Source organism: Thermus sp. KWY1 (genome assembly GCF_057547025.1).
Genome location: NZ_BAAJPG010000010.1, coordinates 1 through 55404 on the forward strand (window position 1 = coordinate 1; position 55404 = coordinate 55404).

At 65.4% G+C, this 55404-nt stretch carries 57 protein-coding genes, 1 other RNA gene, 1 pseudogene and 1 riboswitch (1 of these 60 only partly in view); of the genes and pseudogenes, 28 read left to right on the forward strand and 31 right to left on the reverse strand.

Annotated features, from left to right (window positions below):
* The coding region (locus AC27GT_RS02445; protein WP_487223481.1) for a lyase family protein at nt 1-1337 on the reverse strand (1337 nt) is incomplete at its 3' end.
* Between the two features lie 256 nt (nt 1338-1593).
* Here AC27GT_RS02445 and AC27GT_RS02450 point away from each other — a divergent pair.
* The 7 genes and pseudogenes from AC27GT_RS02450 (at nt 1594) to AC27GT_RS02480 (ending at nt 8381) form a co-directional block, all read left to right on the forward strand.
* Entirely contained in the window at nt 1594-2778 is a 1185-nt protein-coding gene (locus AC27GT_RS02450) for an ABC transporter substrate-binding protein (protein ID WP_487223482.1), read from the forward strand.
* Nucleotides 2779-2823: 45 nt separating this feature from the next.
* Entirely contained in the window at nt 2824-3699 is an 876-nt protein-coding gene (locus tag AC27GT_RS02455; RefSeq protein WP_267260833.1) for a branched-chain amino acid ABC transporter permease, read from the forward strand.
* A 93-nt stretch (nt 3700-3792) separates the two neighbouring features.
* On the forward strand, nt 3793-4572 hold the full coding sequence (locus AC27GT_RS02460; protein WP_487223483.1) for an ABC transporter ATP-binding protein: 780 nt from the start codon (nt 3793-3795) through the stop codon (nt 4570-4572).
* A 130-nt stretch (nt 4573-4702) separates the two neighbouring features.
* A pseudogene (locus tag AC27GT_RS02465) lies at nt 4703-5218 on the forward strand (ATP-binding cassette domain-containing protein); the annotation flags it as partial.
* 6 nt (nt 5219-5224) lie between these two features.
* Entirely contained in the window at nt 5225-5452 is a 228-nt protein-coding gene (locus tag AC27GT_RS02470; RefSeq protein ID WP_416376376.1) for an ABC transporter ATP-binding protein C-terminal domain-containing protein, read from the forward strand.
* Between the two features lie 6 nt (nt 5453-5458).
* Nucleotides 5459-7312: an AMP-binding protein gene (locus AC27GT_RS02475; RefSeq protein ID WP_487223484.1), complete on the forward strand. Its 1854-nt coding sequence runs from the start codon at nt 5459-5461 to the stop codon at nt 7310-7312.
* 1 nt (nt 7313) lies between these two features.
* A complete protein-coding gene (locus tag AC27GT_RS02480; protein WP_487223485.1) occupies nt 7314-8381 on the forward strand; it encodes a branched-chain amino acid ABC transporter permease in 1068 nt (355 codons plus the stop codon).
* Here AC27GT_RS02480 and AC27GT_RS02485 read toward each other — a convergent pair whose 3' ends face one another.
* The 4 genes from AC27GT_RS02485 to coaE are packed head-to-tail and all read right to left on the reverse strand — an operon-like array spanning nt 8382 to nt 10651.
* A complete protein-coding gene (locus AC27GT_RS02485) occupies nt 8382-8924 on the reverse strand; it encodes a glycerol-3-phosphate acyltransferase (protein WP_487223486.1) in 543 nt (180 codons plus the stop codon).
* Nucleotides 8925-8927: 3 nt separating this feature from the next.
* The gene (locus tag AC27GT_RS02490) at nt 8928-9338 is read right to left on the reverse strand and encodes a SufE family protein (RefSeq protein WP_038042730.1); all 411 of its coding nucleotides are present in this window, start codon (nt 9336-9338) and stop codon (nt 8928-8930) included.
* Between the two features lie 9 nt (nt 9339-9347).
* The gene (locus AC27GT_RS02495; RefSeq protein ID WP_219758756.1) at nt 9348-10040 is read right to left on the reverse strand and encodes an SDR family oxidoreductase; all 693 of its coding nucleotides are present in this window, start codon (nt 10038-10040) and stop codon (nt 9348-9350) included.
* Nucleotides 10041-10045: 5 nt separating this feature from the next.
* Nucleotides 10046-10651: a dephospho-CoA kinase gene (coaE, locus tag AC27GT_RS02500; protein WP_219758755.1), complete on the reverse strand. Its 606-nt coding sequence runs from the start codon at nt 10649-10651 to the stop codon at nt 10046-10048.
* On the opposite strand from coaE, the gene AC27GT_RS02505 reads away from it, so the two are divergent.
* Both AC27GT_RS02505 and amrB read left to right on the forward strand, forming a co-directional pair.
* A complete protein-coding gene (locus AC27GT_RS02505) occupies nt 10631-11926 on the forward strand; it encodes an HD domain-containing protein (protein ID WP_487223487.1) in 1296 nt (431 codons plus the stop codon). The genes coaE and AC27GT_RS02505 overlap by 21 nt on opposite strands.
* Nucleotides 11904-13034, forward strand: coding sequence for an AmmeMemoRadiSam system protein B (gene amrB / locus AC27GT_RS02510; protein WP_487223488.1), 1131 nt, complete (start codon nt 11904-11906; stop codon nt 13032-13034). The genes AC27GT_RS02505 and amrB overlap by 23 nt, the downstream gene beginning before the upstream one ends.
* Before the next feature lie 113 nt (nt 13035-13147).
* On the opposite strand, the gene rnr is transcribed toward amrB, so the two are convergent.
* The 11 genes from rnr to aroE all read right to left on the reverse strand — a co-directional run bounded on the left by rnr (nt 13148) and on the right by aroE (nt 25106).
* Nucleotides 13148-15406: a ribonuclease R gene (gene rnr / locus AC27GT_RS02515; protein ID WP_487223489.1), complete on the reverse strand. Its 2259-nt coding sequence runs from the start codon at nt 15404-15406 to the stop codon at nt 13148-13150.
* A 1-nt stretch (nt 15407) separates the two neighbouring features.
* The gene (locus AC27GT_RS02520; RefSeq protein ID WP_487223490.1) at nt 15408-16652 is read right to left on the reverse strand and encodes an aspartate aminotransferase family protein; all 1245 of its coding nucleotides are present in this window, start codon (nt 16650-16652) and stop codon (nt 15408-15410) included.
* Nucleotides 16653-16662: 10 nt separating this feature from the next.
* Entirely contained in the window at nt 16663-17061 is a 399-nt protein-coding gene (locus AC27GT_RS02525; protein ID WP_487223491.1) for an acyl-CoA thioesterase, read from the reverse strand.
* Complete coding sequence (locus AC27GT_RS02530) at nt 17040-17327, reverse strand: ribosome-binding factor A (RefSeq protein WP_460171252.1); 288 nt, start codon at nt 17325-17327, stop codon at nt 17040-17042. Before AC27GT_RS02530 ends, AC27GT_RS02525 begins: the two co-directional genes overlap by 22 nt.
* Nucleotides 17328-17336: 9 nt before the next feature.
* Nucleotides 17337-18650 (reverse strand): phosphoglucosamine mutase, encoded by a 1314-nt coding sequence (glmM, locus tag AC27GT_RS02535; RefSeq protein ID WP_487223492.1) that lies wholly within the window; start codon nt 18648-18650, stop codon nt 17337-17339.
* A 180-nt stretch (nt 18651-18830) separates the two neighbouring features.
* On the reverse strand, nt 18831-20444 hold the full coding sequence (locus tag AC27GT_RS02540) for an RCC1 domain-containing protein (RefSeq protein WP_487223493.1): 1614 nt from the start codon (nt 20442-20444) through the stop codon (nt 18831-18833).
* Nucleotides 20445-20523: 79 nt separating this feature from the next.
* Nucleotides 20524-23025 (reverse strand): DNA polymerase I, encoded by a 2502-nt coding sequence (polA, locus tag AC27GT_RS02545; protein WP_487223494.1) that lies wholly within the window; start codon nt 23023-23025, stop codon nt 20524-20526.
* 14 nt (nt 23026-23039) lie between these two features.
* The gene (locus tag AC27GT_RS02550; RefSeq protein WP_487223495.1) at nt 23040-23618 is read right to left on the reverse strand and encodes an IMPACT family protein; all 579 of its coding nucleotides are present in this window, start codon (nt 23616-23618) and stop codon (nt 23040-23042) included.
* Nucleotides 23615-24049 carry a type II toxin-antitoxin system VapC family toxin gene (locus AC27GT_RS02555; protein ID WP_487223496.1) on the reverse strand — a complete coding sequence of 145 codons (435 nt, stop codon included), beginning with the start codon at nt 24047-24049 and terminating at the stop codon, nt 23615-23617. The genes AC27GT_RS02550 and AC27GT_RS02555 overlap by 4 nt, the downstream gene beginning before the upstream one ends.
* Nucleotides 24027-24305, reverse strand: a complete 279-nt coding sequence (locus AC27GT_RS02560; protein ID WP_487223497.1) for a hypothetical protein — start codon at nt 24303-24305, stop codon at nt 24027-24029. Before AC27GT_RS02560 ends, AC27GT_RS02555 begins: the two co-directional genes overlap by 23 nt.
* Before the next feature lie 9 nt (nt 24306-24314).
* Entirely contained in the window at nt 24315-25106 is a 792-nt protein-coding gene (gene aroE / locus AC27GT_RS02565; RefSeq protein WP_487223498.1) for a shikimate dehydrogenase, read from the reverse strand.
* 53 nt (nt 25107-25159) lie between these two features.
* Between aroE and AC27GT_RS02570 the strand changes: the two genes are divergently transcribed.
* From AC27GT_RS02570 to AC27GT_RS02630, 13 genes are all read left to right on the forward strand, one after another.
* Entirely contained in the window at nt 25160-26428 is a 1269-nt protein-coding gene (locus AC27GT_RS02570; protein ID WP_487223499.1) for an NfeD family protein, read from the forward strand.
* Between the two features lie 2 nt (nt 26429-26430).
* Nucleotides 26431-27408 (forward strand): flotillin-like protein FloA, encoded by a 978-nt coding sequence (gene floA, locus AC27GT_RS02575; RefSeq protein WP_487223500.1) that lies wholly within the window; start codon nt 26431-26433, stop codon nt 27406-27408.
* A complete protein-coding gene (locus tag AC27GT_RS02580; RefSeq protein WP_038030091.1) occupies nt 27405-27809 on the forward strand; it encodes a hypothetical protein in 405 nt (134 codons plus the stop codon). Before floA ends, AC27GT_RS02580 begins: the two co-directional genes overlap by 4 nt.
* Entirely contained in the window at nt 27773-28768 is a 996-nt protein-coding gene (locus tag AC27GT_RS02585; RefSeq protein WP_015716835.1) for a PhoH family protein, read from the forward strand. The genes AC27GT_RS02580 and AC27GT_RS02585 overlap by 37 nt, the downstream gene beginning before the upstream one ends.
* Nucleotides 28746-29165 (forward strand): rRNA maturation RNase YbeY, encoded by a 420-nt coding sequence (ybeY, locus tag AC27GT_RS02590; protein ID WP_487223501.1) that lies wholly within the window; start codon nt 28746-28748, stop codon nt 29163-29165. The genes AC27GT_RS02585 and ybeY overlap by 23 nt, the downstream gene beginning before the upstream one ends.
* A complete protein-coding gene (locus tag AC27GT_RS02595; protein ID WP_015716833.1) occupies nt 29120-29518 on the forward strand; it encodes a diacylglycerol kinase family protein in 399 nt (132 codons plus the stop codon). The genes ybeY and AC27GT_RS02595 overlap by 46 nt, the downstream gene beginning before the upstream one ends.
* 4 nt (nt 29519-29522) lie before the next feature.
* Nucleotides 29523-29885 carry a hypothetical protein gene (locus tag AC27GT_RS02600; protein ID WP_015716832.1) on the forward strand — a complete coding sequence of 121 codons (363 nt, stop codon included), beginning with the start codon at nt 29523-29525 and terminating at the stop codon, nt 29883-29885.
* 63 nt (nt 29886-29948) lie between these two features.
* Nucleotides 29949-30419, forward strand: coding sequence for a GreA/GreB family elongation factor (locus AC27GT_RS02605; protein ID WP_015716831.1), 471 nt, complete (start codon nt 29949-29951; stop codon nt 30417-30419).
* A gap of 2 nt (nt 30420-30421) precedes the next feature.
* Nucleotides 30422-31897, forward strand: a complete 1476-nt coding sequence (gene lysS, locus AC27GT_RS02610) for a lysine--tRNA ligase (RefSeq protein ID WP_126187129.1) — start codon at nt 30422-30424, stop codon at nt 31895-31897.
* Nucleotides 31898-32764 (forward strand): cation diffusion facilitator family transporter, encoded by an 867-nt coding sequence (locus AC27GT_RS02615; RefSeq protein ID WP_487223502.1) that lies wholly within the window; start codon nt 31898-31900, stop codon nt 32762-32764.
* 147 nt (nt 32765-32911) lie between these two features.
* Nucleotides 32912-34567 (forward strand): acyl-CoA mutase large subunit family protein, encoded by a 1656-nt coding sequence (locus tag AC27GT_RS02620; RefSeq protein WP_054392370.1) that lies wholly within the window; start codon nt 32912-32914, stop codon nt 34565-34567.
* Nucleotides 34568-34576: 9 nt separating this feature from the next.
* On the forward strand, nt 34577-34996 hold the full coding sequence (locus tag AC27GT_RS02625; protein WP_038068855.1) for a cobalamin B12-binding domain-containing protein: 420 nt from the start codon (nt 34577-34579) through the stop codon (nt 34994-34996).
* The gene (locus AC27GT_RS02630; protein WP_054392371.1) at nt 34993-35481 is read left to right on the forward strand and encodes a PaaI family thioesterase; all 489 of its coding nucleotides are present in this window, start codon (nt 34993-34995) and stop codon (nt 35479-35481) included. The genes AC27GT_RS02625 and AC27GT_RS02630 overlap by 4 nt, the downstream gene beginning before the upstream one ends.
* Here AC27GT_RS02630 and AC27GT_RS02635 read toward each other — a convergent pair.
* The 8 genes from AC27GT_RS02635 to ssrA all read right to left on the reverse strand — a co-directional run bounded on the left by AC27GT_RS02635 (nt 35435) and on the right by ssrA (nt 41885).
* Nucleotides 35435-35773 carry a hypothetical protein gene (locus AC27GT_RS02635; RefSeq protein ID WP_054392372.1) on the reverse strand — a complete coding sequence of 113 codons (339 nt, stop codon included), beginning with the start codon at nt 35771-35773 and terminating at the stop codon, nt 35435-35437. The two genes, AC27GT_RS02630 and AC27GT_RS02635, sit on opposite strands and share 47 nt — an antisense overlap.
* Before the next feature lie 80 nt (nt 35774-35853).
* On the reverse strand, nt 35854-37971 hold the full coding sequence (locus tag AC27GT_RS02640; RefSeq protein ID WP_487223503.1) for a VWA domain-containing protein: 2118 nt from the start codon (nt 37969-37971) through the stop codon (nt 35854-35856).
* 50 nt (nt 37972-38021) lie between these two features.
* The gene (locus tag AC27GT_RS02645) at nt 38022-39221 is read right to left on the reverse strand and encodes a bifunctional 3,4-dihydroxy-2-butanone-4-phosphate synthase/GTP cyclohydrolase II (protein ID WP_026328902.1); all 1200 of its coding nucleotides are present in this window, start codon (nt 39219-39221) and stop codon (nt 38022-38024) included.
* Nucleotides 39221-39805 carry a riboflavin synthase gene (locus AC27GT_RS02650; RefSeq protein WP_487223504.1) on the reverse strand — a complete coding sequence of 195 codons (585 nt, stop codon included), beginning with the start codon at nt 39803-39805 and terminating at the stop codon, nt 39221-39223. Before AC27GT_RS02650 ends, AC27GT_RS02645 begins: the two co-directional genes overlap by 1 nt.
* On the reverse strand, nt 39805-40938 hold the full coding sequence (gene ribD, locus AC27GT_RS02655) for a bifunctional diaminohydroxyphosphoribosylaminopyrimidine deaminase/5-amino-6-(5-phosphoribosylamino)uracil reductase RibD (protein ID WP_487223505.1): 1134 nt from the start codon (nt 40936-40938) through the stop codon (nt 39805-39807). Before ribD ends, AC27GT_RS02650 begins: the two co-directional genes overlap by 1 nt.
* Nucleotides 40939-40940: 2 nt before the next feature.
* Nucleotides 40941-41061, reverse strand: a riboswitch (FMN riboswitch).
* 38 nt (nt 41062-41099) lie between these two features.
* Nucleotides 41100-41258: a hypothetical protein gene (locus AC27GT_RS02660; protein WP_487223506.1), complete on the reverse strand. Its 159-nt coding sequence runs from the start codon at nt 41256-41258 to the stop codon at nt 41100-41102.
* A 12-nt stretch (nt 41259-41270) separates the two neighbouring features.
* A complete protein-coding gene (locus AC27GT_RS02665; protein ID WP_487223507.1) occupies nt 41271-41474 on the reverse strand; it encodes a ribbon-helix-helix domain-containing protein in 204 nt (67 codons plus the stop codon).
* Between the two features lie 64 nt (nt 41475-41538).
* Nucleotides 41539-41885: a transfer-messenger RNA gene (gene ssrA / locus AC27GT_RS02670) on the reverse strand.
* A 158-nt stretch (nt 41886-42043) separates the two neighbouring features.
* On the opposite strand from ssrA, the gene rimP reads away from it, so the two are divergent.
* From rimP to secD, 6 genes are all read left to right on the forward strand, one after another.
* Nucleotides 42044-42469 (forward strand): ribosome maturation factor RimP, encoded by a 426-nt coding sequence (gene rimP / locus AC27GT_RS02675; RefSeq protein ID WP_487223508.1) that lies wholly within the window; start codon nt 42044-42046, stop codon nt 42467-42469.
* 23 nt (nt 42470-42492) lie between these two features.
* On the forward strand, nt 42493-43656 hold the full coding sequence (gene nusA / locus AC27GT_RS02680; RefSeq protein WP_015716819.1) for a transcription termination factor NusA: 1164 nt from the start codon (nt 42493-42495) through the stop codon (nt 43654-43656).
* Complete coding sequence (locus AC27GT_RS02685) at nt 43656-43934, forward strand: YlxR family protein (protein ID WP_015716818.1); 279 nt, start codon at nt 43656-43658, stop codon at nt 43932-43934. Before nusA ends, AC27GT_RS02685 begins: the two co-directional genes overlap by 1 nt.
* On the forward strand, nt 43903-45618 hold the full coding sequence (gene infB / locus AC27GT_RS02690) for a translation initiation factor IF-2 (RefSeq protein WP_267260803.1): 1716 nt from the start codon (nt 43903-43905) through the stop codon (nt 45616-45618). The genes AC27GT_RS02685 and infB overlap by 32 nt, the downstream gene beginning before the upstream one ends.
* An 8-nt stretch (nt 45619-45626) precedes the next feature.
* Nucleotides 45627-45992, forward strand: coding sequence for a hypothetical protein (locus tag AC27GT_RS02695; RefSeq protein WP_252829309.1), 366 nt, complete (start codon nt 45627-45629; stop codon nt 45990-45992).
* Nucleotides 45993-46129: 137 nt separating this feature from the next.
* A complete protein-coding gene (gene secD, locus AC27GT_RS02700; protein WP_038030585.1) occupies nt 46130-48337 on the forward strand; it encodes a protein translocase subunit SecD in 2208 nt (735 codons plus the stop codon).
* A 53-nt stretch (nt 48338-48390) separates the two neighbouring features.
* On the opposite strand, the gene AC27GT_RS02705 is transcribed toward secD, so the two are convergent.
* The 7 genes from AC27GT_RS02705 to AC27GT_RS02735 all read right to left on the reverse strand — a co-directional run.
* Entirely contained in the window at nt 48391-50973 is a 2583-nt protein-coding gene (locus tag AC27GT_RS02705) for a hypothetical protein (RefSeq protein ID WP_487223509.1), read from the reverse strand.
* A 297-nt stretch (nt 50974-51270) separates the two neighbouring features.
* Nucleotides 51271-52107: a class I SAM-dependent methyltransferase gene (locus AC27GT_RS02710; protein ID WP_216640908.1), complete on the reverse strand. Its 837-nt coding sequence runs from the start codon at nt 52105-52107 to the stop codon at nt 51271-51273.
* Between the two features lie 102 nt (nt 52108-52209).
* A complete protein-coding gene (locus AC27GT_RS02715; protein WP_172962553.1) occupies nt 52210-52683 on the reverse strand; it encodes a cupin domain-containing protein in 474 nt (157 codons plus the stop codon).
* Between the two features lie 48 nt (nt 52684-52731).
* Nucleotides 52732-53184 carry a cupin domain-containing protein gene (locus tag AC27GT_RS02720; RefSeq protein ID WP_126218837.1) on the reverse strand — a complete coding sequence of 151 codons (453 nt, stop codon included), beginning with the start codon at nt 53182-53184 and terminating at the stop codon, nt 52732-52734.
* A gap of 68 nt (nt 53185-53252) precedes the next feature.
* A complete protein-coding gene (locus AC27GT_RS02725) occupies nt 53253-53669 on the reverse strand; it encodes a DUF5602 domain-containing protein (RefSeq protein ID WP_253665539.1) in 417 nt (138 codons plus the stop codon).
* Between the two features lie 351 nt (nt 53670-54020).
* Nucleotides 54021-55085, reverse strand: coding sequence for a class I SAM-dependent methyltransferase (locus AC27GT_RS02730; protein ID WP_487223510.1), 1065 nt, complete (start codon nt 55083-55085; stop codon nt 54021-54023).
* A 144-nt stretch (nt 55086-55229) separates the two neighbouring features.
* Nucleotides 55230-55404, reverse strand: partial view of an ATP-binding protein gene (locus tag AC27GT_RS02735; protein WP_253269358.1) — the 3' end only. The gene runs 2777 nt beyond the window's last position; only the last 175 of its 2952 coding nucleotides appear in the window; its start codon lies off the right edge, out of view; its stop codon occupies nt 55230-55232.

Genomic DNA, 55404 nt, shown 5'->3' on the forward strand with positions numbered 1-55404 from the left:
CTGGCCAGGCGCACCCGAGCCCTCAGGGCCACTAAGGCCTTCCGGTCTTCCTTAAGCCGCTTCCTGGCCCGGGCCATCGCCTCTGCCCGGGCCTTGGGCCCCACACCCCCCAGGACCTCCCGGCGGGCGAAAAAGCCCTCGAGGCTCATCCAGGCGATGAGTTCCTCCCGTTCCACCCCCAAGAGCTCGGGCCGAACCCCCGGCAAAGCCCCCTGTACCCGCCGGTACGCCTCGGCAAGGGGCACCCCCTTGCGCACCAAAAGGTCCACCGCCTCCGAGGCCAGGACCTCTGGGGAGAGCTCCTCCAGGAGGAGGGCTGGCTCAAACTGGCTTTCCTCGAGGGCCACCCGGGTAAGCTCCAACGCCGCCTCGGCGCTTCCCAAAAGGGCCGTCAAAGGCTCCAGTACCCCCGTGGAGTGGTCGTTCAAGTCGGTGAAGGGGGTATTGTGGTTCAAGGAAGCCAGCGTACCCATTCCGCCCACCAGCTGGCCCGCATAGATGCGGGCGTGCTCCAGCACCACGGGATTTCGCTTCTGCGGCATGAAGCTGGAACCCTGGGCCAACCCCTCCCCTACCACGAAGGCCCCCCGCTCCGCCAGGGCCAGAAGGTCGGTGAGGAAACGGGAGAGGCTGGTACCCAGTCCCGCCAGGGCCGAGGCCAGCTCCAGGGCATAATCCCCAGAGGCCACGGCATCCAAGGTGTTCTCCACCGGTCCGGCAAAACCCAAAAGGGCGGCGAGCCGCCGCCGGTCCACAGGATAGGGGTTCCCCGCCAGGGCACTGGCCCCCAAAGGGCAGCGATCCAGGGTATCCAAAGCCTGTTGCAAACGGCGGAAGTCCCTCTCCAAAAGGGCCTCCACCCCGAGTAGGTAATGGTCCAAGGTGGAGGGCTGGGCGGGCCGGTGGTGGGTGCGAAGGACCAGGGGTACCCCGGCGTGGGCCCCGGCAACCCGGAGTACCGCCCCCCGTAGGCGAAGAAAATCCCCCAGCAAGGCCAACACCCGGTCCCTCAGGTAAGCGCGAAAGGCCGTGAGGTCCAGGTCGTTCCGGGATAGCCCCCGGCGTATGGCCCCCGCCACCTCTTCCCCCCAGTGCTCGGCAAGCTGGGAGTAGATGGAGAAGAAGACATCCTCCACCTCCCCCGTAAAGCTGGGCAAGGGAAGGGTACGGAGTTCCTGCAAAGCCGTCACCGCCGTATCGGCTCGAGGAAGGCCCAGGCGGGCAAGCTCCATGGCATAGGCGGTGAGGGCATCAAAGAAATGGGGCACCAGGGCCTCGCGGGCAAACCGGTAGTGGCGGCCCAAGACAAAGCGGCGGTAAACAGCATGCCAGCGCATGATCCCATCCTAGGCCCTCGAGGCCTCTCACCCCCTCAGGAGGCCACCGCCCCCTTAAGGCACCCCCACCTTGACGGGAAGCCTCAGGGCTGTAAAATGCTACTAACCGACCGGTTGGCAGGGAACGGCACCGGCATCCCTCAGGTGGAGCAAGCTGCTTTTCCAGCTGCTTAGCTATGGGCAAGGTTCCGGGACTTGCCGAAGGAAGGTGGTCGTGGTATCTTTGCACCGAGCACAACCGGAAAGGAGGCGCAACATGAAGCGCAGGGAGTTTTTAAGGAAGCTGGGTGTGGGTACGTTGGCGGCCCTAGGCATGCCCTACATCGCCATGGCCCAGGCCAAGCCGGTGAAGCTGGCCGCCCTTCTGCCCTTGACGGGGCCCTTCGCCTTTGCCGGCAATGCGGGTCGGGAGGGGTTCGTGGACGGGGTGGACTACGTCAACGAGGTCCAAGGAGGTATTGGGGGCCGCAAACTGGAGCTCATCATAGAGGACACGGGGTACGACGTGGCCAAGGGGACCGCCGCCTTCAACCGGGTGGTATCCCGGGAGCGTCCTGACGAGCTCCTCTTTGTGTACGGGGACTCCACCGGACTTTCCAAGGCCCTGGCGCCGGAAGTCGCCCGCATGGGCCTTCCCTACTCCGCCACCAGCTTCTCCAGCGAACTGGCCGACCCCAAGACCTACCCCACCATCTTCGTCTTCGGCCCCACTTACAGCGACATGATGGAGGCCCTTCTCAGGCAAATCCGCCTGCAAAAGGGCCGGGCTAAGATCGCCTTGGTCTACTCCAACACCGAGTTCGGGCGCGACCCCATCCCCTACGCCAAGGAAAGGGCCAAGGCCCTCGGCATGGAGGTGGTCCACGAGGAGGTGACGCCCCCGGCTTTTACCGACGCCACCCCTGTGGTCCTGAACCTCCGCCGAGCCAACCCCGACTTCGTGATCCTTCAGGGCTATGCCCTTTCCGCCGAACCCCTGATCCTCCGCACCGCCCGGGAGCAGGGCCTAAGGGCCCAGTTCATGGGCACCTATTACTCGGCGGAGCTGGCCCTCATCCAGCGGGCAGGCCCTGCTGCCGAAGGCTTCACCGTCACCTACCACAACGCTTACTGGTACGACACCCTGGTGCCTGCGGTGGACGAGATGCGGAAGTTCCGCCAGAAGAAGGGCCGGGATACCTCCTACCGCCCCACCTATTACATGGGTAGCCTGGGAGTGGTCCTGGCCGTGGCTGAGGCCATGCGCCGAGCAGCGGGAGCAGGCAAGCTCACTCGGGCCGGGCTGGTGGAGTACCTGGAAAAGCTAGGGGACTATAACGGCCTGGGTCTGCAGCGGAGCTACCAGTTTGTGAACCACCGCCTTCCCTACACCAAGCTCTATCGGGCTAGCGTGAAGGACGGTCGTTTCAACGCCATCACCGACTGGATCAAGCTGGCTTAGCCCTAACCCAGCCACCCATGATCCCGGGGGCTTTCCAACACGCCCATGTCTGACCTTCTACCCTATCTGATTGGCGGCCTAGGCAACGGAGCCCTCTACGGCCTTCTTGCCCTGGGCTTCGTCCTGGTCTACCGGGCCACCAGCGTAGTAAACTTCGCCATCGGCGAGTTCCTGCTGGTGGGGGCTTACCTCACCTACACCTTCGCCCTTTTCCTGCCCCTTCCCCTGGCCATGCTGGCCGCCCTACCCGTGGCCTTTCTCTTCGGCCTCCTGGTGGAGCGGGGTTTCGTGCGGCCCCTTTTGGGGCGGAACGTGGTGGCGGTGATCATGGCCACCATCGGGTTGGCCGCAGCCCTAGACGGCGGGGTCCAGCTGGTCTGGGGGCCGGATCTCAAGTACCTAAGCGGGGAACTCCCCCAGCTCGGCTTCCAGTTGGGGGAGGTGTTCGTACCCTCCAGGGCCCTATGGAACCTACTCCTGGCCTTGCCTCTGGGCCTCTTCCTCCTCTGGCTCCTTAGGAGGAGCCGGTACGGGATCCTGGTACGGGCCATTTCCGAAAGGGAGGTGGCCGCCTTGGCCTTGGGGATCCCCACGGCCCGGATCCTGGCCGGAGTCTGGGGAGTCTCGGCCCTCCTGGCCACCCTGGCAGGGGCTCTTCTGGCGGTAGCCAGCGGGGTAGGCCCTAACCTTGTCTTCCTAGGCCTCAAGGTCTTCCCCGTGGCCATCCTGGGCGGGTTGGACTCGGTGGGTGGGGCCCTTTTGGCAGGCTTTATCTTGGGGATCCTCGAGGCCCTTTCCCAACGCTACCTGGAACCCATCCTCCCCGGCTTCACCGAGGCCTTGCCCTTCGTGGTGGTACTCCTGGTGCTTCTGGTGCGCCCCTATGGCCTACTGGGTGAGCGGCAGATTGAGCGGGTGTGATACCCCGTTACCCTGGCTTTGCCCGGAAGGAGGCCCCGATAGAGACCTCCTCCAAGCCTTATGGCCGAGCGAAAAGATATAGAGGGAAATGGCATGGTCCTATCCGTAGAAAACCTCAAGGTGGTCTACCGGGGGGTGATCCTGGCCCTGGACGGGGTGTCCCTGGAGGTTAGTGAGGGGGAGGCGGTGGCCCTCCTCGGACCCAACGGAGCCGGCAAGAGCTCCTTGGTGCGGGCGGTGGCCGGCCTCCTTCCCAAGTTTGAGGGAAGGGTGCTGGACGGGCACGTGCGCCTGTTCGGCCAGGAGGCCACCCATCTGGATCCCGTGCGCATCACGGGTCTGGGGCTTACGGCGGTCCTCGAGGGGCGTCCCCTCTTCCGCTACCTGACCCCCGTGGAGAACCTGGTGGCCGCCGGCCACCGCCTCCCTCTCCGAGAGCTTAAGGAAGGCATGGAGGAGGTCTTCGCCCGTTTTCCTCGGCTCTACGAAAGGCGCCACGAGCAGGCTGGCTATCTTTCCGGAGGCGAACAGCAGATGCTCCTCTTGGGCATGGCCCTCCTCACCCGGCCCAAGGTGCTGGTGGTGGACGAGCCTTCTCTTGGCCTAGCCCCCAAGCTGGTGGAGGAAGTGATGGGCACCCTGGAGGCCTTAAGGCGGGAGAAAAACCTGAGCCTTCTTTTGGTGGAGCAGAACGCCCGGGCAGCCTTGGCCATCGTGGATCGGGTTTACGTCATGGAGCGGGGCCGGGTGGTGTTTGAAGGCGATGCCAAAACCGCCCAGGAGGACCAGGACGTGATGGAGTTCTACCTGGGCAAGGAGGAGGTTGGCTTCCGCCAGGCCAAGCGCTACCGAAGGAGGAAGCGGTGGGTGTGATCCCGGTGATACCCCAAGCGCTGGACCACCTTGCAGGTGGCAAGTGCGACCCAAGGCCAAGCCCCCTTCCCGCTCCAAAGACAGAGGGAAGAAGCGGGGGCGCACAACACGCCATCTTTAGGAGGCGGCAATGGGCCTCATCCTAGAAGCTAAGAACCTCCACCTCTCCTTCAAAGGGGTAAAGGCCTTAGTGGGGGTGGAGTTCAGCGTGGCTGAGGGCGAGTTCTTCGCGGTCATTGGACCCAACGGCGCCGGAAAAACCACCCTCTTGAACGTGCTTTCCGGGGTGTACGAACCCGATAAGGGCGAGGTGATCTTCCTGGGCCAAAGCCTCAGGGGGAAAAGCCCCCAGGAAAGGGCCCGCATGGGCCTCGGACGCACCTTCCAGGGATTGGAGATCTTCCGGGGCATGAGCGTTTTGGACAACGTGAAGCTGGGAGCCGAGCTGGCCCTTCCCTCCTATCCTCTCGCCCTACCCCGGGCCGAACGGGAATGGCGGCTCAGGGACTGGGCCGAGGAGGTCCTGGACTACCTCCACCTCTCCCCCTTCCGCCACGCCCCCGCCGGGATGCTTCCCTACGGCCTGCAGAAGCGGGTGGAGGTGGCCCGGGCCCTGGCCAGCAGGCCCAAGCTCCTCCTCTTGGATGAGCCTATGGCCGGGCTTTCCCTGGAGGAAAAGCAAGACCTCGCCCGCTTCCTCCTGGACGCCCGGGAGGAATGGGGGGTAACCCTCCTCTGGGTGGAGCACGACCTAAGGGCGGTCTTGGAACTTTCCGACAGGGTCCTGGTCCTCTCCTACGGGGAGGTTCTCTACCATGGCCCCCCGCAAGGGGTGCGCCAGGATCCCAAGGTGGCGGAAGCCTACCTGGGGCAGGTTTGAGGCACTATGGAAGGAACGCTTCTTGCTTACCTGTACCACCACACCAAGGAAAGGCCCCATGCCCCCGCTTTACGGGTGAAGCGGCTTGGGGTCTGGCAGAAAACCTCCTGGAAGGAGCTTTTGGAGCGTACCCTTAGCCTCGCAGGGGGGCTTTGGGCCTTGGGCCTTCGGGAAGGGGAGGTCCTGGCCATCCTGGGGCATAACGCTCCTGAGTGGGTGGAGGCCGAGCTGGCCGCCCAGACCTTAGGAGCTCTTCCCATGGGCATCTACGCGGATGCCATGCCCGAGGAGGTGGGCTACTTCCTGGAGTTCACCGGGGCCAAGGGCATCGTGGTTTCCGACGAGGAGCAACTGGACAAGGTCTACCCCCACCTGCACCTGGTGGACTTCGTCCTGGTCTGGGAGGAAGCGGGAATGTCCCGCCACTTCCAGGGCAAGGTGCTCCGGTTTAGCCAGGCCTTCGGAGATCCCAAGGTGGGGGAAGAGGCTCTCAAAAAGCGCCGCCCCGAGGAAACCGCCCTCCTCGCTCCCACCTCCGGCACCACGGGAAGGAGTAAGCTGGCCATGCTTTCTCACCAAAACCTTCTCGCCGGCCACTTTGCCGTGGGCCAAGCCCTGGGGTTCCAGAAGGGAGCCTGGGTCTTCAGCTATCTACCCCTTCCCTGGATCGGGGAGCAGATGCTCACCGTGGTGCAGGGCCTGGTGGAGGGCTCCACCGTACACTTTCCCGAGGACCCCACCACCCTCCGGGAGGACCTTAAGGAGGTCCAGCCCGACTTCTTCTTGGCCCCGCCCAGGCTTTGGGAGGATATGGCCAGCCTCATCCAAAGCCGCATGGCGGACGCCGACCTCCTAAAGGCTTTCTTTTACCGGGTGGGGATGGGAGCTCTCCTGGAGGGGGCGAGGCGGGAGTTCCGGGGGGAGAGGGTGGGCCTTTGGCTCAACTTTAAGCGGGCCCTCTTCTATCCCCTGATCGCCAGGCCCCTCAGGGCCAGGCTGGGCCTTGCCGCCTGCCGCATCGCCGTCACCGGAGGAGCCCCCTTGGGCCCAGAGGTGTTCACCTTCTTCCGCGCCTTAGGCCTGGACATCCGCCAGGTCTACGGCCAGTCGGAAACCGCCGCCGCCACCACCGCCCACGCCACCGGGGATGCCCCTCCGGAAACCGTGGGCCCCCCTCTCCCCCGTACGGAGGTGCGCATCAGCGAGGAAGGAGAGATCCTGGTGAAAGGGCCCCAGGTCTTCCAGGGTTATTTCCGCCAGGAAAAGGCCACCGCGGAGACCTTCACCGAGGATGGCTTCTTCCGCACCGGGGATGCGGGCTTCTTTGACGAGCGGGGGCATCTGGTGATCCTGGGCCGGGTGAAGGAGGTGGGTGCCCTTGCGGACGGGACCCGCTTTGCCCCACAGTTTCTGGAAAACCGCCTGAAATACTCCCCCTATATCCGCGAGGCTGTGGTGCTTGGACACGGAAGACCCTTTGTCACCGCCCTCATCGAGCTGGATCCGGAAAACGTGCAGAACTGGGCCAGGAAACGGGGCATCCCGTTTACCACTTATCTGTCCCTCACGGAAAGGCCCGAGGTCAAGGCCTTGATTGCCGAGGAAATCCGCATGGTGAACAAAACCCTCCCCGACAAGCTGAAGATCCAGCGCTTCGCCATCCTCCCCAAGGAACTCCACCCCGACGACGAGGAGATCACCCGCACCCGCAAGGTGCGGCGCCAGGTGGTGGAGGCCCGCTATGGCCCGGTGATCCAGGCCCTCTACGGGGAGGGGGGACGGGTGGAGGTGGTGCTCCCCATCCGCTACCTCGAGGGGGAAGGGAGGCTCGAGGCCACCTTGGAAGTGCAGGAGGTCTAGGATGTACCGCCTTGCCAAACAGCTTACCGACGCCTTTAGCCGCCGCTTTGCCCGTTCGGTGCGGGAAACCTACCGGCAGGATGAAGCCTATGCTAGCACACCCCTGGGGCGTTTGGCCCTGGGGGTTTTCCTGGTTCTCCTCCTTCTTCTTCCCCTCCTCCTTCCCCCCTATCCCATGTACGTGACCACCCTGGTGGCTATCGGGGCCTTAAGCGCCTTGGGGCTCCACCTCCTGGTGGGGGGTGCGGGGCAGATCTCCTTGGGCCACGCCGCCTTCATGGGAGTGGGAGCCTACGCTGCAAGCCACCTTTATGGCCCCTTGGCTCCTGTGGGCATCCTCCTCGGAGGAGGCATTGCCGCCCTTTTGGGTCTCGTGCTGGGCCTTCCCTCCTTGCGTATCAAGGGGGTGTATCTGGCCATCGCCACCCTGGCCTTCCAGTTCCTGGCGGATTACGTCTTCAAAAACTGGGAAGCGGTCACGGGGGGCATACGGGGGCGTACCTTGCCCCCTGCCGAGCTATTCGGCTTCGTCCTGGACACCCCTGGGAGGCTCTGGTACCTGGTGCTCGTGTTCGCCCTACCCCTGTTCTTCTACGGCAAGCGCCTCCTCATGACCCGGGCGGGCCGCGCCTTCATGGCCGTGCGGGATAACGACCTCTCCGCCCGGGTGGCGGGGGTAGACCTGGTACGGGTAAAGCTCTTGGCCTTCGCCCTCTCCGCCTTCTACGCCGGGGTGGCCGGGGGGCTTCTGGCCCAGCTCTACAAGGCGGTAACCCCCGAGTACTTCCCCCTCACGGTGAGCATCCAGTACCTGGCCATGGTCATCGTGGGCGGGGCGGGCACGGTGCTCGGGGCGGTTTTGGGAGCCTTCTTCGTCCTCCTCATCCCCGAGGTCTTAAACAGCATGGTGGGATCCCTTGGCCCCCAGTACGCCGCCACCCTGGCCGCCTGGCGCAACGTGGTCTTCGGCCTCCTCATCCTGGCCTTTCTGATCCTGGAACCCCTGGGATTGGTGGGTCTTTGGGGAAGGATCCGCAACTACTTCCGCACCTGGCCCCTTCCCTACTGACTAGCGGTGCCAGTCCTTGAGGTGGCGTAAGGCCACAGGAAGGCCAAGCCCCAACCCGAAAAGGAGGTAAGCCGAAGCCGGGTGCAGCAAGCTGGCCAAGAAGGGCTGGGCCAAGGCCACGGCCAGGGCCACGCGGTAGGGCCTTCGGAAAAGGGCGAAAAGGGTAGCGAAAAGCAGGAGGGAAAGGAAGAGAAGCCGGGGATCCACGGCAAAGAGCACCCCGGCCCCCGCGGCCAAGCCCTTTCCCCCCTTGAAGAGGAGCCAGGGGGAAAAGGCATGCCCCCACACCGCCCCCACGCCCCCGGCAAGGCCACCCAGAGGGCTTCCCCCCACTCCCTCCCCCAGGGCCACCGCCAGGATTCCCTTGAAGAGGTCCAGGAGGAGAACCATGAAACCCGGCACCGGCCCCAGCACCCGGTAGGCGTTCAAGGCCCCGAGGTTGCCCGATCCCTCCTGAAGGAGGTTCCTTCCCCGAAGGGCTCCAAACCAGTAGGCGATGGGCAAGCTTCCCAGGAAGTACCCAAGGAGAAGGGCTACGAACATGGACTAGGAAAGAGCCCTTTGCACCTGGCCTTGGAGCCGCAAGAGAGCCGCCTCGAGGCCCCTTAGCCGTAAGGGGGTGAGGAGTTCCTCTAGCCCTGCTCCCTGGTAGAAGGTGGGGGGCACGGAAAGCACCGCCTCAGGGGGCTCCCCCTCGAGGCCCTCCTTCAGGAGGCCCGCAAAGGCCTTCACCGTGGGGGCTTCATCGGGGACGAAGAAGTAAAGCCTAACCCTTCCCCCCTCCACCTCCGCCCTCAGGAAGAAGGGGGTCTGGCATTCATGAACCCGTTCCAGCTCCACCCCAGGAGGCGGGGTGGGCACCTTTTTGGCGTATTCCAGAAGCACCTGGGCCTTGAGCTCCTTGGGCATGGCCCGAATCAGATCCAGGGCTTCCTGAAGCTTCTTGGGCAAGGCCATGGCCTTAGCTTAGCCCACCCTGGGAGCGGTATGGGTGGGACGGAGCTCTATCTCGCTCACCATAGCCCTTTCCGGCATCTCCGCCGCGAAAAGCACCGCCTGGGCGACATCAAGAGGGGAAAGCTTCCAGGAGGCTCCCGGGGTGTTGCCGGCAAAGCCCGTGTCCACCGAGCCTGGCAGGATATTCACCACCCGCACGCCGGCCTCCCGGAGCTCCAGCATGGCCGCCCCCATGAGACCCAAAAGCCCGAACTTGCTGGCGTTGTAGGCAGCCCCGCCCTTGAAGGCATTCTTGCCCGCCAGGCTGGCGATGTTCACCACCACCCCCCTCGAGGCCAAGAGGGCTGGCAAAGCCGCCTTGAGGCCCAAAAAGGGCCCCACCAGGTTCACCTCCAAAACCTGGCGGAACTCCTCCTCGCTGAGCTCGGCCACGGGCTTCATCACACCAATCCCGGCGTTGTTGACCAGGAGGTCCAGCTGGCCGTAAGCCTCCAAGAGGCCCGCCACCGCCTTCTGCCAGTCCGCAAAGGAGCGCACGTCCCCGGGCAAGGCCACGGCCCCCTCCCCCAGCTCCGAGGCCAAGGCCTCGAGCCTTCTCCCATCCCGGGCAAAAAGCCCCACCCTGTACCCTTTAGCGTGGAGAAGCCGGGCGATGGCCTCCCCAATCCCCCGGCTCGCCCCCGATACCAAGGCCACCCGCATGCCCTTTAGCTTAGCCCAAAACGCTCCTGGATCCGGGCCAGGATCTCCCTCAGCCCCTCCTCCAGCTCCTTAAGCCCTCCTCGGTTCTCCAAAACCCAGGTGGCCCGCTTCCTCTTCTCCTCCTCAGGCATCTGGGCCCTTTCCCGGGCCAGGACCTCCTCCGGCGAAAGCCCCGAGCGCGCCACCACCCGCCTCACCCGCTCCTCCACAGGAGCCGCCACCAAAAGGGTTCCATCCAGAAGGGCCTCCCACCCCTTCTCGAAAAGCAGGGGGATTTCCAGGAAGATCAAGGGGGCTTTTATGCGGGCCAGCTCCTCGGCCAAAAGCCTCCGCACCTCGGGGTGGAGGAGGTCCTCGAGGGCCTTAAGCCTTTCCGGGTCGGAAAAGACCAGCTGGGCCAGCGCCCTGCGGTCCAGCTCCCCGCCCGCAAAGGCCTCCGGGAAAAGCCGTTTAAGCTCCGCCTTCTTGTTCTCCCTGGCCCGTGCCGCCAGCTCATCCAGGTCCAAGACCGGGTAGCCCCAGGACCTTAGGAGAGCGGCCACCGTGCTCTTGCCGCTTCCGATGTTCCCGGTGATGCCGATAATGATGGGGTGCTTCGCCCGATCGCCCATAGGGACTTCCCCTTTTATACCCCCAAGGGGGCCATCCCCGTAGGGGGTGCCCTAAGGGACCTCCTTCTCGGGAGGAGGCCGCAGGACCTGGACTTCATGGCGGAGGACCCAAGGAAGGCGGCACAGGATGCCCAAAGCCACCTGGGGGGCACCCTGTTCCCCTTGGACGAGGAGCGGGACCAGTACCGCCTGGTCACAGGTGGCCTCGTCCTGGACTTCTCCCCCTTGGAGGGGAGCCTGGAGGAAGACCTCCTCAAGCGGGACTTCCGCCTTAACGCTCTTTTCTGGAGGCAAAACCGCATCCTCGGCATCCGTGGGGCGGACGAGGATCTGAACAGGAGGGTGCTGGTTCCCGTACGGGAGGCCAATCTTTACGAGGACCATCTCCGAAGCCTCCGCGCAGTGCGCCTGGCCGCCAGCCTGGGCCTTGGCCTGCCCGGGGAAACCCGAGACGCCCTTTCCCGCCATGCCCGCTTCCTCCAGGCCCACCTCGAGGCCCTTCCCGCCCGGGAACGGGTGAAGGAGGAACTGAGCCGGCTCCTCCTCTCCCCCAGGGCGGCCTGGGGCCTTCACCTGCTGGAGCGCACGGGCCTTTTGGACGTCTACCTTCCTGAGCTCCGCCTCCTGGTGGGTCTTAAGCAGGGGGGCGTCCACCATCTGGATGGCTGGCAGCACACCCTCTCCGTGCTTTTCCACCTGGCCTGGCTTTGGCCCGAGGCCCCCTTGGAGGCCCGGCTGGCCGCCCTTTACCATGACGTGGGAAAACCCTTGACCCGTCGCTTTGACCCGGAAGCGGGCCGCTTCCGCTTCCTCGGCCATGCGGAGGTAGGGGCCGAGGTGACGGGGGCTTCCCTGGAATGGCTGCGGTTCCCAAAGGAAACGGTGGAGAGGGCTAAAGCCCTGGTGCGACGGCACATGGACCGCCCTCCCGAGGGCAAACCGGCCCTTCGCCGCTTCTACTTCCGCCGCCACGATCTCCTTCCCGCCCTTCCCTACCTCATGGCAGCAGACCGCCTGGGCACGAAAGGTGTGGAGAAGGAAGCCTGGGAGGTATTGGAGGCCTACCGGGAAACCCTCTCCGAGCCCCTCCCCGAACGCCCCCTCCTCTCCGGGGAGGAGGTGATGGCCCTTCTGAACCTCAAGCCCGGTCCCCAGGTGGGAAGAGCCCTGGAGGCCCTCCTTCTGGCCCAGGCGGAGGGAAAGGTGCGTACCCGGGAAGAGGCCAGGGCCTTTCTCCTATATTGGAAGGGCGATGGAACGAATACGCCTGCGTGAACCCCAGATCACCCCGGTGGAAGGGGGCTTTCTCCTCAGCGACCCCTACGGGGTCTTCCCCAAGCCCGTGGCCCTTACGGAAGGGGGGCTTTTTCTCGTCTCCCTGATGGAGGGAAAAACCCTGGAAGAAGTCCAGGAGGAGGTCTTCAAGGCCCATGGGGTCCTGGTGCCCAGGCAGGAGCTGGAGGACCTGCTCAAGGCCCTGGAGGAGGCGGGGCTTGTGCTTACGGAAACGGTGGAAAGGCGCCTAAGGGAGGAGGAGGAAACCCTAAGAAAGGAGCGCCCCATGCGCCTGGCAGGGCTTTCCTACCCCCAAGGGGAAAGGGAGGCCCGTGCCTTCCTCGAGGCCTTCCGGGCCAGCTTCTCGGGGCCAAGGCCTCAAGGGAGCCCCTCCATCCTCCTGCTTCCCCACCTGGAGCCGAGCCGGGTGCCCGAGGCCTACGGAGCCGCCCTGGCCGCCTTGGAAGGAACCCCAGAGCCACAGCGGATCTACCTGGTGGGGGTGGCCCACCGGCCCCTCAAGGAGAAGGCCGCCGCCCTTCCCGTTCCCTTCCAGACCCCCTTTGGCCCTGCGGAGCCCGACCTTGCGGCCCTGCAGGCCCTGGACGCCCTCCTGCCTTACGAGCTTTTCAACACCCCCCTGGCCTTCCGGGAGGAGCACAGCCTGGAGCTACCCCTTTTCTTCCTCAAGGGAACCTTCCCCCGGGCCAGGGTCCTTCCCCTCCTGGTCGCCCGGCGAAGCCCCGAGCTGGGGGAAGCCCTGAAGATGGTCCTCAAGGACCACCCCGGCCTTGTGGTCCTAGCGGTGGACCTCTCCCACGTGGGGCCCCGCTTTGGCGACAAGCCCTTCTCCCGCCCCCTGGCGGAGGAGGCCAGGAGGCGGGACCTAGGCTTTCTGGAAAGGCTTTCCCAGGGAGAGCCGGAAGCCGCCCTGGCCTTTTTGGGAGGGAATCCCACCCGCGTGGACGCCGTGGAGGTGGTGGCAAGCCTGAGCCCCCTCCTCACCGGCCGGAGGGGCCAGGTCCTGGCCTACCGCCTGGACCTCGAGGCCCCCACCCTCTCCGCCGTGGGGGCCGGCACCCTGGTCTTCCCCACCCTTCCCGGCTAAACCCCAGGCGATGGAGCCTCATGCCCTTTCTCCCCGGATCGTACCCCACGGCCACCCAAGGCGAGGGCCGAAGGGCTTTGCCGGGTCCCTGGCGAAGCCAGGGTGGGGCGGTATCAGCGGCGCCTACGCCGCCTCTTGGCCCTGGTGTCCACCGGGCGGTGCATCCCGGCCTTTTCCTCCCTGGGAGCCCACTCACCGAAGTAAACGGTGTTCACCGTGGCCCGCTCGGGCCGGCTGTCGCGGCTTTTATCCGTAGGCGGTCCTACCACCTTGCGCATCTCCTCCTCCTTTGCCTTTCCCTTCTTCACCAGGGTTTTTTCCCTGGAAGCTTCCTTCTTTTCCTCTTCCCGGTAGGGCAGGAGGTCGATCTGCCGGAGCCTCGGGTTGGCGGCGGCGATCACCACCTCCATCTCGTCCCCCAGGCGGATCCTCTTGCCCTTGGGACCCAGAAGGGCCAGGGCCTCCTCGCTGTAGGTGTAAGGGCCCAGGGCCTCGAGGCGCACCAAGCCCTCCACCCCGTTTTTCAGGGTGACGAAGGCGCCAAAGCTGGCCACCCCGGTCACCTTGCCCACGAACCGCTCCCCTAGGTGAAGCTCCGCCCACTTGGCCATGTAGTACTTGGTGAGTTCCCGCTCCGCCGCCTCCGCCTTCCTTTCCATCTCGGAGGCGTGCTCGGCGATGGCGGGAAAGGTTTCCTGCCAGCGGACCTTCTTGGCTGGGGTAAGGCTCCGCCGAAGGATGGCCTTGAGCACCCGGTGCACCACCAGGTCCGGATAGCGGCGGATGGGGCTCGTGAAGTGCAGGTAGTGCTCCATGGCCAGCCCGAAATGCCCGAGGTTCTCCGCAGCGTACCGAGCCAAACGCAACGAGCGCAGGACCAGGTTGGCCACCACGGGCTCCTCCGGCCGGCCCTTGGCCTCGAGAAGAACCCGTTGCAGGGCCTTGGAGGAAAGCTTCTCCGGCAGGGTATACCCCAGCCGGGCCAAAGCCGTGCGGAGCTTCCCGTAGGCTTCCTCCAAGGGCTCCTCGTGTACCCGAAAGAGCCCGGGAAGCCCTTTGTTCACCAGGTGCTCGGCCACCACCCGGTTGGCCAGGAGCATGAGTTCCTCGATAAGGCTTCTCGCCCTGGGCTCCTCCTGGGGGATGAGGTGGAGGGTGCCGTCTTCCACCTCCACCTTCACCTCGGGGAAGGAAAAGTCCAGGGACCCCGCCTCGAGGCGCTTTTGTCTGAGCCGTTGGGTAAGGTCCAGGAGGAGGTTCAGATCCTCGGCCAAAAAGGCGTGCTCCTCGGGCAGGCCAAAGCCCTCGGCGAAGGCCTCCACCTCCGTGTAGGTCATCCGGGCCACACTCCGGATAACTCCCTCGGCAAAGCGCACCCGCTTCACCTTGAGGTCCTCATCCAGCTCCACCAGGACGGAGAGGACCAGCCGGTCCTCGTGAGGCTTCAGGGAGCACACCCCGTTGGAAAGCCTCTCGGGGAGCATGGGCAGAACCCGCCCCGGCAGGTAGACGCTGGTTCCCCTTAGGAAGGCCTCCTGGTCCAGGGCGCTACCCTCTTTGACGTAGTGGGAAACGTCGGCGATGTGCACCCCGATGCGATACCCTTTGGGAAGGCGCTCCACGTGGATGGCGTCGTCAAAGTCCTTGGCGTCCACCCCGTCGATGGTGAAGACCCGAAGGTCCCGGAAGTCTTGCCGCCCTTTCAGCTCCGCCTCGGGGATCTCCAGGGGAATGGCCTCCGCTTCCTTCAGCACCTCCTCTGGAAACTCGGCCCTCAGGCCGTACTTGGCGATCACCGCCTCGGTTTCCGTCTCCGGGGCGTCCCCCTCCCCCAGGTATTCCAAAAACTCCCCGTAAGGACGCCGGTCGTAGTGCACCTTCACCACGATCCGGCTTCCCCGCTTGAGGCCGTGGAGCCCCTCGGGAAGAAGCCTGAGCTCGGGCAGACCCGGCTCATCCGGTAAGAGGACCGCATACCCCTTGCGGAAATCCAGAGTACCCACCACCCGTTCCCGGGCCCGCTTGAGAATCCGCTCCACCACCCCCCAGGGCTTCCCGTCCCGGCCAGGAGGCATGATGCGGGCCTCCACCAGATCCTCGGGCCAGGCATCCTGGGTGTAGCCGGGCGGGATGAAGAGGTCCTTTTCGGGAAGGCGCACGAAGCCATACCTATCCCTGTGGAGGCTGATGGGTCCCTGCACCCGGGCGGGGAGGAAGTACTGGCTTCCCTTCTTCTCCAACAACCCTTCCCGCACCAGGGCCTTAAGGTAGGCCTTGGCCTCTCGCTTTTCCAGCCCAAAGCGCCTGAGAATCTCCTCCAAGCGGTGGGGCCTGCCGGTCTTTTTGAAAAACTCCAATAAGGTTTCCCGCATTCTAACCCAAAAGGCCTTCCAGGGCCTTCTCCGTAGCCTTAAGGCTTTCTGAGAAGGCCGAAAGGGCCTCGTCCACGTGCTCCTTGCCAATGATGAGGGGAGGCTCGAGGCGCACCACCTTGGGGTTGTTCAGGCCGAAGGCGGTGATGACGCCCCTTTCCGCCAGCTCCGCCACCACCAGGGCGCCGATGTCGGCATCGGCGAACTCCACGCCCAGCATAAGCCCCCGCCCCCGCACGTCCTCCATGAGGTGGGGGAAGGCCTGCTTCAGGGCCTTCAGCCCCTCCATCAGGTAGCCGCCGAGCTCCAGGGCCCTTTCCGGCAGGTTCTCCTCCAGGGTGACCTGGATGGCCGCCAGGGCCGCCGCCGCCGCCAGGGGGTTGCCCCCGAAGGTGGAGGAGTGGAAGAGGGGGTTTTCCTTGAAGACCTCAAAGACCTCCCGCCGGCCCACGCAGGCCCCGATGGGCATCACCCCGCCCCCCAAGGCCTTGGCCAGGGTCATGAGGTCAGGGGAAACCCCCTCCCAGTCCACCCCGAAAAGCTTCCCGGTGCGGCCGAGGCCCGTCTGCACCTCGTCGGCGATCATGAGGACGCCCCGCCTCTTGGTGAGCTCCCGCACCCCCCTCAGGTACCCCTCGGGGGGCACCCGGATGCCCCCTTCCCCCTGGATGGGCTCCACGATGACCGCGGCCGTGGCCTCGTCCATGGCGGCCTCCAGGGCCTCTAGGTCCCCGTAGGGCACCACCTTGACCCCGGGGAGGAGGGGTCTTGCGGGGTCCTGGTACTCGGGCTTGGGGGTGAGGGAAAGCGCCCCCATGGTCTTCCCGTGGAACCCCCCCTGGGTGGTGATGATCCCCGGCTTCCCGGTGTAGGCCCGGGCCAGCTTGATGGCCGCCTCCACCGCCTCCGCCCCGGAGTTGCCGAAGAAGACCATTTCCAGGCCTTCGGGCGTTATCTCCGCCAGCTTGGCCGCAAGCCTCGCCGTGGGCTCGGAAACCAGGACCCGCACGGACATGGGCATGCGCTCAAGCTGGGCCTTGACGGCCTCCACCACCTTGGGGTGGCGGTGGCCCAGGTTCAGGGTGCCGTAGAGGCCCAAAAAGTCCAGGTAGCGCTTGCCCGTGGTGTCCCAGACGTAGGGGCCTTCGGCATGGGACTCGATCCGGTCCAGACCGGTGAAGCGAAGCAACCCTGCCAAGCCGGGATTGATGTGCCGCTCAAAAAGCGTAAAGGGGTCGTGGCTCATGCCCACAATGCTACCCTAAGTGTAGCACACTCAAGGCTTGGTAGATGTCTTCCGGAATGCGGCCAGCCTTCTCCCCCACCTGGCATAGATGCCGGGTAAAGCCCTCCGCCAAGAGCGTCCCCTCCCGCTCCACCCGGTAGCGAAAGAGAAGATCCCGCCGGGAAAGGTGGGCCAGGCGGGTTCGCACCAGAACCTCCTCCCCAAAGCGGGCCGGGGGACGGAAGGTCAGGCCCAGTTCCACCACGGGGAAGTACACCCCCCTCGCCTCCACCCGGTGGTAGGGGAGGCCCGCCCGCTCCAGGAAGTCCACCCGGGCGGCCTCGAGGTAGACGGCGTAGACCGAGTGGTGGACCACCCCCATCTGGTCGGTCTCGGCGTAGCGGACCTTTATGCGGGTGACGCTCTCCACGGCAAGAACTCCAACCTGGGCAGGCGGCGCAGGCGCACCCTCTTGGCCAGGGCGGCAAGAAGCCTCCTTTGCGCATGGCGCAGGGCCGCCAAGGCCCTCTCCTCCTCCCCAAAGGCCTCCACGTAGACGGAAAGCACCCCGCCATCCGGGGAGAGGCGCACCGCCTCCACGGTGAGGAGGAAGAGCCTCGGGTCCTCAAGCTCTCCCACGGCCTCGGCCAGGGCCCGAAGGAGCCTTTCCTCCAGGTGGGCCCTCCCGTAGCTCACGTCCCCATCCTACCCCGGCCCCTGCCCCCGGTCCAGGGAGGCCACCACCTCGGCAAGCCCCCGGGCCACCTCCTCCGCCCCCTCCTCCGCCTCCACCATCACCCGGACGAGGGGCTCGGTCCCCGAAGGGCGGACGTTCACCCGACCCCGGCCTCCCAGCCGCCTCTCGGCCTCGGCCAGGGCCTCGCGGAGCCGGGGATGGGCCATCACCTTTTCCTTGTCGGAAACCCGCACGTTCAGGAGGACCTGGGGATACATGGGCAGGGCCTCGTACCAGTCGGAAAGGTCCCCGCCCAGGGCCTTTAGGGCCCTCAGGGTGAGGAGGGCGGTGAGGAGGCCGTCCCCCGTGGTGTGGTGGCGGAGGAAGATCACGTGCCCCGAGGGCTCCCCCCCCAGGGCAAGGCCCGTCTCCTTAAGCTTCTCCAGGACGTACCGGTCCCCCACCGCCGCCCGGTGGAAGGCGAGGCCCTTCTCCTTCAGGGCCACCTCCAGGCCCATGTTGCTCATCACCGTCCCCACCACCCCCTTTTCCCCAAAGGCCAAGGCGGCGAGGTAGAGGACGTGGTCCCCGTGGAAGAGGCGCCCCTTGCGGTCTATGAGCTGCACCCGGTCCCCGTCCCCATCAAAGGCGATTCCCAGGTCCAGCCCAAGCTCCACCACGAAGCGGGCTAGGGCCTCGGGGTGGGTGGAGCCGCAGGCCCGGTTGATGTTCCTGCCGTCCGGGGTGTTGAAGAAGGCCATGACCTCGGCCCCCGCCTTCTGGAAGAGCTTGGGCCCGAGGCGGTAGGTGGCCCCGTGGGCCAGGTCCAGGCCCACCTTGAGCCCCGTGAGGTCCGGGGCGTGGGCGAGGAGGAAGTCCAGGTACATCCTCTCCGCTTCCCGGAAGTCCCCCACGGTGCCGATGCCCCGGGTGGGGTGGTCCTCCAGGAGAAGGCGCTCTATCTCCTCCTCGGCCTCGTCGGGGAGCTTTTCCCCCGCGGGCCCGAAGAACTTGATGCCGTTGTCCTGGTAGGGGTTATGGCTCGCCGAGATCACCGCCCCCGCCGTGGCCTTGAGGGCCTTGGTGAGGTGGGCGACCCCCGGGGTGGGGAGGACCCCGAGGTGCTCCACCCGCACCCCCTGGCTCATGAGCCCCGCCGCCAGGGCGGCCTCCAGGAGGTCCGAGGACTCCCGGGTGTCCTTGGCGAGGAGGACCACGGGCCTTTTTTCCTGGGCAAGGAAGTAGGCCCCCGCCGCCTGGCCGAGCTTTAGGACAAACTCCGGGGTAAGAGGGGGCTTCCCTGCCTCCCCCCGCACCCCGTCGGTGCCGAAGTAGCGCCTCATGAGGAGGACTATACCCCAAAGCCCCCTAGGGCGCTGAAAAGGCCCTCAGCCTGCCGAGGAAACGCCCTGCCCAAAAGGCTGGTGGGCCCTTCCGGGCCCACCTCCTGGCCTTCGTGAGTACCCCGCCGAGGCTTTTGCCTCGGCGGGGGCCCCAAATGTGGCAAAACCGCGGTGCGGGCGCTAAGGGCTGTCAGGAAGCTTGATCTGCACCGGGGCGTGCCGGGTCTCCCGGGTGCCGTCCCCCACCTGGCCGTAGTCGTTCCGGCCCCAGGCCCACACCGTGCCGTTCCGCTTGATGGCGATGAAGGTGTCCCAGTGTTTCCAGAAGACCACCCCGTCCATGCCTATAGGAGGCACGGGCCGGTCCCAGTTCCGTCCCATGGGGCCGATGCCCAGCATGCCGTAGTTCGCGCTGCCGTCCCAGTTGGTGTGGGCGCCCCAGGCCCAGAGGGTCCCGTCCCGGGTGAGGGCCGAGCTGTTGATGCCCCCCGCCTGCACCCGCGCCACGTCCTTGAGGCCCGCCACCTTGGTGAGGGGGGCGCAGTAGTCGTTGAAGACCCCGGCCTGGCCGTGGCGGCTTATCCCCCAGGCCACCACCTCCCCGGTGTCCAGGAGGGCCACGAAGTAACCCCCGCCCACGGCTAGCTGGACCACCCCCTTCAGCCCCTCCACGCGCACGGGGACGGGCTGGCCGTCGCCGTAGTCCCAACCCGCTGTCCAGTAGCGGCAGCCCTTCCCGTCCCCCAAGAGGCCGTGGGTGTTGTTCCCCCAGACCCAGACGGTGCCGTCCTCCTTGAGGACCCCGGCCACCGCGTCGCCAAAAACCCCCGAGGGGAAGGCCCTGACCCCCGTAAGCCCCTGCACCTGCACGGGAAGGGGCTGGTCCCGGAACTCCCCGTTCCCCAGGATCCCGAAGCGTCCCCAGCCCCAGGCCCAGACCGTCCCGTCCCGCCTCAGGGCGTAGCTGGTGTCAGCGCCCGCCCGGATCTCCACCACGTCCGTGAGGCCCCGCACGGGGTAGGGCACCAGGGGGTTGGGGGTGATCCCAACCTGGCCCTTATCGTTCCTGCCCCAGGCCCAGACCGTCCCGTCCCGTCTCAGGGCCAGGGAGTGGTACCAGCCTGCGGCCACCGCCACCACGTCCGTGAGCCCCTGGACCTTCACCGGCTTGAGCTCGGCCTCTGAGGTCCTACCGGTGCCCAGCTGGCCGTAGTCGTTCCTTCCCCAAGCCCAGACGGTGCCGTCTTTGGCCAGGTAGAGGACGTGGTGGACTGAAATGCTCAACCGCCGCTCCCAATCCGCCCAGGTGTCCTGGGTGGGAACGGGCCTGGGGGCGGGGGCGGCCTCGGCCGCCTCCCCGGTGATGGGGATCCCCCGGAAGCTGAGCCCCCCGAAGGTGAGGAGGGGGAAGAGGCGCACCTCGGGCGGCACCCCGCTGAAGACCAGGGTGCCGTTCACCCGGGCCCCCGTGGGGAAGCCGAAGGTCACCTTGGTCTCGTCCGCCGTGCCCCCCTCTACGGTGAGGCGGCCCGGGTACAGGGCCCCGTCCGGGGCCAGGGCCTGCACCGTGCTCTGCAGGACGGTCACCGTCTGGTTGGTCTGGGCCAGGCTCTCAAAGACTACGGCGCAGACCACCCGCCCCTGGGTGTCCCGCACGCACCCCGGCACCCGCACCTTGGCGTTGATCTGCGGGGCCACCACCTCCACCACCGCTCCCGAGGGCAGGGTGCCCTGGGCGTGGGCCAAAACGCCCAGAACGCCGACCAGGAGGCCAATCCAGAAAGGTTTTTTCATAGGCCCCTCCTTGAAAGGAGGATAAGCACCGAAGATGAGGGAAAAATGAGTCAAGCCTCAAGCCCCTGAAGGACGACTCCTAACCCTTGGCGGAAAGCCAGTCCTCCCCCATCCCCACCTCCACCTCCAGGGGCACGGCGAGGGGATAGGCCTCCTCCATGACCTCCTTGGCCAGGGCGGCCACCTCCTCGGCCCGCGCTTGGGGGGCCTCCAGGAGGAGCTCGTCGTGGACCTGGAGGAGCATGCGGGCCCCCATCTCCCGGAGGCGGGGGAAGAGCTTCACCATGGCGAGCTTCATGAGGTCGGCGGCGGTGCCCTGGACGGGCATGTTGAAGGCCATGCGCTCCGCGGCCTCCCTGACGCTCTTCACCCGGGCGTTGAGGTCGGGCACGTAGCGCCTTCTTCCGAAGAGGGTTTCCACGTAGCCCCGCTTCCTCCCCTCCTCCAGGGTCTTTTCTATCCAGGCCCGCACCTTGGGGAAGCTTTGGAAGTAGCGCTCTATAAAGGCCACCGCCTCCTCGTAGGGGATGGCAAGCTCCTGGGAGAGCCTATGGGCGGACATGCCGTAGAGGACGCCGAAGTTCACCGTCTTGGCCGCCCGGCGCATCAGGGGGTTTACGGCCTCCTTGGGCACGGAAAACATCCAGCTTGCGGTCTCGGTGTGGATGTCCTGGCCCTCCCTAAAGACCCGTATGAGGTTCTCGTCCCCGGAAAGGTGGGCGAGGACCCGTAGCTCTATCTGGCTATAGTCCAGGGCCACCAGCACCCATCCCTCCTCGGCCACGAAGGCCCGGCGGATCCTCTGGCCCAAAGGGGTGCGGATGGGAATGTTCTGCAGGTTGGGGTCGGAGCTGCTAAGCCTTCCCGTGGCCGTGGCCGTCTGGTTGAAGCGGGTGTGGAGGCGGCCCGTCCTCGGGTGGACGAGGCTTGGGAGGGGGTCTACGTAGGTGCTCTTGAGCTTGGTGAGCTCCCGGTACTCCAGGATCTTCTCCACGATGGGGTGGGCCTCGCGGAGGGCCTCGAGGACGGCAGCGCTGGTGGAGCGCTTGCCGGTCTTCTCCGTCTTGCCGATGGCGGGAAGCCTCAGCTCGTCAAAGAGGACCCTTTCCAGCTGGTCCCTGGAGTTCAGGTTAAAGGGATGGCCCGCGAGGCGAAAGACCTCCTCCTCGAGGCGCCGGATCTCCCCCTCAAGCTCCAGGGAAAGGGCCTTCAGGTAGGCCACGTCCAGCCGGACCCCGGTGGCCTCCATGTGGGCCAGGACCCGGGAGAGGGGCCTTTCCACCTCCTGGTAGAGCCAAAGGAGCTTCTCCTCCCCCTTGAGGCGCTCCAGGAGGTTTTGCTGAAGCCGCTCGGCGAGGAGGGCCCGTAGGGCGGCGTCCTCCGTCCACTCCCCCCCGTAGCGCCGCGCCACCCCCTCGGGGGTGGTGTTGGAGGGGTCCAGGAGGTAGGCGAGGAGCATAGGGTCGTCCGAGGGCGCGAGGTCCAGCCCCTCCCGGAGGGCCAAGACAGCGAGGTCCTTGGCGAGGAGGCCTGGGATCTCCTTGAGATCCCTTAGCCCCGCCAAGGGGTCTTGTGCCCGGTGCACTTGGCCTTCCTTGCAAGCGGCAAGGGCTTTAAGCTCCGCCCACATGGGCTCGGGGCGGGAGAGGACGAAGCCCACGAAGGCCCCTTCCGGCGGGGGCCAGGGCGCCTCCTCCAGGGGAGCGGGGGCTTCCAGGAGGCCGAACTCGTGGAGGAGGCTGCCGAACTCAAGCCGCTCCAAAAAGGCCCGAAGCCCCTCCCGGTCGGGCTCCAGCCTTTTGGCGAAGTCCACCTCGAGGGGAAGGTCGGTCCGCACCTGGGAGAGCTCCCGGGAAAGCTTGAGGTCTTCCAGGTGGGCTTGGATCTTCTCCCGGACGCTTTCCGGCTTTACCCGGTCCAGGTTCTTGAGAAGATTTTCCAGGCTTCCCCACTCCTTGAGGAGCTTGAGGGCGGTCTTCTCCCCTATCCCCCTCACCCCGGGGAGGTTGTCCGAGGGGTCGCCCACCAGGGCCCGGTAGTCCACCCACTGCTCCGGCCGGAGGCCGTACTTCTCCCAAAGCCACTCCGGGGTGATGGTGTAGCCCTCGGGGTGGAGGATGTGGATGCGTTCGGAAAGGAGCTGGTAGAGGTCCCGGTCGGCGGTGAGGATGCGCACCCGGTACCCTTCCCCTTCCGCCCTCTTGGCCAGGGTGGCGAGGACGTCGTCCGCCTCGTAACCGGGGACCTCGAGGCGCCTCAGGCCCAAGAGGTCCACCAGTTCCTTGATGAGGGCAAGCTGCCTGGGAAAGTCCTCGGGGGCGGGGGCCCGGCCCGCCTTGTAGGCCTCGTAGACCTCGTGGCGGAAGGAGGGAGCCTTGGCGTCAAAGACCACGATGACCACGTCCCCGTCCTCTTTTAGGGCCTTGAGGAGGCTTTTGGCGAAGCCGTACACCGCCTGCACGGGCTCGCCACGGCTGGTGGTGAGCCCTTTGAGGGCGAAGAAGGTGCGGTAGGCCAGGTGGTGGCCGTCCACCAGGAGGACCCGGCCCTTGGGGGCAAAGAGGGGCAGCATCCCTTCCATGCTAACCCCCGCGCCTACCCCTCCACCCGGGCCTGCCCCCGGGTCAGGTCCATGAGCGCCCGCAGGAAATCCTCCCTTTCCCCCTCGGCCAGAAGCAAGGAGAAGCGCACCCCCTCGGGGAGGTAGGCCTCAAAGGCGGAGAGGTTTCGGGCCCGCAGCAGGCCGTGCACCCGGCCCACCTCGGGAAAGGGAACCAGGAAGGCCACCTCCACCCGCTCCACCAGGGGCACCTTGGCCCCCCGCCTCAGGGCCTCCGCCGCCACCCCCCCGTAGGCCCGCACGAGCCCCCCGGCCCCGAGCTTCACCCCGCCAAAGTAGCGCACCACCAGGACCGCCACCCGGTCCAGGCCCTGGGCCTCTATGGCGTGGAGGATGGGCTTCCCCGCAGTGCCCGCAGGCTCCCCGTCGTCGGAGAAGCGGTAGAGGGAGCCGATTTTATAGGCGTAGCAGTTGTGGGTGGCCTCCGGTTCCCGGTTGGCGGCAAGGAAGGCCAAGGCCTCCTCCTCGGAGGCCACGGGGGCGGCCTTGGCGATAAAACGGCTCCTCTGGATAACCTCCTCGTACACCACGGGCCCTGCCAGGGTGAGGCTCATGCTTCTCCCAGCGCCTTGGCCTGGAGAAAGCCCAAAGCCCTAGGCCCTTGGACCAAGCGAGCATCCGCCGTCCAAAGAAGGGCGTCCTCCCGCTCGGCAAGGGCCACGTAAAAGGCATCGTAGGCCCGCACCTGGCCGAGTCTGGCCGCCCAACGCAAGGCGGGGAGGGCAAGCTCCTCGTCCTGGGCGTAGATCCAGGGGAGCTTGAGGAGGAGGCCCAGGGCCCTTTCCGCCGCCTCCTGGGTCATAGCACCGTGGAAGGCCGCCCGCCGGAGGGCCGAGGCCACCTCGGCGGCGAAGAGCCGGGGGACGAAAAGGGGCCTTTCCTCCACCACGGCCCGTCGGAGGAGCCTCTGGGCATGTTCTCGCAAGGGGTGCCCCGTGGCCGCGGCCACGGCCACGGAGGCGTCACATACCCAGGCGCTCGTCATGGGCGCGCCTGTCCTCCTCCAGGAGGTCCCGCTCCGCAGATGGCGCCTCCTCACCGAGACGGTCAAGCTCTTCCAAAAGGGCCAAGTAGGCTTCTTTCCGCTCCGCTTCCTCCGTGAGGCCCCGGGCCACGAGCTCCCTCAAGGCTTCGCTGGCGCTCACCGGCCGCCCCCGGGCGAGGGCGAGCCTTCGCGCCAGGCGCTTGACCTCGGCCCACTGCGCCTCCTCCAGCACCACCTGTACCCGCCGGAGCCCCATACACCCTTTTTATACACCCAAGGCCCTCAGGGCCGCCTCCTCCATGCCCGAGGGGTCCGGGAGGAGGCCCGTCCAGATGCGGAAGGCCAAAGCCCCCTGCCAGGCGAGCATAGGGAGGCCCGTCTGCACCTTCAGGCCCCTGGCCTTGGCCTCCCGCAAGAACCGGGTCCAGAGAGGGCGGTAGACCAAATCCACCGCCGCCCCTTCCTCGGGGAGGAGTTCCGGCGGCAAGGGGGTGGCCCCGGGGTCACCGAGCCCCACGCTGGTGGCGTTCACGAGAAGCCGGGCCTCCTTCGCCCGTTCCAAGGGAACCGCTTTCAGGCCGAACTCCGCCGCCAAGGCCAGGGCCCTTTCCTCCGTCCGGTTCCAGACCCAGACCTCGAGGCCCGCTTCCCGGAGGGCCCAGGCCACGGCCCTGCCCGCCCCTCCCGCCCCCAGGACCAGGGCGGGACCCCGCAAGGGGATGCCCCCCGCCTTTAGGGCCGCCAGGAACCCGGGGGCATCGGTGTTGAAGCCGAAGAGACCTCCCTCTACGCTGAGCACCGTGTTCACCGCCCCGATGGCCCTGGCCTCGGGGGAAACCCAGTCCAGAAGCCCCAGGGCAGCCTCCTTGAGGGGAATGGTGAGGTTGGCCCCCCGGTAGGCCCGGCGCATCTCCCCCAGACGTTCGGGAAGGGCCTCTAGAGGGGTATCCAAAGCCTCGTAGCTTCCCCCAAGGCCCAGGCTTTCCAGGGCGAAGCGGTGCATGGCCGGGGAAAGGGAGTGGGCCACGGGGTGGCCCAGCACGGCAAGGCGCACCATCCTCCCCAGGATACCGGGACCCGGGGCATTCCCTCTGGGCTAGGCCGTATAGAATGAAGGCGGTGAAGAGGCTCCTTTCCCTTTTGCTCCTTTCGGCCCTGGCCTTGGGGAAGACCTACCTCATCCCCATCCAGGGCGAGATCGACCCCGCCCTGGCCGTCTTCGTGGAGCAGTCCCTGGCCCGGGCGGAGCGGGAGGGGGCAAGCGGCGTGGCCTTCCTCATCGACACCCCCGGGGGGCGGGTGGACGCGGCCATCCGCATCTCCGACCGCATCCTCCAGACTCCCCTGCCCACCCTGGCCGTGGTGCAAAACGCCTTCTCCGCCGGGGCCCTGATCGCCCTCTCTTGCCGCCAGATCGCCATGCTCCCGGGCTCGGAGATCGGTGCCGCCCTCCCCGTGGTGGCCCTGCCCCTGCAAAAGCCCGAGGCCGCGGACCAGAAGGTGATCTCCGCCCTCAAGGGGAAGTTCCGGGCCGTGGCCGAGGCCCGGGGACGGCCCGTGGAGCTGGCGGAGGCCATGGTGGACCCGAACATAGAAGTCCCTGGGCTTTCCGCCAAGGGGGAGCCCCTGACCCTCTCTGCGGACAAGGCGGTGGAGCTCAAGGTGGCGGACTTCAGGGCGGCAAGCCTCCCCGAGGCCCTGCGCCAGGCGGGTTTTAACCCGGAAACCGAAAGGCTCCAGCCGGGCCCCAGGGTGCAGGTGGCCCGTTTTCTCACCAGCTCGGCGGTGGCGGGCGTCCTCCTCGCCCTAGGCCTCCTCCTCCTGCTCCTGGAGCTCTTCACCCCCGGGTTTGGCCTCATGGGGGCCCTGGGGCTTTCCTTCCTCGCCCTCTACTTCGCCGGGGGGTGGCTCGCGGGCCTCTCGGGCGCCTTTGAGCTCGTCCTCTTCTTCCTGGGGGTGGCCCTCCTCCTGGCGGAGGCCTTTCTCTTCCCCGGCTTCGGCATCGCCGGGGCCTTGGGCGTGGGGGCCATCCTGGCCTCCGTTTACTTCACCTTCGGCGAGAACGCCCTCCTGGTGATCGCCATCGCGGTGATCGCCTTGGGCCTTGGGCTCCTCCTGGTCTTCCGCTTCCTGCCCCGGACCCGGCCGGCCAGGGCCTTGGTCCTGGAAAGCACCATCGCCGAACACGCCACCTCGGAAGCGGTGGAGGTGGGGGCCATCGGCACGGCCCTCACCGACCTTAGGCCCGGGGGCGTGGCCCGCTTCGGCCAGAAGCGAGTGGACGTGGTGGCCAACCGCGGCTTTATCCCCAAGGGCACCCCCATCCGGGTGGTGGAGGTGCGGGGGCCCACGGTGCTCGTGGAGGTTCTGGAGGAATAGCTATGGAAGGACTGGGTGTGCTCTTTTTGGCCTTTGTCGTCCTCATCTTCGTCTTCCTCTTTTTCAGCTTTATCCCGGTAGGGCTTTGGATCTCGGCCTGGGCGGCAGGGGTGCGGGTCCCCCTCCTCACCCTGGTGGCCATGCGCCTAAGGCGGGTCCCCCCCGCCAAGATCATCTACCCCCTCATCAAGGCCACCAAGGCGGGGCTGGACGTGAGGCTGGACCGCCTCGAGGCCCACTACCTGGCCGGGGGCAACGTGGACCGGGTGGTGGACGCCCTCATCGCCGCCGACAAGGCGGGCATCAAGCTCACCTTTGACCGGGCCGCAGCCATCGACCTGGCGGGGCGGGATGTGCTGGAAGCGGTGCGGGTTTCCGTGAACCCCAAGGTGATCCAGACCCCCATGGTGGCCGCGGTGGCCAAGGACGGGATCCAGCTCCTCGCCACCGCCCGGGTCACGGTGCGGGCCAACATCGACCGCCTGGTGGGCGGGGCCGGGGAGGAGACCATCATCGCCCGGGTGGGAGAAGGCATCGTGACCACCATCGGCAGCGCCAACTCCCACAAGGAAGTCCTGGAAAACCCGGATCGCATCAGCAAAACCGTGCTGGAAAAGGGCCTGGACGCCGGCACCGCCTTTGAGATCCTCTCCGTGGATATCGCCGACGTGGACGTGGGCAAGAACATCGGGGCCCAGCTTCAGATCGATCAGGCGGAGGCCGACAAGAAAATCGCCCAGGCCAAGGCGGAGGAGCGCCGGGCCATGGCGGTGGCCGCCGAGCAGGAGAACCGGGCCCTGGTGGAGGCCATGCGGGCCAAGCTGGTGGAGGCCCAGGCCCAGGTGCCCCTGGCCCTGGCGGAGGCCTTGCGCACGGGAAGGCTTGGGGTCATGGACTACTACCGCCTGAAAAACATCGAGGCCGACACCGACATGCGGGAGTCCATCAGCCGGGCCGCCAAGCCCGAGGGTGAGGAATGAGCCTAGACGACCTTCTGGGTCTCCTTTTCCTACTCTTCTTCATCGTCATCCCGGCCCTGCAGGGCCTAAGCCGCCGGGGCCAGCCTCCCCCCATTCCCCCGGGGTTTCCCGAGGACCTGCCCCTACCCGAACCCCTACCCCGCCCCAGGCCCAAGGCCCGGCCCAAGCCCAAGGTCCCGCCGCCCCCGTCCCTTCCCGCACCCAAGAAACCGGAGGCGGAGAGTTTAGAACGGTCCTCTAGCCCCGAACGGCAACCCTTGGAAGTGCGGTTCCGCGAAGCATCCTCGCCGGAGGAAGAGCGAAGGAAGCGCCCGCGGAAAAGGCTGCTCACCACCGACGGCGAAAGCATCCTGAAAGGGGTGATATGGCACGAAATCCTGAAGAAGCCCAAAGGCTGGTGATCCCCCTAAAACCCGAGGAAACCCTGGCCTTTCTGGGCCAGGCAGACCGAAACCTGAAGAAGCTCCGTTCCCTTTTCCGGGAGGCCTTCGGCGACCGGCTCAAGCTCATCATGCGGGGCAACCAGGTGGAGCTGGAGGGCGACCCGGAAGCGGTGGGGGTGGCCGAGCGGGCCGTGCGGGACCTTTTGGCCCTCCTCAGGCAAGGAGCGGAGCTGGACCAGCCCACCCTGGAACAGTCCGTGGCCCTGGCCCTGCAAGGCGAGGGCCTGTACCAGGCCACCACCCCGGAAACCGAACTTGCGCTACCGGGCCGTCTCAGGCCCAAAACCCCAGGGCAAAGGCGGTACGTGGAGGCCATCGCCCACCATGACATTACCTTCGGGGTGGGTCCTGCGGGAACCGGCAAGACCTATTTGGCGGTGGCCATGGCGGTGAGCCACCTCCGGGCCAAAAGGGTTAAGCGCATCATCCTCACCCGGCCAGCGGTGGAGGCGGGGGAAAAGCTGGGGTTTTTGCCAGGGGACATCCAGGCCAAGGTGGACCCTTATCTCCGCCCCCTTTACGATGCCCTCTTTGACATGATCGACGCCGAGCGCTTTGAGCAGTACCTGCAGTCCGGGATCATCGAGGTGGCCCCCCTGGCCTTCATGCGGGGCCGCACCCTCAACGACGCCTTCATCATCCTGGACGAGGCCCAAAACACCACCCCGGAGCAGATGAAAATGTTCCTCACCCGCATGGGCTTCTCCTCCAAGATGGTCATCACCGGAGACATCACCCAGATCGACCTGCCCAAGCACCAAAAGTCGGGGCTGGTGGAGGCCATCCGCATCCTCAAGGGCATTGAGGGCATCGCCTTCGTGTACTTCAAGGAGTCTGACGTGGTGCGCCATCCCCTGGTGGCCCGCATCATCAAGGCCTACGAGGAAGCCGAGCGTGGTGGAGATCGTAGCCAATAAGCGTCCGCCAAGGGGCCTCATCCCCAGGCTCCGCCGGGCCCTTTCCGCCCTGATGGAGGAACTGGGCGTGGGGGACAAGGCCGTCACGGTCATCCTCACCGGGGACCGCAGGATCAGGGCCCTAAAGCGGGAGTGGTGGGGGGAGGATGAGGCCACGGATGTCCTTTCCTTTCCCCACTACGAACCCGGCGATCCCTTTGTACCCCCCCACCTGGGCGATATCTGGATCAGCCTGGACACCGCCAAGAGGCAGGCGGAGGAAAGAGGGGTTCCCCTCGAGGAGGAGGTGCTGGTCCTGGCGGCCCACGGGCTATGGCACCTTCTCGGCCACGACCACCAAAAGGAGGAGGATTGGGAGGGGTTCCACCGCGTCCAAGAGAGGATCCTCGCCCTCTAAAGGGCGTTTGGCGCTCCCTGGGCTATGCCTGGGAGGGGGTTCTCTACGCCTGGCGGGTGCAGCGGAACTTCCGCCTCGAGGCCTACTTGGCCCTTCTGGCCCTCGGGCTTGCCCTCTGGCTGGAGGTCAATCCGGTGCCGGTGTTGCTCGTTAGCGCCCTGGTGCTTTCCCTGGAACTCATGAACACCGCCCTCGAGGCCCTGGCCGACCTGGTGAGCCCGGTATTCCATCCCCTGGTCAAGCGGGCCAAGGACACGGCGGCAGCGGCGGTGCTTTTGGCGAGCTTCTTCGCCCTCCTGGTGGGCCTTTACCTCCTCTTGCCTCCCCTCCTCGGGCGGTTTGGGCTAAGCTAAGCGTATGGACCACGAGGAAAGGGAGATGATCCTGGAGATCTTTCCAGGCACTCCCCCCGAGCTTCTCCCCATTGGGGAGATTCTTTATTATCGCGACGAGGAAGGCCGGGTGATCATCCAGGAAAAGGGGCCCCCGGAGCTCCGCCTGACCCTGGAGCCCCTGCCCGGAACCCTGGGAAGCCCTCAGGTGTGCGAGGCCTGCCACCGCCATCTTTCGGGAAGCGCCTTGGGCTTCTTCCGCCACCCGGTGGGCGGAAGGGAAACCCACCTCCGCTACCTGGTCCTCTGCCTGGACACGGCAGCCTGCGCCAGCCATGCGGAGCCCGAGCGTTTGAGGGAAATCCTCCTTCGCGGTATACTCACCTGAGAAGGAGGCCCTTGGGCCAAGGAGGTCGGCTTTGGCCGACCTTCATGACTTACGAGGTGAGCTATGGCGCGCGAGGTAAAGCTAACCAAAGCCGGTTACGAGCGGCTCATGCAGCAACTTCTGCAGGAAAGGGAACGCCTGCAAGAAGCCACCCGCATCCTGCAGGAGCTCATGGAGTCCTCCGACGACTACGACGATTCGGGGCTGGAGGCGGCCAAACAGGAGAAGGCCCGCATCGAGGCCCGGATCGACAGCCTCGAGGACATCCTCTCCCGGGCGGTGATCATCGAAGGGGCCACCACCGAGGTCATCGGCCTGGGCTCGGTGGTGGAGCTGGAAGACCCCGTCACCGGCGAGCGCCTGGAGGTGCAGGTGGTCTCCCCCGCCGAGGCCAGCGTCCTGGAAACCCCCATGAAGATCTCCGATGCCTCCCCCATGGGCAAAGCCCTCCTGGGCCACCGGGAGGGGGATGTGCTCAGCCTGGATACCCCCAAGGGCAAGAAGGAGTTCCGGGTGGTCTCGGTGCGCGGCTAAACATGAACGAGCAGACTCGGCAACGCTTACTCAACCTGGAAGCCCTGGTGGAGGCGGGTTTTCAACCCTACCCCTACCGGTATCCCAAAACCCACAGCGCAAAGGAAATCCTATCCGCCAAGGAGGGGGCTCCCCCGGAAAGCGAGTGGGAGGAAGAGGTGGCCCTGGCCGGGCGCATCGTGGCCTTGAGGCGCATGGGGAAGGTCACCTTTGCCCACCTCCTGGACGAAAGCGGCAAGATCCAGCTCTATTTTCAAAAGGACCTCACCCCAAGCTACGAGCTTTTGAAGAAGCTGGACGTGGGGGACATCCTAGGGGTCAAGGGCACGGTCTTCACCACCAAGACCGGGGAGGTCACGGTGAAGGTCCTCTCCTGGACCCCCCTGGTGAAAAGCCTCCACCCCCTCCCCGACAAGTGGCACGGGATCAAGGACAAGGAGGTGCGCTACCGGCAGCGCTACCTGGACCTCATCGTCAACCCCGAGGTGCGGGAGGTCTTTCGGCGGCGCACCGCCATGGTGCGCTACATCCGTCGCTTCTTTGAGGAGCGGGGGTTTTTGGAGGTGGAAACCCCCATCCTCCAGGCCACCACCGGTGGGGCGGAGGCCAGGCCCTTCAAGACCTATCACAACGCCCTGGACCACGAGTTTTACCTAAGGATCTCCCTGGAGCTTTACCTGAAGCGCCTTCTCGTGGGCGGGTTTGAGAAGGTCTTCGAGATCGGGCGGAACTTCCGCAACGAGGGCATCGACCACAACCACAACCCCGAGTTCACCATGCTGGAGGCCTACTGGGCCTACGCCGACTACCAGGACATGGCCAAGCTGGTGGAGGAACTCCTTTCCGGCCTGGTCCTCCACCTCTTCGGCAGCTACCAGGTCCCCTACCAGGGGCGGGTGCTGGACTTTACCCCGCCCTTTAGACGCATCTCCTTCGTGGAGGCCTTGAAGGAAAAGGCCGGCCTGCCCTTTGACCCCTTGGACCTGGAAAGGCTTAGGATCTTCGCCGACGCCCACCACCCCGAGCTCGCCCAGGTTCCCAGTTACAAGCTTCTGGACAAGCTTTTTGGCATCTACGTGGAGCCCGAACTCCAGAACCCCACCTTCGTCTTCGACTTCCCCCTGGCCATCAGCCCCTTAGCCAAGCGGCATCGGGAAAAGCCCGGGCTCACGGAGCGCTGGGACCTCTATGCGGGCGGGATGGAGCTCGCCCCCGCCTACTCCGAGCTCAACGACCCCCTGGACCAGAGGGAACGCTTTTTGGAGCAGGCCAGGCGCAGACGGGAAGGGGACGAGGAGGCCCCCGAGCCCGACGAGGACTTCCTGTTGGCCCTGGAGTACGGCATGCCCCCGGCGGCGGGGCTTGGCCTCGGCTTGGACCGCCTGGCCATGATCCTCACCGACCAGCCCTCCTTGAGGGACGTCCTCCTCTTCCCCTTGCTCAAGCCCAAGCGGGAGCTGGTGGAGGAAGGAGCCTAGGTGGCGGAAAGGGCTGCCCGCCTCAGCCTCCTGGTGGCCCTGTGGGTCCTGGGGTTCAAGAGCTTGGCCTACCTCCTCACCGGCTCGGTGGCCCTTCTCTCCGATGCCCTCGAGTCCACGGTGAACGTGGCCGCGACGCTTTTGGCCCTCTTCGCCATCCGCTTCGCCCAGCGTCCTCCCGACGAAACCCACCCCTTCGGCCACAGCAAGGCCGAATACTTCTCCGCGGTGCTGGAGGGAGTCCTGGTGGTGCTGGCCGCCTTTCTCATCGCCAAGGAATCCATCCCCCGCCTCCTTCATCCCAGGCCCCTAGGGGACCTGGGACCGGGCCTCCTGGTCAGCCTCTTGGCCTCCCTGATCAACGGCCTTCTCGCCTGGCACCTCCTCCGCCAGGGGAGGCGCCTGCGCTCCCCCGCCCTCACCGCCGACGGCTACCACGTGCTTTCCGACGTGCTCACCTCCGTGGGGGTTTTCGCCGGGGTAAGCCTTGCGTGGGCCACGGGGTTATGGGTGCTGGATCCCTTGCTGGCCCTTTTGGTGGCGGGGAACATCCTCCTCATGGGCTTCCGCCTGGTGCGCCAGTCCGTGGGAGGGCTTATGGATGAGGGGCTCTCCCCGGCGGAGGTGAGCCGGATCCGAAAAACCATCGCCGAGGCCTTGGGGGGAAGGGCCCTCGAGGTCCACGACCTCAAAACCCGCAAGGCGGGAAACCGGGCCTTTTTGGAGTTCCACCTGGTGGTGCCGGGGTCCATGACCGTGGAGGAAGCCCACCGGCTCTGCGACGAGCTGGAAAGGGCTTTGGAGGAAAGTTTCCCCGGGCTTGCCGTCACCATCCACGTGGAGCCCGAAAGCGAGCGGAAGCGCTAAAGGATAGGGCTGCCCCCTGGCCACTCGAGAAGGTAGCTTCAGAAAGGTGCTGCCGACAGGCTGGCTTCTCCCCGCCGGCGAAGGAGTCTTCTAACGCTCTTTTCCTTAGGCGCATAAAAGCGTAGAATATGGCCCAAGGGAGGACCCATGCGCAAGAAGCACGACTGGCTCAGGGAAACCTACCAGAAGAGCCTGGAGAAGATGCCCGAGAGGCCTGTGGCCCACCGCACCCTTTCGGACATCGCCCCAGAACCCCTCTACACCCCCGAGGACATCGGGGTCCTGGACCCGGAGTACGAGGAAAAGCGGGGCTACCCCGGGGAGTACCCCTACACCCGCGGGGTCTACGGCTCCATGTACCGGTCCAAGCTCTGGACCATGCGCATGTTCGCCGGCTTCGGCACCGCCGAGCAGACCAACGAGCGGTTCAAGAAACTCTTAAAGGCGGGCCAGACCGGCCTCAGCGTGGCCTTTGACCTGCCCACCCTCATGGGCTACGACTCCGATCACCCCCTTTCCAAGGGGGAGGTGGGCAAGTGCGGGGTGGCGGTCTCCAGCCTGGCGGACATGGAGATCCTCTTCGAGGGGATCAACCTCGAGGAGGTCACCACCTCCATGACCATCAACAGCCCCGCCAACGCCATCTGGGCCATGTACCTGGCGGTGGCCAAAAAGAAGGGGTACGACTGGAAGAAGCTTGGGGGCACCATCCAAAACGACATCCTTAAGGAGTTCATCGCCCAGAAGGAGTTCATCTTCCCCCCCGAACCCAGCGTGAAACTGGTCATCGACACCTTTGAGTGGGGGCCCAAGAACGTCCCCAAGTGGAACTTCATCTCCGTATCCGGCTACCACATCCGGGAAGCAGGCTCCACCGCCGTGCAGGAGCTGGCCTGGACCCTGGCCGACGGGTTTGAGTACGTGGAGGCCGCCCTGAAGCGGGGCCTGGACATCGACGAGTTCGCCCCCAGGATCAGCTTCTTCTTCGACGTCCACAACGACTTCTTTGAGGAGATCGCCAAGTTCCGCGCCGCCCGGCGCATCTGGGCCAAGGAGATGCGCCACCGCTACGGGGCCAAGAACCCCCAAAGCTGGATGCTCCGCACCCATGCCCAGACTGCTGGGGTTTCCCTCACCGCCCAGCAACCCCTCAACAACATCGCCCGGGTGGCCATCCAGGCCCTGGCCGCCGTTTTGGGGGGTACCAACAGCCTCCACACCGACGCCTACGACGAGGCCCTGGCCCTGCCCACGGAGGAATCCGCCACCATCGCCCTCAGGACCCAGCAGATCATCGCCTACGAAAGCGGGGTCACCCACACCATCGACCCCCTGGCGGGGAGCTACTACGTGGAGTGGCTCACCGACGAGATGGAGCGCCAGGCCATGGCCATCATCGAGGAGATCCGGCGCATGGGGGGCGTGGTGCGGGCCATCGAGGAGGGCTACTTCCTGCGGGAGCTGGCCGAGGCCAGCTACCGCTACCAGCAGGAGGTGGAGCGCAAGGAGAGGATCATCGTGGGGGTGAACGCCTTCACCGACGAGATCCCCCTGAAGGTCCCCATCCAGTTGGTGGACCCCGAGGTGGAGCGGGTCCAGGCGGAGCGCCTGGCCCGGGTGCGCCGGGAACGGGACCAGAGGCGGGTGGAGGAGGCCCTTGCGGGCCTAAGGCGGGCTGCGGTGGAAGGGCAGAACACCATGCCCCACTTCGTGGAGTGCGCCCTGGCCTACTGCACCCTGGGGGAGATGATGGACGTCTTGCGGGAGGTCTACGGCACCTACCAGGAGCCAGCTTACGTTTAGGATTAGCGTATGGACAGGCGCATACGGGTGCTCATCGCCAAGCCCGGGCTGGACGGCCACGACCGCGGGGCCAAGGTGGTGGCCCGGGCCTTAAGGGACGCCGGCATGGAGGTGATCTACACGGGGCTCAGGCAGACCCCGGAGATGATCGTGTCCGCGGCCATCCAGGAGGACGTGGACGCCATAGGGCTATCCATCCTCTCCGGGGCCCACATGCACTACTTCCGGGAAGTGAAGCGGCTCCTCGAGGAGCAAGGAGCCTCGGACATCCTCCTCTTCGGGGGAGGGATTATCCCCGATGAGGACGTGCCCAGGCTGAAGGAGCTGGGGGTGGCGGCGGTGTTCGGTCCTGGGACCAGCACCCAGGATATCGTGGACTTCTTGAAACGGGCGGTGCCGGAGCGCTGGCAGGCCCAGGGCTTAGCATGAAGGCCATCCAGCTTTACTACCCCCCGGAGTGGGCCCACTGCTACGGGTGCGGCTACTTAAACCCCATGGGCCTCCACCTCAAGACCTACTGGAAGGCGGACGAGGGCCAGAGCGAAACCCGTTTCACCCCTAGCCCCCACCACACCGCCATTCCCGGGTTCGTCTACGGGGGGCTTCTCGCCTCCTTGGTGGACTGCCACTCCACCGCCACCGCCGCCGCCGCCAAGGCCCATGCTGAGGGCCTGGATCTGGAAACCCACCCCCTCCGCTTCGTCACCGCCAGCCTCAAGGTGGACTACCTGAAGCCCACCCCTTTGGGGCCCGAGCTGGTCCTGGTGGGCCGGGCCAAGGAGGTGAAGGGGAGGAAGGTGGTGGTGGAAACCGAGCTCTACGCCAACGGGGAGGTGACCGTGCGGGGGGAGGCGGTCCTGGTGCAGATCACCGAGGGCTTCGGCCAAGGAGATAGCGCTCCAACAGGGCGATAATGCGGGAAAGATCCTCGGCTTTGGGGGAGGCCACCAGGACCAGCTCCAGCCAGGCTTCCTCCAGGGTCCGCTTCACCTCCTCCAGCTCCCTTCCCGGGAAGACGGTACCCAGGGCCAGGGCCTGGGACCTTTCCCAAAGCTCCTTCTTTTCCCGCTGCAGGTGCCTGATCTCCTGCCTGGCAAAGTAGAGGTCCGCCTCCAGCTGGTGGATACGGTCATGGAGGGGCTTTTCCTCCTGACGCCTCTGCTCCCTCTCCCGGCGGATCAGCTCCTCCCAATCATCCCAGTGCATGGATTCCAGATTAGAGAAAGACTCGGCGTCCCGGTGTGATCCATGCACTGGCTCCCAGAACCGGCCCTCTGGACCCTGGCTCAGGCTTTCCTGGCAAAGGAGCGCGCCTCGAGGAGCCGCTCCAGGAGGAAAAGCGCCAGGGCCAAGGCCAGGAGATAGGGGCGCAGGGGCAGGGGGGAGGATCCAGGTTGCCCCAGGTCCTCCAGGGCCAGCAACCGCCCATGGGAAGCCTCGGCCAGGGTCTTGAGGACCAGCTTCCCATCCCTGGGGGTCCACTCCCCGGGCAAGGGGAAGGCCAGGGGCAAGCGGCGCGAGCCGTCCAGGAGCACCCCGGGAGCCGCCGGGGCCTGGATTTCGTACCGCCCAGGCCCCGTGGGCACCAGGGGCATCTCCTGGCCCTCGCTTAGGAAAAGCGGGCGCTCCAGGTGGCCCAGAACCACCACCCGCACCCCTTTCCCCTCGGGATAGGCGTACAGGGCCATGGCCTTCTTGCCCCCCATGAGGTAGCGGGCAAGGCCGCCCAGAAAAGAAGCTGCCTCCTTCCAGCCCCGCCAGGAACGGGAAAGATCCGTGGCCAAGGCGGCCACCCGCCCCTCTCCCCTCTCCCCCAGGGCCAGCACCGCTCTGCCGTCGCTTTCCAAAACCACCTCCGCCCAGGGCTCGGCCCGGGCCGGAAGGAGAACGGAAAGGGGAGGTGGGGAAAACCCCTGGGCCAGGGGATGGAGCCTGGCCTTGACGGGGAAACGGCCCTCCAGGCCCTCCCCCTGGAAAACCTCCTGCCCTTCCTTCAGGAAAAGCCGGGGAAGCTCCTGGGCGGTGGCCGCTTGGTAGTACCGGCCCCCACCCCTTTCGGCGAGGACCTTCAGAAAGGCCCGGTCGGCATCGGCTCCCAGGGCCATGGCGCTCACCTCGAGGCCCGAGGCCTCCGCCAGGGCCAGGATGGGGTCTTGGGGGTCGGAGATGAGGCCATCGCTGAGCACCAGGATCCCCTTGCGCTCCACCGGCACCCCCTGCAAAAGCCGCACCGCCTCCCGGAAGGCGGAGCCCAGGACCGTCCCGCCCCCCGCCCGCACGGACAAGAGGAGGCTTTCCGCCTCCTTCTTCCCCTGCTCCGTCATGGGCCTGGGTGGAAAAAGAACCCGATGGGTGGAGGAAAAGAGCACCACGCCCAGGTAGTCCTCCTCCGCCGCCGACCGCACCAGCTCCAAGGCCCCCGCCACCGCCAGGGAAAGCTTCTCCCCCTCCATGCTTCCCGATACGTCCATCACCAGAACCAAGGCCGCCCCCTTGCGGCCCAGGGGCTTTAGGGGAAGGTCTTCCGGCAAAGCCCGGTCCCAGCCGCCGAAGAAAAGACCCTTGGGGGTGGCGGTGAAAAGAAGGCCGCCGCCTTGGCGGAGGTAGCTCCTCAGGGCCTCCGGGGCCCCCTCGGGAAGGTCCAAGACCCCGAGGCCCACCGCCACCAGGTCGGCCTCGAGGGGCAGGCGGAAAGGGCCTTCCTCCACCTGGAAGCCCTGGGCCTCCAGGTAACGGGCCAAGGCCGGGTCCCCCAGCACCAGGGCCCTGCCGCGGTCGGCAGGTTGGAGGCTCACCTGGGCCTCGCTCCGGCCCCAGGAACCCTCCACCACCGCCCACACCTCCGCCTTCTCCGTAAGGGAGAAGGTGTACACCAGGCTCTTACGCCCCTCCACCCGAAGGCTTCGTTCCCAGGTCCCTGCGGGGCCCTCCACCCTCAGGCGTGCCTCCACGGAGAGGGGCGCCTCGAGGACCACTCCCACCCCCACCGTTTCCCCGTACAGGGGGTAAGGCGGGGGGACCAGCTCCACCGCCACATGGGGCTTGGGGGGAACGTAAACCGCATCCAGGGGAAAGGGGGCTGAAATGGGCTCGAAAAGCCCGTCGGAAACCAGGACCACGCGGCTCGGCCTCAGGGCCTCTGCCTCCTGGAAGGCCGCCTTCAGGTCTGTCCTCTCCCCCAGGTCCAGCCTGCGGGCGGTGGGCGAAGGAAGCCTCGCCGCCCGCTCCGCAAAGGCCACATAGATCCCATCCCTAGGAAGCCTATCCGCCAAGGCAAAGACGCTTTCCCGGGCAGAGGGCGAAAAGTCCAGAAGGTACACCACCCGCCCCGGCATGGGCCACCTGGGATCCAGGAAGGCCAAGAAAAGTAGGATGAGGACCCCAACCCTAAGAAGCCGGAGCATAGCCTCATGCTAGAGGCTTTGGGATGGCCTGGGCCATCCAGGGAACCCCATCAGTCCATCCAGTGCCCCAGCTTCTCCTTTTTGGCCTGGAGGTAACGCTCGTTGTGGGGGTTGTCCCCGGCCCTCAGGGGAATGCGCTCCACGATCTCGATGCCGAAACCCGACAGGGCCTTCACCTTGCGGGGGTTATTGGTGAGGAGGCGCATCTTGCGCACCCCAAGGTCGTAGAGGATCTGGGCCCCCACCCCGTAGTCCCGCAGGTCCGGCGGGAACCCCAGGGCCAGGTTGGCCTCCACCGTGTCCAGGCCTTGGTCCTGCAGGTGGTAGGCCCGGATCTTGTTCACAAGGCCGATTCCCCGCCCCTCTTGCCTCAGGTAGACCAAAACCCCCTTCCCCTCCTTAGAGATACGCTCCAGAGCCAGATCCCGCTGGAAACCGCAGTCGCACCTCAGGGAGTGCAGGGCATCCCCGGTGAGGCACTCGGAGTGCATGCGCACCAGGACGGGCTCCTCAGGGTCCCAGCTCCCCATGACCAAGGCGGCGTGCTCCTCCCCGGTGAGGCTATCCCGGTAGCCCAGGATGCGGAACTCGCCAAACCGGGTGGGCAAAAGGGCCTCTGCCTCCCGTTTCACGTAGAGGTCCCCCTTCTCCAGGCGGTAGCGGATGAGGTCGGCGATGGTGCCCACCTTAAGGCCGTGGCGCCCGGCAAACTCCAAAAGGTCCGGAAGCCGGGCCATGGTGCCATCCTCCTTGAGGATCTCGATGAGGCTCCCCACCGGCCTAAGCCCCGCCAGGCGCAAAAGGTCCACGGTGGCCTCCGTGTGCCCGGCCCGCCTCAGGACCCCGCCCGGCCTGGCCACCAGGGGGAAGATGTGCCCGGGGCGCCGGAAATCCTGGGCGGTGGCCTCGGGATCAGCCAGAAGCCTTATGGTGGCCGCCCGCTCAAAAGCGGAGATCCCCGTGGTGGTCCCCCGGGCATCCACGCTCACGGTGAAGCGGGTACCCTGGGGATCCTGGTTTTTCTCCACCATAAGGGGCAGGTCCAGGGCCCTGGCCCGTTCCTCGGTCAAGGCCGCGCAAAGGAGCCCCCGGCACTCCCTGAGCATGAAGTTCACCCACTCCGGGGTCACGTGCTCTGCCGCCATGATGAGGTCGCCCTCGTTTTCCCGGTCCTCGTCGTCCACCAGGATCACCGGGCGGCCTTGGCGGAGTTCCTCCATGAGTTCCCTGACGCTGGCCAAACCCTCCATCATTCCCCCTTCACAAGCCGCTCCAGATAGCGGGCGATGAGGTCCACCTCCAGGTTCACCCCATCCCCCACCTTTAGGCTTCCTAAGTTGGTGACCTTAAGGGTGTGGGGGATGAGGGTGACGAAGAAGTCCTGCCCCGTTAAGCCCGCCACCGTGAGGGAAACGCCGTTTAGGGCCACGCTTCCCTTCTCGGCAATGTAGCGGGCAAGGTCTTGGGGGAGTCGGAAGAAGTAGTCCTTGGCCCCCGGGGCCTCCCGGATGGCCACCACCTCCGCCACCCCGTCCACATGCCCGGTGACGAAATGCCCCCCAAGCCGGTCCCCCACCTTAAGGGCCCTCTCCAGGTTGGGCCGGTGCCCCACCCGCCAGGTGGGGGCGGTGCGGCGCAGGGTTTCCCGGGCAAGCTCCACCCAAAAACCGCCCTCGTCCACCTCCACTGCGGTGAGGCAGACCCCATCCACCGCCACCGAATCCCCTACCCTAAGGTCAGAAAGCACTTCCTTGGCGGCGATCCTGACCCTGAGGAAAGGCCCCTCCCGGACCTCCACGATCTCGCCGGTTTCCTCCACCAATCCCGTGAACATCACCCCTCCGGGTACGCCTCCAGCCAAAGGTCCTCCCCAAGCCACTCCTTGCGGACGAGCCTCAGCCTCTTGGCCTCGGCCATGCGCTCCAGGGCAAACCCCTCCAAGAACCCCCTCCCCTCCCCCAACACCTTGGGCGCCACGAAGAGGGCCAGCTTGTCCACCAGTCCCCTCTCCCAGAAGGCCCCAGCCAGCCTCGGACCCCCCTCCAGAAGGATCCCGTCCAGTCCCTCCTCCAAGAGAAGGTGCAAGGCCCCCTCGAGGCTCACCCTCCCTCCTTCCCGGGGAAGCTCCACCACCCGGGCACCCGCCTCCTCGAGGGCCCTAAGCCGATCCTTGGGCGCACCCTTGCCCACCAGCACGTACACGCGGGCAGGCTCCCCCCGGGGTCCCTTCTGAAAGATACGGGCGGTGGGGGGAGTGCGGCCCTCGGTGTCCAAGACCACCTTCACCGGGTCCCTGAGGGGCGGGGGCTCCAGCATGAGAGGGAAGGGCCTGAAGTCCGGCTCCCGCACGGTGAGCCAGGGATCGTCCTTGAGGACCGTCCCCACCCCCACCATCACCACGGGAAGCCACTGGCGGTAGGCCTGGGCGATGCGCCGGCTTTCCTCAGAGGAGACGTAGCGGGCATCCCCACTCAAGGCCGCCACCTTGCCGTCCAGGGTGAGGGCCGCCTTGAGGAGGACGAAGGGCCGCCCCCTTTTCTGGACGGTAAAGAAGGCCTCGTTCTGCTCCTGGGCCTCGGCCTCCAAAAGCCCGGCCTGGACCTCTACCCCGGCTTCCCGAAGCCTTTCCAAGCCCCCCCGGGCCGCCGGGTTGGTATCCCGGGCCGCCGCCACCACCCGGGCCACCCCCGCCTGCAGAAGAGCCAAGGAGCAAGGAGGGGTGCGGCCAAAGTGGTTGCAAGGCTCCAAGGACACGTAGAGGGTGGCTCCTTGGGCCTCCTCGCCCGCCTGGCGCAGGGCGTACACCTCCGCGTGGGCCTCCCCGGCCCTGGGGTGGTACCCCTCCCCCACGACGCGGCCCTCCCGCACCAGCACCGCTCCCACCAGGGGGTTGGGGTGGGTGTGGCCTCGAGCCCTCTCGGCCAACTGCAACGCCCTACGAAGGAACCTCTCGTCCAGCTCTCGCAAAAGACCTCCTTCTCCCATCCGGACTTTCACCGTCGGCCCCGGAATTCCACCGGGTCGGGCCCCAAAGGGGCTTCGCGGGCTTTCACCGCCGGTGGGGACTTCCACCCCGCCCCGAAGGAGGTGCCAGGCGGCACCACACTTACTTTACAACCGAAGGAAGATCACAAGCTGGGATGGACTACCTTAACACCCTCACCCCGAGCCAGGACCAGAAAGTGGGCGTCCAGGGTGAGGAGCGGAACTTCCAAAGACAAACCCGCTACCACGGCATCGGAGAAACCCAAAGGGGGGTCCTGGTACTGGCGCACCCACGTCCGCACGCTGGGCAGGACTCAATCCTTCTCCAACCAGGCCTCTGCCTTACGGCCTGTTACCTCGGTATCCTCCCGTATGCCCAAGGACTTAGGGGGAGGGGAAGCCAGGTAGCGCTCCAACGCCTCCCTTACGAGCTCAGCCTGGGAGCGGCCCTCCCGCCGGGCCTTAAGCTCCAGCAGACGCTTCAAGGACTTGGGCAGGTACAGGGTGGTCTTTTCCATACCGCTATGCCCCCATATATAGGGCAACAACAAAATAGGGACCCTTATGGGCCCCTATTCCCTTTGGTGGAGGTGGGGGGAGTCGAACCCCCGTCCGAAAGTCCCTACGGCAGGCCTCTACGCGCGTAGTCCGCGTTTTGGGTGTCCTCCTGGCTTGGCCCGCGGACGGGCGGCCAGGAGCAAGCCCCGCTTAACTTCGCCTTGGGTTACGGGGCGTAGCCAAGGCTAGCCGGGTTTGTGTCCCCGCGTCGGTGAGCCCCCGGCAGGGCTACCGGGCGAGGTCGCGGTCATTAAGCCGCGAGAGCGTAAGCAGGCTTGTTGGCCTTTATTCTTTTGCGGGTTTTTACGAGGCCACCCGCACCTCGGCGCGCCACCTGCCCTCGGCGACCCCCGTCGAGACCGTTCACCCCCATGTGACTGGCCGGACTCGGACCGGCAACCTTGAGTGTAATAGGCTAAAGGGGTTGTAGTCAAGGGGGTTTTGGGTGTAAACTGAGCCCAGTGCTCCCAAGGGAGGGGGGTGGGTGTAAGCCCACCCTTCCTTTGTGAAGGGAGGTAGGGAGGTGCCTGTGGACCTTTGGCGGTTGGTGGAGGAAGCGGTGGAGCCTCTGGACCTCGAGGTCCTGGAGGTGAAGGAAGCCCCCGGGGAGGTCCTGGTCCGCCTGGAGCGCAAGGACGAAAGGCCCATCCGCGTGGCCGACCTGGAACGGGCCAGCCGGGCCATAGAGGCCGTCTTTGACCGGGAGGACCCCATTCCGGGAAGCTACCGCCTTCTGGTGGAGTCTCCCGGCCCCAAGCGCCCCCTCTTTACCCGCCGCCACTTCGAGCGCTTCCAGGGTCTAAAGGCCAAGGTGCCGGGGCCCGAGGGCTTCACCGGGCGCATCCTTCGGGTGGAAGCGGACGAGGTGGTCTTCCAGGTGGGCCAGGAGGAAAAGCGCCTCAAGATCGGCACCTTCCGCGCCAACCTTGCCGAGTGGCCCGAGGAGCCCAGGTAACAGCCGAGATTCAGGGAGGAGAGATGAACCGGGAATTCATAGACGCCATGCAGCAGCTGGCCTTGGAGCGGGGGGTCACCACCGAGGAGGTCCTCGAGGCCTTCAAGGAAGCCCTGCGCAAGGCCTACATCAAGCGGCAAAAGGGGTACCGCAAGGAGGAAATCGATGCGGGTAAGGGTCCGGAGGTGGACGTCTATATAGACCCCCAGACCGGGCGCATCGAGATGGTGGAGGTCCGCCGCGTGGTGGAGAAGGTGGAGGATCCAGACAAGGAAATCGCCCTCTCCGAGGCCCTCCAGTACGACCCCGAGGTCCAGGTGGGCGACGAGATGGAGTTCCCCATCGACCCCGAGGGCCTCTCCCGCATGGCCATCCAGGACCTGCGCCAGATCCTCACCCAGCGCCTCAAGGAGTCCGAGCGCAACCGCATCTACAACGAGTACAAGGACAAGGAGGGCCAGGTCCTCACCGGGGTGGTGACCCGGGTGGACAACCGCGGCAACGTCTTCGTGGAGCTGGGCCGGGGGGAGGCTTACCTCCCCAAGAGCGAGCAGATCCCCACGGAGCGCTACTACCCCGGGCAACGCCTCAAGGTGTACCTGAAAAAGGTGGACCGCTCCGCCAAAGGCCCTTCCTTGATCGTAAGCCGGGCCCATGAGAAGCTTCTGGAGCACCTCTTGAAGCAGGAGGTCCCCGAGATCGCCGAGGGCATCGTGGAGATCAAGGCCATCGCCCGCGAGCCCGGCCGCCGCAGCAAGGTGGCGGTGATGACTCACAACCCCAATGTGGACCCCATCGGGGCCTGCATCGGCCACAAGGGCCAGCGCATCCAGGCGGTTTCCGCCGAGCTGGGCCGGGAGAAGGTGGACATCATCCTCTGGGCCAAGGACCCCAAGGAGTTCATCCGCAACGCCCTCTCCCCCGCCCAGGTGGGTTCCATCGAGCTGGAACCCGATGGGCAGAAGGCCCGGGTCAAGGTGACCAAGGACCAGCACTCCCTGGCCATCGGCACCGGGGGTCAGAACGTGCGCCTGGCCTCCAAGCTCACGGGTTACGAGATCCACTTTGAGGAGGCGGAGATCTCCGACCTGGACGAGGCCATTCGCAAGGCCGCCAAGGAAGAGGCGGAAACCACTAGCCGGGCGAAAGAGGAATTCGAGAAACTCTTCCGGGATCTTTCCGAGTAATGGCGAAGCATGTCCCCATCCGCATGTGCGTGGCGTGCCGCAAAAGGCGGCCCAAGGGGGAGCTTTTGCGGATCCTGCTCATGCCGGAGGGGTTTCGCCTGGACCCCACGGGGAAACTGCCGGGCAGGGGGGCTTATGTCTGCCCCGACAACCCGGAGTGCTGGACGGAAAAGAAGCTGAGGCGCTTTGCCGGGGCCCGGGCCAGAGCCCTGTCGGAAGCACTTGTCACCCTTTTAGGAGGTACGGATGGCCAAAATACGCATCTACCAGCTGGCTAAAGAGCTGGGTATGACCAACGAGGAGCTCCTGGAGCTCCTGGACCAGATGGGGGTTGCCTACAAGTCCCACGCCTCCACCCTTTCCGAGGAGGACGCGGAGGCGGTGCGGGAGCTGGTAAAAGAGCAACGAGGCCTGCAGGAGAAGCTGGCGGAGGAGGAGCGCAGGAAAGCCCTGCCCCGAAGGCCTCCCGTGGTGGTGATCATGGGCCACGTGGACCACGGGAAGACCACCCTCCTGGACTACCTGCGGAAAAGTCGCATCGCCGAGAAGGAGGCGGGAGGCATTACCCAGCACGTGGGTGCCTTTGAGGTGAAGACCCCTCAGGGCACGGTGGTCTTCATCGACACCCCGGGGCACGAGGCCTTCACCACCATAAGGCAGCGGGGAGCCAAGGTGGCGGATATCGCCGTCATCGTCATCGCCGCCGACGACGGGATCATGCCCCAAACGGATGAGGCCATCGCCCACGCCAAGGCAGCCGGGGCCAAAATCATCTTCGCCCTGAACAAAATGGACCTGCCCCAGGCCGACCCCGACCGGGTCAAGCGCCAGCTGATGGAGCGGGGCTTCGTGCCCGAGGAGTACGGCGGGGATGCCATCGTGGTGCCCATCAGCGCCAAAACGGGCCAAGGGGTGCAGGACCTTTTGGAGATGATCCTCCTCATCGCCGAGCTGGAGGACTACCGGGCCGACCCGAACGCTGAGCCCAAAGGGGTCATCCTCGAGTCCAAGCTGGACAAGCAGGCGGGCATTATCGCCAACATGCTGGTCCAGGAGGGGACCTTCCGGGTGGGGGACTACGTGGTGGCCGGGGAGGTGTACGGCCGCATCCGGGCCATGATGGACGCCGACGGCAACCAGCGCAAGGAAGCGGGCCCGGGAAGCGCCGTGCAGGTCTTGGGCTTCCAGGAGCTTCCCCACGCCGGAGATGTGGTGGAGTGGGTGCCGGACCTCGAGGCCGCCAAGGAGATCACCGAGGAGCGCAAAGAGGAGCGCAAGGCCCGCGAGGAAGCCGAGAAGGAGCGCCGCCCCAGGACCATGGCCGACCTGCTCCGGGCCCTGCAGGAGGAAGGGCAGAAGGAGGTTAACCTCATCCTCCGGGCGGATACCCAGGGCTCCCTGGAGGCCATCCAGCACATCCTGGCCAAGGAGAGCACCGAGGAGGTCAAGATCAACGTCCTCCTGGCCCAGGTGGGGGCCCCCACGGAGTCCGATGTCCTCCTGGCCCAGACGGCCAACGCCGCCATCCTGGCCTTCGGGGTGAACCCCTCCGGTGCGGTGAAGAAGGCGGCGGAAAGCAAGGGGGTTCTCCTCAAAACCTTCCGCATCATCTATGACCTCATCGACGAGGTCCGGTCCATGGTCAAAGGGCAGCGGGAACCCAAGTTCAAGGAGGAGGTCCTGGGCCGGGCCGAAGTGCGGGCCATCTTCCGCCTGCCCGGGGGCAAACAGGTGGCGGGATGCATGGTCACCCAGGGCAAGGTGGTGCGTAGCGCCGAGGTAAGGGTTTTGCGCAAGGGCGAGGAAATCTGGAAGGGGAAAATGGCCAGCCTCAAGCGCTTCAAGGAGGACGTGCGGGAGGTGGCCCAGGGCTACGAGTGCGGCATCGGCCTCGAGGGGTTCGACGACTTCCAGGAAGGGGACATCATAGAGGTCTTCCAGATGGTGGAGGTACCGGCGTAGGAGGTTCCTTGCGCTGGATCCGGCGGTCTTTCTCCGGGGCGTGCCCTTCCTTGAGGCACTGGAAGATCCCAGGGAATGCTTGGGGAAGGTTAGGGCTGGCCCTGGCCATCCTGGCCCTGGTCTTCCAGGGCCTGCCCCCTTTCCCTGCCGGAAAGGGAAAGACCGAAGCCGGGCTTCACGCCAAGGGACCTGCCTGGGTCCTCAAGGAGGACCGCCAGGGAAACGGGCTTACCCCCCTGGCCCAGGCTCCCACCCGGCCTCCCCATTTTTCCCTCAAGCCCCAGAATAGGAAGGCCAAGCCACCGTCACTGGAAGCCTCTTCCCCGTCCCATCTTTACCTTCTTTATGGCCGCCTCCAGATGGATGGAGGCTAGGGCCCGGAACTCTTTCTTCTTGCGCTGGCGCAAGCTCAAAAGGCCATCCAGCGCAGTCTGAGGTTAGGCTCTGGTATACGGCTTTAAGCCCTTCTGCTAGCGAATCGGGCACCTGCGTGCCCCAAAAGGTGAAGAGTATGAACCGCAAGCTTCTCAACGGACTTCTCCTCCTGGGCCTTTTCCTCCTGGCCCTCCTCATGGTCTGGAAGCCCTGGGCCCCCGGGGAACCCAAGGTCAAGCTGGGACTTGACCTTAAAGGAGGTCTTCGCATTGTCCTCGAGGCCGCCGTGGAAAACCCCACCCCCGACGACCTGGAAAAGGCGCGCACCGTCTTGGAAAACCGCATCAACGCCCTGGGGGTGGCGGAACCCCTGATCCAGATCCAGGGACAAAAGCGCATCGTGGTGGAGTTGCCCGGCCTTTCCCAGGCGGACCAGGACCGGGCCCTTAAGCTCATCGGCCAGCGGGCGGTGCTGGAGTTCCGCATCCTCAAGGAAGGGGCCACCGGCACCACCGTGGCCCAGATCAACCAGGCCCTCAGGGAAAACCCCAGGCTTAAGCGGGAAGACCTGGAAAAGGACCTCATCAAGCCCGAGGACCTGGGCCCGGCCCTTCTCACGGGAGCGGACCTGGCCGACGCCCGGGCGGTTTTTGACCAGTTCGGCCGCCCCCAGGTGGCCCTCACCTTTACCCCGGAAGGGGCCAAGAAGTTTGAGGAGGTGACCCGGGCCAACGTGGGCAAGCAGCTGGCCATCGTCCTGGACGGCAAGGTCTACACCGCCCCCGTGATCCGTCAGGCCATCACCGGGGGCCAGGCGGTGATCGAGGGGCTATCGGGCCTCGAGGAGGCCAGCGAGATCGCCCTGGTGTTGCGTTCGGGGGCATTGCCCGTTCCCCTGGAAGTGGCGGAGATACGGGCCATCGGTCCCACCCTGGGTCAGGATGCCATCCAAGCCGGCATCCGCTCGGCCCTCATCGGCACCCTAGCCATCTTCCTCCTCATCTTCGCCTACTACGGCCCAAGCCTAGGTCTGGTGGCTTCCTTGGGCCTCATCTACACCTCCGTTCTTATCCTGGGGCTCCTTTCGGGCCTCGGGGCCACCCTGACCCTCCCCGGCATCGCCGGCTTGGTCCTCACCCTGGGGGCTGCGGTGGACGGGAACGTGCTTTCCTTCGAGCGCATCAAGGAGGAGCTCAGGGCCGGGAAGAAGTTCCGCCAGGCCATCCCCGAGGGTTTCAAACACTCCACCCTAACCATCCTGGACGTGAACGCCGCTCATTTGCTGGCGGCTGCCGCCCTTTACCAGTACGCCACCGGGCCCGTTCGGGGATTTGCAGTTGTTCTGGCCATCGGAGTGGTGGCCAGCGTCTTCTCCAACCTGGTTTTCAGCCGCTACCTTCTGGAGCGCATGGCCGAGCGCGGGGAGGTCCGCCCCCCCATGTGGCTGGTGGACCCCAGGTTCAACTTCATGGGCCCGGCCCGCTTCATCACCGTGGCCACCCTGCTCCTAGCCGTCCTGGCAGCGGGGGTGGTCTTTACCAAGGGCTTCAACTACTCCATCGACTTCACCGGGGGTACGGCGTACACCCTGCGCACGGGGCCCGAGGTGGGCGTGGACACCCTAAGGCGCTTCCTGGAAGCCAGGGGCTTCCCCGCCAAGGAAGCGGTCATCACCCAGGTGCAGGCTCCCACCGCCGATTTCCGGGAGTTTTCCCTTAAGCTCCCACCCCTTTCCGATGCCAAGCGTCTGGAGCTGGAGCGGCTCTTCACCGCGGAGCTAAAGGCCAGCGTCCTCACCTCGGAGACCGTGGGTCCGGCCATCGGTTCCGAACTTCGGCGCAATGCGGTGATGGCGGTCTTGGTGGGCCTTGGCCTAATCCTCCTCTACGTGGCCTTCCGCTTTGACTGGACCTTCGGGGTGGCCAGCGTCATCGCCGTGGCCCATGACGTGGCCATCGTGGCGGGGATGTACAGCCTCTTGGGCCTGGAGTTCTCCATCCCCACCATCGCCGCCCTCCTCACCATCGTGGGCTACTCCATCAACGACTCCATCGTGGTTTCAGACCGCATCCGGGAAAACCAGAAGCTCATGCGGGGCATCCCCTACCGGGAGATGGTGAACCGCTCCATCAACCAGACCCTCTCCCGCACGGTGATGACCAGCCTCACCACCCTCTTGCCCATCGTCGCCCTCCTCTTCCTGGGAGGAAGCGTCCTCAGGGACTTCTCCCTGGCCATCTTCGTGGGCATCTTCGTGGGCACTTACAGCTCCATCTACGTGGTGAGCGCCATGGTGGTGTTCTGGAAAGAGTTGCGGCAACGCCAGGCCAAGAAAGCCACATAGGGTCCTCGGAAGAGAACCCAGCGCCCACCCCCCGGGATCCCGGGGGGTGGGCCTTACGCCTTAAGACCCAGCTCCTCCAGGGCCCTCTGCCGAAGGCGGAGGGCCTCTTCCTGGGCGGGGGTGCCGCAAAGCCTCTTCAGGACCTTCTCATCCAGGGGATCCAGGCGCAAGGCCAAAAGCCAGTCCTCGAGCCTAGGGCTTTGCAAAAGCTCTCTCCGCCGCTCCTCCAGGTAGGCCCTGGAAACCTCATCCAGAAAAGGATGGTCCAGCCCCAGGAAGGGCGGGGCGGGGGGTGCCTTGGGATCCTCCAGGTCCAGGTATAGCTCCGGCGCCTGGCGGAAGAGGCCATAGGGCTTCTGGCGCAGGAAGTAGGGCCTGGCCCCTCTGGGCCGGTCGGGCTCCAGGGCGTTGACCACCTCCCACCACAGCACCCTGAACTCCCCTGGGGAAACCGACAGGGCCTCGAGGAGATCCTCCTTTTCCCATTGGGCGGCCACCAGAAGGGCCAAAAGAAGCCGGGCCTTATCCCGGCGGAACCGCACAGGCCGTCCCTCCACCCGCACCTCAAATCCCCCGAGGACCCGTATCTCCACCCGCACCCCGGGATGGTAGGGAACGGGAAGGCGGCCAAGTCGCCAAAGGGCCCGGCGTACCCGGGCAACCGGGGGTGAGAAAAGCGTCCGGTGGGCCAGGAAGGGGTAAACCCGCAAAAGGTCTTCCCATCCATCCCCAAACGGGTAAGCCTCGGCCACAGCCTGAAGGAAAGGGTCCAAAAGGGGCAGGGTGGGCAAGGAAAAAACCTCGCCCCGCCGAAGCCAAGCCAACGCCACCATAAGGGTGAGGAAGCCTTCCACCCAAAGATCCCCGGCGGTCCGGGTCAGGCGGACCATTTCCCTGTAGGCCTCCTCATCCCCCAGGGCAGCCAGACCCCCCAGGGCTTCCACCTTAAGCCGCGCTGGACCCCCTTCCGCCATGGCCAAGGCGGCCTGGTAGGCCGCCTTGGCCTCCTCCAAGCGTTCCAAAACCAGAAGGGCATGCCCCCTCCTGGCCTGGGCCAGGCTCATGCCGAAAGGACTCCCCAGCACCTCAGCCTCCCAAAGCCCCCGCTCCGCCCACCGGAGGCCCTCCTCCGCATCCCCTGCCACGCACTCCAAAAGGGACCGGAGAAGGGTACTCTCCCGATGGTTCTGCGGCGGCCGGTGCAGGCCGGGGTCCCCGCTTTCCCTGAGGCGGGCCAGGGCCTCTTTGGGCCTCCCCTGCCTCAGGAGAAGCCTTGGCCCGGAGAACCCCAAGGCTTCCGCCTCCGCTACACGGCCCTCGTTGAGAAGGTTCTCCGCCAGGAGAAGCCTGGCTTCCTCGGGAAACAACCTCGAGGCCTCCTCCAGGTAAGGACGCCCTCGAGCCGGTTCCACGGTGTCCAGGAACAGCCGGGCCAGACCCAAGTAGGCCCGGGTCTCTCCCGCCCTAAGGGCCTTCTGGTAAGCGGCCTCCGCTTCCTGGTAGCGCCCAGCCTGGCGCAAGGCCTCAGCCTCCAACAGGTCGAGGGCGCGCCGCCCTTGGCGCAAGGCTTCCGGTAGGTGGGCCAAAAGGCGCAACACGCTGTAGGTGAAACCGCGCGCCAACCAGGAAAATCCCTCCTGCACCAGGAGATCCGCCACGTGGCCGAGCCTTCCCGCCTCCAGGAGGAACCCGGCTGCCCGGATCCCCTCCCCGCGGTCCAAGGCCTCCTCCGCCGCCTTGGTGAGGAGCCCCCGGGCTTCCGCCTCGGGAAGGAGGGTTTTCAGGGCACCACGCACCAGGGGATGGAACCAGAGCTTGCCCTCCCGCCTCTCCAGAAGCAGGTCCTCGGCATAGGGCAAGAGGGCTTGGCCTTCCGCCTCTGGGACCTCCCCCAAAAGGGCCAGCCTCGAGGCCTCCCGCAGAACTTCCTCGGGAAGGCCATAGGCCAGGTAAGCCAATAGCCCCTCGGCGGTTTCCAGCGCCAGCTCCGGCTTCAGGCCCCGGCGCATGGCCAACAGGACCACCCGTAAGCCCAGGGGCCACCCCCTCACCAGGGAAAGGGCTCGTTCCACTTCAAAGGCTGGAAGTTCCGGGGCCAGCGCCTTGGCAAGCTGGCAGGCCTCCTCGGGATCAAACGCCAGCTCCCGCTCGGAAAGTACCGTGAGGAAGGCAAAGGGTGTGGCCTTCCGTGAGAGAAGCAAGAGCCTTAGGCCGGGAAGCCGGACCAGGCCCTGCACCACCTTGAGCACCCCGGGGCTTTCCGCCCGGTGGACCTCATCCAGCACCAGGAGGTGGAAACCTAAGGGCTCCAGGGCACCCAAAAAGGCCTCCAAGGCCCTGGGCCAAGCCCCTGCCTCCAAAAGCTCCGCCACCCTCTGAAGCTCGGCCCGGCCTTGGTAGGCAGCCAGAAGGTGCCACAGGAAAACCGCAGGGTCCTTGGCCTCCTCCGCCAGGGCCACGTAGACCCCGGAAAACTCCGAGGCCAGGCTGGTCTTCCCGTACCCCGCCCCCGCCGCCAGGACCACCCCGGGGCTCTGGCGGAAGGCTTCCTCCACCAGGCGCCGAGGGCGGTCCCGCCGCACCTCCTTGGCCGTGCGAGGGGGCAGGAGCCTCGAGGCGGGCACCGGGTAGGGCACGGCCTTATCTTCCCCGGGACCCGCTTAAGATGCAAGGGTTCACCCGATAACCTAAACCCTCGGGTGCCCTTCATAGAAACCCACCTCCCACTTCCCAAGACATGGAAAGGCTCCGGCACCTCTACGCCGAATAGCAGCTTCAAGTTAAGCTGCTGACACTCCAACAAACGCGCACAACTGGCCCACCTCGGAACCAACCTACCCGACAGGGCAATTGCTGTGAGCTTTGCGCTAAACATGGGGTTGCGCACGTAGGGTGCAACGCTAGCACCCACCACGAACCGCAGCTAGGCAGTTTTATTTTTGGGCGACCACCTGTGCCAGAACAATTCGTCCTTCCTCTAAATTGCGGCGCTGGTTCCGCGCCATAACCTGAAAATCGGGCCCGAGAAGTACATGGAAACCGAGCGGCGGCAATCCCTCTTTGCGGATCTCTTCTTCTAGAGCGACAAACCAGGCACGTGCGGCCTGGGTTGGATCGGACCAAGCTGCGATGTTAAACCCAGCCTCCATGAGCAAGTTGCGCAATTCATTGGGCGTCAAGAGAAAGCTCGATTCCGGGGTACGCGCCCAAGGGACTGGGAAAATCACTGGGCCAGCATCTCCGGCGAGCACGTCGTAGATCGCGAGCATACCACCCGGCTTGAGAACGCGGTACATCTCCCGGTACAGTTTCGGTTTGTCCGGGATGTTCATGGCAACATGCTCTGTCCATACGATGTCAAACGAAGCGTCCGGAAAAGGCAGGCTTGTCGCGTCGCCTTGGCGGTAGCTGACAAGCTCGGAAAGACCCATTAGGTCCGCAAGCATAGCGGCGGTACGACAGTACTCGTCGGTCAGGTCGATGCCAGTAACACGGCACCCGTATTCCCAGGCAAGACACCGCGATGTACCTCCAATTCCGCTTCCTATGTCAAGTACATGTTTCGAGGAGTCGACCCCTGTAGCCTGAGCAAGCTCCAGCGTTGCTGCCCGACCGCGAATGTGAAATTCATCAATGGGTGCCAAGTCTTCTGGCGTGAGTTGCTTCAAATTCTTTCCTGCTTTCTCGAGTGCGGTGAGGACAAAACTGCTCAGATCAGAGCGAGTGTAGTGCGCCTGAACAGACTTGTTGACTTTCCTCGGGATTCTCATAGTCCCCTCCTTCGTTGGACTGCCTCATACTCCGGGCTTCGCTCATGCAGTGAGTAACGGAATGCGTCGGGTCCAAGCACGTGTTTTTCGACGTGCATAAAATTAACTTCTTGCTGAAAGCAGTTTCAGAATTCTCAGCCAAGTCTTGTCCCCCTTGCGTCGGGGACGCCGGACAAGGCTCATTCTTGTCGCCTTACGACGTCCGCCAGCTCGATCAACACGTTCAACCACCCAAGCATCATGCCCAGAATGGATGGCCGCCACGTCCGCCGGACCGAATTCCATCTCGGTGCGATCATCCATCCGCACCTGTTGCCGTCGTGCAAGAAAGATCTTCACATGGAACCGCTGGCAGCCATCGTCACCAACGATTGGCCTGGCATGCTTGGACCACTGCCAGCCAAGCTCAAGGGTTTCCCAGTAGACTGTAAATCCCCTGACCGTGAGGACCTCGATCTTAACCTTCTCAAATAGTTGCCCTACCTCGTCTGAGGTATCAGAGCTCTTGCCTCTGATCTTTTGGATGTTCCCTGGCACGATTTCGTTCCCTTCTTGAGAGTAGATCTGAATGTTCAACCGTTTCCCCTACCCAATCCGATTAGCGTTGTTTCACCTCTCACCTCCTCATCCCAAGGGCGGCCCCACGAACTCGATGCCATAGGTCTGGGCAATCTTCGTAACCCGCTCCATTTCTCCGGGACTAGGTGGGCCGGTGGGAGAAGGCAATGCCTCCCGCTCCGCTGGCCGGCTCATGGCCCGCACAAAGCGCTCAAAGTCCCGGTGGGCGGTGACCGTGACCCAGCGGGCCCCCTCGGGGGACTCCACCCGGTAGGTGTGGGGCACCCCCTTGGGGGCCAGGATTTCCTGAAAGGGTAAAACACGCCGGGAGGTATCCCCCACCAAAAAGCGAACTTCGCCTTCCAGGACGATGACGACCTCGTCCTCGGTGTGGTGGATGTGCAAGGGGAGCGAATCCCCATAGGGAGCCCAGTGCTCCAGGACGGAGAGGCCATCCTGGCCCTCCACCTCCGAAACCCACACCCGCACCAAGGTGTTGAAGAACCAAAGAGCCTGCATACTTCCTCCTTAGGCACCAAAGGGGCGGATAGCCCGCCCCTCGATCAGAGAGCCTGTCTAAATCCTCCTCATGGGCAGTACTTCGTATGGTCCGTGTGGGATACGAAGTAGGCGTGGATGTCGTAGTGGGGTACCTCGTAGCCCTCGTGGCCCTTGGGCAGAAACTCCATGTCCACATGGTCGATGGCATACCCCTTTAGGGGCCGCAGTACCTCGGTCCAGGACTTGCCAGCGGCGAAGTCAGTCTGGGAAACCATGATCTCCACGAACACCACCTTCTCCCCCATGACCCCGTAGATGGGGCCAAAGGGAAGGTCCGAGGGCTTAGCCCAGTGCTCGCCCATGCCCGGTACACAGGGGGTAAGCTGGACTGTACCCTCCGGCAACCCCAGACGTTTGGCCTTTTCCCCAGCCTGCTGGGCCAAAACCCCGACCAAAAACCCCAACGCTACAATCCCTAGTACGAAAACGTCCCGCTTCTTCATCGCGCTCCTCCTGACCCAGCGGTGAACCCAACCAGGTACGGTTAGGCTAGAGGGTCCCGGATGACTGGAGGATGACAGGTTCAGTTAGGTAAGTTTCCTCTGCCGTAGCTCCTCTCCATCTCCCCTTCTCCCCTTCTCCCCTTCTGATCCACCATTGTGCGAACGACCAAAACCAACAAGAAACTCTTAGGGCCGTGGTTATGTAAGAAAGCGGGTGCTCCTACTGCCGCTCTTTTTGGTAAACAGTTTGGGACATTCCCAGTATGCGAGGGGCTACCCAACACCCTACGCCCCGCTTTCCTTTCGAAGCGAGTCAACTGCCTGTGTTATAAGCCCACCAATCTAGTTAAGTCAAAGCCGCGTGACGTAAAAGGCGTGCATCGGGTCGCCTTCCAGATGATGGACTTGGATGCTGGAGAATCCAGCCTCTTTCAAATATTCCTGCGCCATTTGTTCCCCCCACATGGTTCCCAGTCCTTCGCCACCTTGGGCCAGTGAGACCGTCATGCAGTGCATAAGCGATACCCCGTACAGCGCAGGTCCGAACGGGTGATCGAGGTTCTCTTCCAAGTGGCTGGAAGCCGCCATATCCATCATCAGGAAAACGCCTTCCGGACGCAGGGCACGGGAGATGTTGGTCAGAACGACCTTGGGCTTGGCAAGATCGTGAATGACGTCAAAGGCAGTCACGAGATCGAACTCCCCTGGCAACCCAGCGGCGATGTCAGCGACCTCAAAGCGCACGTTCGGGAGCTTCCAACTAGCCGCCTCGGTGCGTGCAGCCTCGATGCCCTCAGCCGAAAAATCCACGCCCACAAAACGGCTGTTAGGAAACGCACGGGCCATCACGTTGACGGCATGCCCCTGTCCGGTCCCTATATCGATCACGTCAATGCCGGAACGCAAGCGCCCCACTATCCCCTCTGCCAAGGGCAAGATCACCTCCACCAACGCCGTGTCGTACAAGGCTTCGCTCTCCTCAGCCTGAAGCCGTTGAAAGTCGGGATACTTCTCATAGCCAACGCCTCCGCCTTCCTTGAAGGCACGGATAACGTCCCCCTCAACGACGGAAAGTAGCCGGATGTACTGTGTGAAAAAGGCGAGATTGTTCGCGCCGGCGGATCGCGTGAGGAAAGCGGCGTGTTCGGGAGGAAGTGCGTAGGTCTTGCTGATCGGGTCATACGAAACGATCTGCCCCACAACCATGCCCCCTAACCATTCCCGCACGTAGCGCTCCTGAAGCCCAGCGGCTTGCGCAATGGCGTCGCTGGTTGCCGCCGGCATTTTGGCCATGGTGTCGAAGAGGCGGGTCTGATGCCCGATGCTCACCAGCATTCCCAAGAATGCGTCATTGAGCATTGTCACCATCCTCCCGGCAAAAGCCTCTGCCTTCGATTGATCCATCGCTTCGTTCATTGTCCACCTCCGAAATCGGTTGCCGAACAAACACACCTGCACCCAACCCTTTTCTTCCCCACACCGTTACCCAGCGGTGAAGTCAGCCAGGTAAGACCAGCCTAGAAAGGCCTGGATGACTGGAGGATGACAGGTTCGGGCGGTTCAGGGCAGGTACATGCCGAAGCCAAGGCCGACCCCCTCGAGGCTCCTGCGGTCTGCAGGGCTTAGGGTTTCCGGGGAAATCCGCTCCAAGAGCGCCTGCGCCACCGGTTCCCCAAGCCGCAAGGCCGCCACCGCCACCTGGACCAGAGCCCGCGGAGCTCCCTCTAGGTCCTCG

Coding starts and splice junctions, on each gene's coding strand:
- aroE (WP_487223498.1), bottom strand. CDS start 25,106: ATGGTGCGCCTTGCCGTGCTGGGCCACCCCGTGGCCCACTCCCTTTCC.
- AC27GT_RS02650 (WP_487223504.1), bottom strand. CDS start 39,805: ATGTTCACGGGATTGGTGGAGGAAACCGGCGAGATCGTGGAGGTCCGG.
- AC27GT_RS02570 (WP_487223499.1), top strand. CDS start 25,160: ATGAAGGCGGTGAAGAGGCTCCTTTCCCTTTTGCTCCTTTCGGCCCTG.
- AC27GT_RS02555 (WP_487223496.1), bottom strand. CDS start 24,049: ATGACGAGCGCCTGGGTATGTGACGCCTCCGTGGCCGTGGCCGCGGCC.
- AC27GT_RS02605 (WP_015716831.1), top strand. CDS start 29,949: ATGGCGCGCGAGGTAAAGCTAACCAAAGCCGGTTACGAGCGGCTCATG.
- secD (WP_038030585.1), top strand. CDS start 46,130: ATGAACCGCAAGCTTCTCAACGGACTTCTCCTCCTGGGCCTTTTCCTC.
- floA (WP_487223500.1), top strand. CDS start 26,431: ATGGAAGGACTGGGTGTGCTCTTTTTGGCCTTTGTCGTCCTCATCTTC.
- AC27GT_RS02710 (WP_216640908.1), bottom strand. CDS start 52,107: ATGAGAATCCCGAGGAAAGTCAACAAGTCTGTTCAGGCGCACTACACT.
- AC27GT_RS02470 (WP_416376376.1), top strand. CDS start 5,225: ATGGCCGGGCTTTCCCTGGAGGAAAAGCAAGACCTCGCCCGCTTCCTC.
- AC27GT_RS02625 (WP_038068855.1), top strand. CDS start 34,577: ATGGACAGGCGCATACGGGTGCTCATCGCCAAGCCCGGGCTGGACGGC.
- AC27GT_RS02485 (WP_487223486.1), bottom strand. CDS start 8,924: ATGTTCGTAGCCCTTCTCCTTGGGTACTTCCTGGGAAGCTTGCCCATC.
- AC27GT_RS02540 (WP_487223493.1), bottom strand. CDS start 20,444: ATGAAAAAACCTTTCTGGATTGGCCTCCTGGTCGGCGTTCTGGGCGTT.
- AC27GT_RS02450 (WP_487223482.1), top strand. CDS start 1,594: ATGAAGCGCAGGGAGTTTTTAAGGAAGCTGGGTGTGGGTACGTTGGCG.
- AC27GT_RS02560 (WP_487223497.1), bottom strand. CDS start 24,305: ATGGGGCTCCGGCGGGTACAGGTGGTGCTGGAGGAGGCGCAGTGGGCC.
- AC27GT_RS02495 (WP_219758756.1), bottom strand. CDS start 10,040: ATGCGGGTGGCCTTGGTATCGGGGGCGAGCCGGGGGATTGGGGAGGCC.
- AC27GT_RS02460 (WP_487223483.1), top strand. CDS start 3,793: ATGGTCCTATCCGTAGAAAACCTCAAGGTGGTCTACCGGGGGGTGATC.
- AC27GT_RS02720 (WP_126218837.1), bottom strand. CDS start 53,184: ATGCAGGCTCTTTGGTTCTTCAACACCTTGGTGCGGGTGTGGGTTTCG.
- AC27GT_RS02550 (WP_487223495.1), bottom strand. CDS start 23,618: ATGAGCCTCACCCTGGCAGGGCCCGTGGTGTACGAGGAGGTTATCCAG.
- AC27GT_RS02640 (WP_487223503.1), bottom strand. CDS start 37,971: ATGCTCCGGCTTCTTAGGGTTGGGGTCCTCATCCTACTTTTCTTGGCC.
- nusA (WP_015716819.1), top strand. CDS start 42,493: ATGAACCGGGAATTCATAGACGCCATGCAGCAGCTGGCCTTGGAGCGG.
- AC27GT_RS02730 (WP_487223510.1), bottom strand. CDS start 55,085: ATGAACGAAGCGATGGATCAATCGAAGGCAGAGGCTTTTGCCGGGAGG.
- amrB (WP_487223488.1), top strand. CDS start 11,904: ATGGAACGAATACGCCTGCGTGAACCCCAGATCACCCCGGTGGAAGGG.
- coaE (WP_219758755.1), bottom strand. CDS start 10,651: ATGGGCGATCGGGCGAAGCACCCCATCATTATCGGCATCACCGGGAAC.
- AC27GT_RS02520 (WP_487223490.1), bottom strand. CDS start 16,652: ATGAGCCACGACCCCTTTACGCTTTTTGAGCGGCACATCAATCCCGGC.
- AC27GT_RS02645 (WP_026328902.1), bottom strand. CDS start 39,221: ATGGAGGGTTTGGCCAGCGTCAGGGAACTCATGGAGGAACTCCGCCAA.
- AC27GT_RS02490 (WP_038042730.1), bottom strand. CDS start 9,338: ATGGCCTTGCCCAAGAAGCTTCAGGAAGCCCTGGATCTGATTCGGGCC.
- AC27GT_RS02635 (WP_054392372.1), bottom strand. CDS start 35,773: ATGCACTGGGATGATTGGGAGGAGCTGATCCGCCGGGAGAGGGAGCAG.
- infB (WP_267260803.1), top strand. CDS start 43,903: ATGGCCAAAATACGCATCTACCAGCTGGCTAAAGAGCTGGGTATGACC.
- AC27GT_RS02600 (WP_015716832.1), top strand. CDS start 29,523: ATGGACCACGAGGAAAGGGAGATGATCCTGGAGATCTTTCCAGGCACT.
- AC27GT_RS02475 (WP_487223484.1), top strand. CDS start 5,459: ATGGAAGGAACGCTTCTTGCTTACCTGTACCACCACACCAAGGAAAGG.
- polA (WP_487223494.1), bottom strand. CDS start 23,025: ATGGAAGGGATGCTGCCCCTCTTTGCCCCCAAGGGCCGGGTCCTCCTG.
- AC27GT_RS02480 (WP_487223485.1), top strand. CDS start 7,314: ATGTACCGCCTTGCCAAACAGCTTACCGACGCCTTTAGCCGCCGCTTT.
- AC27GT_RS02630 (WP_054392371.1), top strand. CDS start 34,993: ATGAAGGCCATCCAGCTTTACTACCCCCCGGAGTGGGCCCACTGCTAC.
- rnr (WP_487223489.1), bottom strand. CDS start 15,406: ATGCGGGAAACCTTATTGGAGTTTTTCAAAAAGACCGGCAGGCCCCAC.
- AC27GT_RS02685 (WP_015716818.1), top strand. CDS start 43,656: ATGGCGAAGCATGTCCCCATCCGCATGTGCGTGGCGTGCCGCAAAAGG.
- AC27GT_RS02620 (WP_054392370.1), top strand. CDS start 32,912: ATGCGCAAGAAGCACGACTGGCTCAGGGAAACCTACCAGAAGAGCCTG.
- AC27GT_RS02455 (WP_267260833.1), top strand. CDS start 2,824: ATGTCTGACCTTCTACCCTATCTGATTGGCGGCCTAGGCAACGGAGCC.
- AC27GT_RS02725 (WP_253665539.1), bottom strand. CDS start 53,669: ATGAAGAAGCGGGACGTTTTCGTACTAGGGATTGTAGCGTTGGGGTTT.
- AC27GT_RS02585 (WP_015716835.1), top strand. CDS start 27,773: ATGGCACGAAATCCTGAAGAAGCCCAAAGGCTGGTGATCCCCCTAAAA.
- glmM (WP_487223492.1), bottom strand. CDS start 18,650: ATGAGGCGCTACTTCGGCACCGACGGGGTGCGGGGGGAGGCAGGGAAG.
- AC27GT_RS02580 (WP_038030091.1), top strand. CDS start 27,405: ATGAGCCTAGACGACCTTCTGGGTCTCCTTTTCCTACTCTTCTTCATC.
- AC27GT_RS02665 (WP_487223507.1), bottom strand. CDS start 41,474: ATGGAAAAGACCACCCTGTACCTGCCCAAGTCCTTGAAGCGTCTGCTG.
- lysS (WP_126187129.1), top strand. CDS start 30,422: ATGAACGAGCAGACTCGGCAACGCTTACTCAACCTGGAAGCCCTGGTG.